Origin of the sequence: Pseudoalteromonas sp. S1650 (assembly GCF_005887195.1) — a bacterium.
In the GTDB taxonomy this organism is placed as follows: domain Bacteria; phylum Pseudomonadota; class Gammaproteobacteria; order Enterobacterales; family Alteromonadaceae; genus Pseudoalteromonas; species Pseudoalteromonas simplex.
In genome coordinates this window covers 1-57,671 of the sequence record NZ_PNDF01000022.1, presented here as the reverse complement: position 1 = coordinate 57,671, position 57,671 = coordinate 1, and the positions used below count along the sequence as shown (strand labels likewise).

The window sequence follows — 57,671 nt, the reverse complement described above, 5'->3', positions numbered from 1 at the left end:
CCATGTTAATTGCAAATTGTTCTGCCAATAACATGATATCTTCTTGGCGTTCACGCAGCGGGGGCAGGGTAATCACATCAAAAGCGAGGCGGTCGAGTAAGTCGCTTCTAAATTCGCCTTGCTCAGCTAGGGTTGGTAAATCTTCATTGGTCGCACAGACTAAACGGGTATCGACTTTAACGGTTTGCTTACCACCAACGCGTTCAAATTCGCCGTATTCAATAACGCGTAGTAGTTTTTCTTGTACCATCGCCGAGGTATTGGCTAATTCATCAAGGAATAGCGTACCGCCATTAGCACGTTCAAAGCGGCCTTCGTGGCGTTTGCTGGCACCGGTGAATGCACCACTTTCATGACCAAATAATTCACTTTCGAGCAGGTTTTCGTTAAGCGCTGCACAGTTGAGCTTTATATAGTTTTGGTCCCAACGCTTAGATAAGAAGTGCAAACGGGCTGCAATAAGTTCTTTACCCGTACCGCGCTCACCAATAATAAGGACTGGCTTTTCTAAACTGGCTAGTTGCGAAACTTGATCAAGCACACTTAAAAAACTGTCAGATTGGCCGAGTAAATTATCCTGTTGGCGAAATTGGCTCATATTCCCTAACTCTTAGTCATTTTTACTAAGATCTAGTGTATTTCATTATCTATGAGAACTAAAGAAATTTATAAATTTAGTTTAACTGTTTGAATATATTAAGTTATTCTAAGTTTATAAAAGTTGGCAAGCATATTGATACTAGATATACCAACTGATTAAGTTAAAACACCAAAGAGGTAAATGTTATGGGAATTTTTTCACGTTTTGCAGACATCGTTAATTCTAATATCAATGCCATCTTAGATAAAGCAGAAGACCCAGAAAAAATGGTTCGCCTGATCATCCAAGAGATGGAAGATACATTAGTAGAAGTTCGCTCTACATCAGCAAAAACACTTGCTGAGAAAAAAGAGCTAGTACGTCGCGTTGAAACTTTAAAAGTTCAAGTTGCAGACTGGCAAGAAAAAGCTGAATTAGCACTAAGTAAAGACCGTGATGATTTAGCACGTGCAGCACTGATTGAAAAGCAAAAGTCAGCAGATGCAGTCGCAGCGGTTGAAACTGAGCTTGAGCATGTAGAGTCTCACATCGAGAAACTACAGCAAGAAGTCAGCACGTTACAAGAGAAGCTAGCTGATGCAAAAGCGCGTCAAAAAGCAATCATCTTACGTCAACGCTCTGCTGAGTCACGTCTTGAAGTTAAAAAAGCACTCGACAGCTCTAAAGTTGAAGACGCTTTAAACCGCTTCGAACGTTACGAAACTAAGATCGATGGTCTAGAATCACAAATAGAGTCTTATGATCTTGGTAAAAAATCATTAGCTGACGAAATCGCTGGTCTTCAGCAAGACGAAAAGATTGATGATGAGCTAGCTGAGCTTAAGAAAAAACTAGCAGATAAAAAATAATAAATGGGGGCATGTCCCCCAATGCTTAAACACATAACGGATTGACAGGAGAGTACCATGTTCGACGCAGAAGTTTTGATGGCACCGATTATTGTTTTTATGGTGGTTGTTGCCCCACTTTGGCTAATTTTACATTACCGTAGTAAAAAACAAGTGAGCCAAGGTTTAAGTGAACACGAGCACCGCCAATTATTAGAGCTTGCACAAAAAGCAGATAAAATGGCAGAGCGTGTTGAAACATTAGAAGCCTTACTTGACCAAGAGGCTCCGCAGTGGAGACGTAAAGTATGAGTACCAAACGCGAATTATTTAGAGACGCAGAGCGTGGCAAAATAGCAGGTGTGTGCGCAGGTATCAGCGATTACTTTAACATGGAGCTTTGGCTAGTACGTATTTTAGTCGTGACAGCAGTGCTATTATCAGGTGGTCCATTTATTGTTGTTGCTTACATTGCTGCTTGGTTTATTTTAGATAAAAAACCAGCAGAAAAAACAGATAAAAGCACAGACAGCATTCACCAAGACCCGCTTGAAGTAAAATTTAAAGTATGGCAAAAAGGGGAACCACCTCGCCGTGCATTGCAAGACTTAAAAGATCGTCTTGCTCGAGTTGATGGTCGTTTACAAGAGATGGAACGCTATGTCACATCAACAGAATTTACGGTTAGCCGTGAAATCAACAAACTTTAAAGGATATATACGCACCTTGTTTGCATCGTGATACTCAGCGCAAATAAGGTGCTAGACACTTTATGAGCCAATCATTCGCAAAGAACACCTTTAATTCGTTAAAAAATAAAGCGGAAAAAGCCCTTCATCGTAGTTTAGATCAACACGTGAAGTTAGCCGTCACAGGCTTAAGTGGCAGCGGCAAAACCGCTTTTATTACCGCCTTGGTTAAACACTTAACCAGCCAAGCTGACGATAAAAACTTACCTTTTTTTGATGTGATGCGCGAAAAGCGTCATATCGCTACAAAAATAGTGCCGCAGCAAGCACTGACAATTCCGACATTTGAATACACAAATGCATTAGCAGCGTTGTTACCTGTTGATGGTGAGCCAGCATGGCCTGCATCCACTGAGCGTATTAATACCTTACGTTTGGCAATTAAATACCAAAGTAATTCGGGGCTGCGTGGTCATTTTGCACCGCAATCAACACTCTATTTAGACATTATTGATTACCCTGGTGAATGGTTACTTGATTTGCCAATGCTAGAGCAATCATTTGCTGATTGGTGTGAGTCACAATACTCACTCTTGCAGCAAACAGCACGCAACGAAAAAGCGAAGCCATTTTTAACAGCCCTTGCTGAACTTGATTTATCAGCCAGTGTTGATGAGAGCAAACTTTCAGATGTCGCTGCGCTTTATCAGCAGTTATTAGTGGGCCTTAAAAAAGACACCAAACTTGCCATGCTGCAACCTGGTCGCATGCTGATGCCAGGTGAGCTTAAAGGAGCGCCGCTACTGCAGTTTTTCCCGGTTGCTAATGTGCCAGATGAAATAATCGAAGGGTCGAATCTAGCGCATCTTAAAAAGCGCTATAAAGCCTATGTAAAAGAGGTTGTAAAACCTTTTTACGAGCAGCATTTTCGTCATTTTGACCGACAAATTGTGCTAGTGGATGTGCTCAGTGCTTTGAATGAAGGCAGCGAAACCCTGCATGAGCAAAGCCGTGTTATTAACCAATTGTTGGCCCATTTTAATTATGGTGAAGCAAGCTTCTTTAAACGTTTGTTTAAACCAAACATCGACAAGCTACTGTTTGCGGCCAATAAGTCAGATCATATTAGTGCGCAATATCATAAAGACTTAGCGCTATTGCTTGATTCAATCGTGCATGACCAATCGAATCATTTAAAGTTCGAAGGCGTGCAAATCGAAACCATGGCAATGTCATCTATCTGCGCTACAGAGCCGCGCCAAGTGGCTGAAAAAGGCCAACAGTTAGCTTGTATTTATGGCAAGCCTTTAGGCGAGCAAGAATGGCTAACGTATTTACCACCGCAACCACCGTCACGCCTGCTCAACAAACAAGAGTGGCCAAAACAGGGCTTTGAGTTCTTATCGTTTTCGCCATTGCCATGCCCTGATAAACGGTTAAAGCATATTCGTTTAGATCATGTCATGCAGTACCTGATAGGAGATAAACTAACATGAGTGAGCAACCAAAGGAGATGAACTTTCAGGCAGGTCGCCGTATTTCAAGCTCTGCAAGTAATGAAGCGCCAGCGAAGCAGTTAACTGTTGCTAAAGTGATAGAAAACGCCGAATTTATCGACACTGAAGAAGATCAGCAAGATAGCATTGAGCTTGAGCCCGTGTATAAAAAGTCTAAATGGCAAACCCTAAAAGGGGTGTTTGTTGTTAGCTTTTTAATTTTAGTGCTACTTGAGTTTGCGATGTCATTGTTTGTGACGTTCCAGCAATCAATTATTTTAGGTTCGGCGTATTTAACGGCTGTTCTCAGTGGTGTGCTACTGATTGCCCGTGTTATTTGGCGCGAGTACCGCATGCTAAGAAGTTTAAAGCGCAATCAATTACATCGTACCGAGGCCGACCGTTTACTCAATAGCGAGCAAGTAGGAGAAGCACTGCCGTGGCTAGAAAAGCTTAATAAGCATCAAACGCTTACTGGGTTTGAAGAGTTTAAGCAGCAAATAGCGAGTCATCATACCGATAAAGAAATCATGACCTTATACGCCGATAGCTTATTGGTAAGCCAAGATCAGCAAGCGAAAAAACTGATTAACCGTTTTGCCACTGAGTCTGGCTTATTGGTTGCGCTAAGCCCGTTGGCTTTAGTCGATATGATGGCGGTGCTATGGCGTGGCACTAAGCTCATTGAGCAAATTGGCCGTATTTACGGTATTGGTTTTGGTTATGCAAGCCGTATTAAATTGTACCGCTTATTAGTGAAGCAAGTGTTGTTTGTTGGTAGTGCAGAGTTAGTCTCAGATTTAGCGGCAACGGCACTAAGCGCTGAATTACTGGGGAAATTGTCGGGCCGTGCAGCGCAAGGGCTAAGTGCAGGTATTTTTACCGCGCGTATAGGGTATAAAGCGATGGAGCTTAGTCGCCCGTTACCTCGCTTAGAGCATAAGCGCAGCTTGCTAAAAGAAACCGCCAATAGTATTGCCCGTAAAATTGCCTCACGTACCAGCGACAAAGAGACCGAAAATACAAAATGACAACTTTTGTGTACAGTTAATAAAAACAGCTGAGTGATATTTAGCCATCTGAGCATCCGGCATGCTTGTGCATTGTGGGTATCTACGTTTTATTTATGAGTATGAAGTACTGATAATAAAAACGAGAACACACAATGACTAAGCATCACTTACATACACAATGTATTCATGGTCCAGAAAAACCGAATGACCCACATGGCGCACTGAGTGCGCCACTTTATCAAACCTCTACCTTCTCTTTTGCTAATGCAGCCCAAGGTGCAGCCCGATTTGCCGGTGAAGAGCAGGGCTTTATTTATACCCGTTTGGGTAATCCGACAACCCAAGAGCTAGAACAAAAAGTGGCTCAGTTAGAAAACTGTGAAGCAGCGGCTGCTACAGCAACGGGTATGGGTGCGGTGTCTGCGTCTGTGCTTAGCTTTTTACAACAAGGTGACCACCTAGTCGCATCAAGCGCGTTATACGGCTGTACTTTTGCATTTTTTGCTCACATGTTGCCGCGCTTTGGTATCGAAGTTACTTTTGTTGATATGACCAACGAGGCTGAACTTCGCGGCGCGGTTAAAGCCAATTCAAAAATGATTTTTGCTGAAACGCCAATTAATCCGACCATGGCGGTGCTTGATCTAAGTTTAATTGCTGATGTTGCCAAGCAGCATCAACTGATAAGCGTTATCGACAATACTTTCTTAACGCCTCTGCTCCAGCAACCTACCTCGTTTGGCATTGATATTGTGGTACATAGCGCAACTAAATACCTAAATGGCCATGGTGATGTGGTGGCAGGACTTGTGTGCGGCACAGAGGAGCATATCAACCTGATAAAAATGACGGTGCTAAAAGATATTGGTGCAACGATTAGCCCCCATGATGCATGGTTAATTAATCGCGGTTTAAAAACCCTTGCTGTACGCATGGAGCGCCACTGTGCAAGTGCCCAAGTAGTTGCTGAATATTTAGAGCAGCATCCTTTAGTTAGCAAAGTTTATTACCCAGGGCTTAAATCACATCCGGGTCATCAATTTATTGGTTCACAAATGAAAGCCGCTGGTGGTGTTATTGCCTTTGAAATAAAAGGCAGCCTTGAAGATGGCGAAACATTTATAAATAACACCCAACTTTGTACCCTTGCTGTGAGTTTAGGGGATGCTGAAACCCTCATTCAGCATCCTGCATCGATGACACATTCGCCTTATACACCTGAAGAAAGAGCAGCAGCAGGGATCAGTGATGGCTTAATTCGATTATCAGTTGGTCTTGAGGATGTTAACGACATTATTAACGATCTTAAAACTGCATTTACATTCATTGGTTAGGTTGTAATTTTAAGTTTACGTTTGTGGTTTCTTTTACCCCTTTAAAAATGTGGTGTGTAAACTTTTAGATCTTTCAGTGTAATTTTAACTTTACGTTGGGGCTGTTTCTGCAAACCTTAGAAACAGCCTTAACTATTAAAATTTCGCTTACTTTTACATAGTATCGGCTTAACAAGTTAATGAGATTCTGATCAATGCTGATCAAGATTTAACGAAGAAGGTTATTATGGCTAAAGCAAGTAATTACACCTCCAAGCAACCTGATGAAAATGGGGTTATCCATTGGAGCGAAGAAGAAAATAAAATATGGTCTGAGCTAGTTGCTCGCCAACTCGCTTGCATAGAAGGTAAAGCCTGTGATGAATATTTAGCAGGTCTTAAGAAAATTAATTTACCAACAGATCGTATTCCACAACTCAGTGAACTTAACGAAGTGCTACTCGAAACAACGGGCTGGCAAGTTGCGCCTGTTCCGGCACTGATCGATTTTGATGAGTTCTTTCGATTATTAGCAAATAAGCAGTTTCCAGTAGCGACTTTTATTCGCAGCCGTGAAGAGTTTGACTACTTACAAGAGCCTGATATCTTCCACGAGATTTTTGGTCATTGTGCGATGCTTACCAACCCAGCATTTGCTGAGTTTACACACAAATATGGTCAGTTAGGTTATGCCGCTGAAAAGAAAGATCGTGTTTATTTAGCACGCCTTTACTGGTTTACCGTTGAGTTTGGTTTAATGCAAACCGAACAAGGTTTGCGTATTTATGGTGGTGGTATTTTATCAAGCCCAGGCGAAACACAGTATGTGTATTCAGATAAGCCAGAAATCAATGCGATGAATGTGCTTGATGTATTACGTACACCTTATCGTATTGATATTATGCAGCCTGTGTACTACACCATTAACTCAATCAATGACTTATTTGATATTTCACAAATGGATATCATGTCGCTGGTGAGTAAAGCAAAAGAATTAGGGCTACATGAGCCAAAGTTTCCTCCTAAAGAAAAATTAGCAAGTTAAGGATTTATAATGTCTTCATTAAGCACACAAAAGTGTGAAGCGTGTCGTGCGGATGCGCCTAAAGTATCTGATGCTGAATTAGCAGAATTGATCAAAATGATCCCAGATTGGGTTCCTGAAGTGCGCGACGGCATTATGCAATTAGAGCGTGTTTACAAGTTTAAAAACTTCAAACAAGCACTTGAGTTCACTAATAAAGTGGGCGATATGGCTGAAGAAGAAGGTCACCACCCTGGCTTGTTAACCGAGTGGGGCAAAGTAACCGTTACTTGGTGGAGCCACTCTATCAAAGGGTTACACAAAAATGATTTTATCTGTGCTGCTAAAACAGACGATGTATTCGCTGCACTGTAAATTTTAAGTTCTGCCCAGAACGATAAAAGGCGTAACCTCAGGTTGCGCCTTTTTGCTTTTTTAGAGTCCAAGAATTAACATTGAACTCTTATCTTTGCGAGAACACTAGAAAAGTAAATAATGAAAAACAAAGCGCTTATTCTGCCATTCCTACTCATTTTACTGCCCTTAATTGATAGCTTGTTTATCCCGCAAACATTTGGTATTCAATGGCATAGCCCTAAGCTGATGTATCAAGTAGGCGTAGTACTAATGATTGTAAAGCTCACTATGGTTGCCATTGGGCTTTGGTTATTACTCAAAGCAAAGCGCCTTTATATGGAAGCTAGTAAATCGACCCGTATTGTTAAATTTTCAGTCTTTTTACTCGGCGGCTTACAGGTGGTGATAATGACAGCAATATGCTTTTGGTATTTAGTAGCGGGCACGCAAGCGAAACACTTTATGCTGCAAGACAACATTGCTGTATTTACCGCTGATTATGGCGTATTTGCCCCGGTACATCATGAGTTCTCATTTATATGCTTTGATGCCAACGGTTTTTACCACATGCAACCCATAGCCCAGCTACCTTGGCTCGGAACCTTTACCTTTACTAGCCAAGATTCGCGTTTGATCATTCAACATAAAAACCAAAGTGGCGCGAATACTCAAGAAATTTCATTAAAAGGGTATGGCTGTTTGCAGTGAGAGGTGTTGGCTTTGTGAAAGGTGGTGCAATTATAAGAGGTTTTCTGAATACATGCTCTGCAGAAGCCATTATCAGCCATTTTTAAATCATGATTGTGACATGACACATGGAGACAAATTGAACAGTTTAAGGATAGTAAAATACACTTTAGCCATGCTGGTTTTGAATACCGTATTAAGTACCTTTATCACTCTAATAATTGGTAGTGATAACTTAGCTTCACTCTCATTCGGCAAATACTTCACATACCAGTTATTACCATCTTATTTATTGAGCGCAGGTATCTACACCGTTATGGCTAAGCGCAATGTTGTAAAAGCTTGGAATTATGCCCTAAGTGTATACTTACTGAGCTTTATAGTGGGAACAATAATTGTATCGATACTATTACAAACGTTATTTATCCCACCTTTATGGTTTGTCGAAGTGCCTCTGAGTATAGCCTTTGCGATTGTTAGTACTGTCATCGGAATTAAGGTAGGTACTCTGGATAGCAAGGAAGCCAAAGGGCCCTGAACTTGTTTTTTCCTTTCATAAGGCAAAAAACAAGACTTGACCTTCATAACAGTAATTCAATAAAAAAAGAACTAGGAAAAGCACCATATTGATGGTTCAACGATATTTACTAGAAAAGATGGAGAATTCAAAATAGAGTTGAACGGGAAAACTTTAACATACGGAAAAAATTAGAGTTATGAATTTAAGCGATTCAGAACAACAAGTTCAAAATTTGTTGAACTTAAGTTCTAAGCAATTTGAAAAGGCAAAGAAAGATATTAAAGCTATCGGGGTTGAGTGTTTTGCATTAGAAGAAGATCAATTTTCAATATATGACGAAGTCCTATTCTATTCTGAAGTTATCGAAGGTGTAGCCTATAAATACTCTAAACAGACTATTTCCGGACGCTCTGAAAAGTTACTTAAACTACAAAAGTTAACATTATTTGAAAATACTGATTTTAAATCTTGGTTCTCAAAATATCATCTAAAGTACCATGAGTACGCCATGTATTTGCTGGTTTTAGAGAGCTTAAGAAAGCTAATAGTATCTGACCTTGAACTCGAAAGTGACTATAAATAATCTTGGTTCGTTTGCCGCTCAAAAGGGTCACCCATCAGAAAACTCCGGCCAAGCAGGCAGCTGTGTTTTTTTGATCTTTAGTTCAAAATCAGATGAACCTGTATGCCTATGTTGGAAATGATCCGATTAATATGGTTGATCCTACAGGTGAATTTTTACAAACAATAGTCTGTGGTTTTGTAGGCGGTAATGTAGGCCTTACTTTTGATTATATCTCCAAAGGTGGAAATATGTCCGGTCAAGAAATGTTGGTGTCATTTTTTGGTGGTGGAATGAAGGGGTCAGGTCTTGCTCCCTTGGTAAGTCTTACTTTATCACTATAAAGCACGGGTTTACCACCCTGAATTAGGGCGTTTTATGTAGACTGTTCCCATTGGATATAAAGATGGGATGAATATGTATGCGTATGTAGGTAATTGGTGAGGTAGTAGTTTTAGATAGACATGAGCAAAGTGGCAATAATGAGACTTATCACGGTCATATACAAAGTACTATCACAGATCAGAAAACAAGAAATGCGGCTTCAAAACTACCAAATGTTGTGGTGAACAAAAAAGGGAAATGGAAAGTTAAAAAGAGAAACTAAAATGAATGAAAAGTTTGTGAATACATTATCAATACTGCATAAAACGGCATCTGTTGTTGAGGCAACTAACTTCTTAAATGAAGAAGTTAGTGCAGACATTAAAGCGCAAGGGGGTATTACACCGCTGCACTTTAATGAAAATTATAAAGTCTTGAAACTTCTTATTGGTAGAGGAGCTGATGTCAATGCTTCAAGGGATGATGGACAGACTCCACTTCATATACAAAATGATTCTAAAATTGTTCAACTGTTGATCGACAATGGTGCAAACGTTAATGCGTTAAATATGTATGGTGATACTCCTTTGCATTTATCGGAAACTTTGGAAAAAGTGAAGCTTTTAGTATCAAATGGGGCGGATATTAACATTTTGAATGAAGATAATGAGCTACCTGACGATTGTTATGGTGAAGACATGGAAAGTCAAAATATGATTAACTTTCTAGTAAGTATGCGAGATTAATGTGTTCGTTGAATCCAAAGCCTCGCTAGTCGGGGCTTTTTTATTTTTATATTTATAATATTTTCTGTACAAAAAACGTTTGGTAAAAATGATAGAACTAACAATTAAAATAACGAGATAAGGATTTCCTATGGTCGATACATTCAGTAAAGCTAAATTTTGGAAATGTGCTTTGCAAGTTAACCCTGCTAGTTATACAAGCTATAGAGGTAACGAGCAAAGTCTGACGGAAGATGAATATAATAAAAAGTTGCTAGAAGTATGCCTTGAAGAAGGTATAAAGGTTATTGGTCTTGCTGATCATGGCAATGTTGATAGTGTTGATAAAATCAGGGAAACTCTAACCTCGCAAGGAATAGTAGTTTTTCCGGGATTTGAAATAGCATCAAGTGAAAAAGTTCATTTGGTGTGTCTCTTTGATGAACAAGAAACAGTAAAAAATCTCGAACATTTTTTATATGAACTGAATATCGATACTTCCAATGGCACTTTGCCATCTCCCCATAGCGCAGATTTTATTCTAAACAAGATCCGTGAGAAAGGCGGATTTGTTTACGCAGCACATTGCACGGACGATAACGGGGTACTAAATCAAAAGTTAAACAACATTTGGAAAAATGAGTTATTAGTTGCAGCTCAAATTCCGACAACTGTTCAGTCACTAAAAGAACAAGGCGATCAAGCTAACTATCAAATATTGACCAATAAAGATTTAGCGTACAAGCGCACTTTCCCAATGGTGTTAATTAATGCAAAAGATGTTGAAGATCCTGAAACGTTGAGAAAGGAAAACGCATCATGTTTGATAAAAATGACAGAGCCAAGCTTTTCAGCATTTTGCCAAGCATTCCAAGATCCTGAATCTAGAGTTCGACTCAACTCTGATATCAGAGAGCAGTACTATTCTAGATTAGAGTCTGTCAGTTTTATCGGAGGCTATCTTGATGGCGTAGAAATTAATTATTCAGAGCATTTAAATACGATCATTGGTGGCAGGGGAACAGGAAAGTCTACTCTTATTGAATGTATTCGATATGCCTTGAACCTTACTCCTATTGGGAAACAAGCACGAGAACAACATAATAAGATTGTTAAGTTTAATTTAGGTACTGGGCAAATAAGGTTAGAAATTAAATCAGCGACTAAACATGGGCAATGCTATCAAATTACTAGGCGCTATGGTCAATCCCCAGTTGTTTCCGATATGTCTGGTGAAATTTCGAGCTTCACGCCTAATGATTCATTGCCTGAAGTAGAGATCTTTGGTCAAAATGAAATTCATGAAATTGCAAATGATCCAAGTGAGCAGTTAAAGGTTGTTGATAGGTTTTTAAATCGAGAGCAAATCGAGCAATCTTCCGGGATTGCTGATATTGAAGATAAATTGGTTAATACTGGTAAAGAGATAACGGCCTTAAAAGAGCAAGTGTCAGAGTTCGAATCTGAAGTGAAAAAACTCGAATTATTAGAAGAAGATGCAAAGAGATTTAAACAGTTAGGAATTGACGAGCAGTTAAAGGCACTCCCTGTTTTAGCAACAGAAAAAACACTATTTAGCGCTGTAAAAACTGAAGTTATTGAATTTTCTGACTCACTAACCGAACTTGCCAAAGAACTCCCCTCTGCTGAAAGTATAACTGATGAAGTCATTGCAGACTTTCCTGATAAGGAATTGTTTGTAGAACTGAAAAAGCTGGTTACAAACTTATCAAAGGACGCAGAAACTCTTTTAGCTCAAATCAGTAATAAATTTTCTACTGGTAATGTGGATATTGTTTCTTTGGAAAAGAGACTTGAAGCAAGCGTGCAAGAACATGAATTAGCCATTGAGAAAGAATTTAAAAAAATAAATCCCGTTGAAGGAAAGTCAGGTAAACAAATAGGACAGGAATATAGCCAACTTGTCAAAGATGTTGCTCAATTAAAACCCAGTAGGAGTAAGTTAAGTGAGGCTCAAGAAAAGCTTTCTAAACATGAAGCAGAGCGAAAAAAACACTTAACTTCCCTTTCGGAAAAAATGTCTATTAGAAGCAGTAAGTTTGAAAAGGGTGTTAAGAAGTTAAATAAAAAGCTAAATGGAAATATTAGAGTAAATTATACAGCAGAAGGTAATAGAAAATCTTTGATTGATAAAATAGTGGCCTTCAAAATACCCGGTGTTGCAAGTGGCAAACTGCAATGGATTCAAACCGCACAACATTTCTCCCCAATGTTGCTTGCTGAGAAAATTTTGGAAGGTAGAGATGCCATTGTTGGTCAAAACTGGGGATGTACAGACTCTGTAGCCGATAAGCTAGAAAAAATTAGTAATGCGCAAGTTATGGAGATTGAAGAGTTTATAGTAGATGACCTTGTAAACATTGAATTGAATATTTCTGATAATGTTACTCCAGTATTTAAAGAACTTGATTCGCTATCAACGGGACAGCAATGTACCGCGTTACTGCACCTTTTACTTTTAGACAATCGAGATCCTCTTTTACTCGACCAGCCTGAAGATAATCTAGACAACGCTTTTATAGCCGACAGAATTGTTATGCAAGTGAGAAAAGCAAAGCTAACCCGACAATTCATCTTCGCGACACACAATGCCAATATTCCAATTTTTGGTGACGCAGAATGGATTGGTGTGTTAGAAGCCAATGCTGATGGCGCATCATTGCCAAATAGCAACCAAGGATCAATTGATCAAAAATCAATTCAAAGTTTGGCTGCAAAAATATTGGAGGGTGGTAAGGATGCGTTCAATCGAAGAAAAGAAAAATATGGTTTTTGATAGGTAATAGCCATGACAATGTTAATAGGAATTCATGCGGGGGACTCCGTATGGTTGGCGGCAGATAAGCGTGCTGTTTACAAAGAGGGAGATGAAGTTATTTCTGTTGTAAGTGACGAAATTGTTAAGCTTGTCGAATGGTCAGGAGGATATATCACTGGTCATGGATATGTAGATTTAATCGATAAACTTAAAGAAAAAATTAGCTCGACAAACGTTAATTCAACAACACAAATACTTGAAATGACGAATTATCTAAGTGATGAATTAAAAGGTTTGCCATCAAGTTATATAAATCAAACTAGGTGGGTAATTACTTTTTGTTCAGGAACTGAAGAGGTTATTACCCCAAAAATTGGATATATCGAACCTTCATCAGCCAATGTGAACATGTTGTCTGAGGGCAGTTGCCTTGTTTGGTTAAATATTCCAACAGACGCCATGCAAATGCTTCAATCTGAAACTAAAAAGCACATCAGAAGAGTCGATTCTTTTGACGATTTTAGTGAAGTGGTAACGCATTATCGAAGTCTTTTTCAACAATTGTTTGCACTTGGTTCCTCTCTTGACGAGACCGTGTGTAGCAATTTCGAATTTTCCGTAGTATTAAGTGATGGTACTAGGGCAGATAGTTACCAATAAATAATGCTTCCAAGACCAGCGGAAGCTGGTTTTGTTTTTTTGGTTCAATGAAAATAGTCGTTTGGTGCCAAATTCAATTGGGTGATTTGCTCAGGCGAAAATCCGTGCCGAAGGAGTTGGAAATCTCTCATCTACACTTCTGCTTTTTTACCTTCGCCAATCACTTGATAAAGGCTACCGCTAGGAATTGAGGGGGCCTTGTCTTGCTTATTGCTTCCTAGAAAGTCAAAAAACAAGCGCAACTCTTAATAATCATTACTACCCTTTATTAGAACTGCCAGCTCTTAAAATATTAAATAGCTGGCAGTCATCTTAAGGCTAACAGTTATTGCTTTACCTGAACTTCTACTTCTTGCCCAGTTTGTAGTTGCTCGGCGCCGCGTACTGCCACTTTATCGCCCGCATTTAAAGCGATGTTTGAAGCCGGGGTGACTTCAACCAGTTTATCTTTGCCATTACCGACTTTTACGGGAATTTGCAGGGCTTTGTTGTCGTTGTCGATTTTGACGATATGGGTGCCTTTTTTGCGTAAAATCAGCGCATCGCGATTCACCAGTAGTACATCCCCTTTGCTTTTTAGTGGCACAGCTACATCAACCAGTTGGCCAATTGCCCATGTTTGCTCAGCATCATTTGGCAGTAGGGCACGTACTTCTACAGTTTGTGAACGCGGATCGGTTGATGGGATCACCGCTGTTACGGTGACTGTTGTCATATCTGGGGCTGATAAGTCGCCGGCTTGAATCGGTAACTCTATGCCTTTGTGTAAAAACTTTAAGTATTTAACAGGCACGTACAAACGCACTTCTAAGTTATTAATATCGAGCAGGGTGACCAGTTCATCAGCACGATTTATTTCGCGACCAGCGCGTTTAAAACGCTCGCTGATCACGCCGTCAAATGGGGCGCGAACGGTTGCACGCGAAAGCTGATCGTCTATTACTTTTAATTCAACCTTAGCCAGTGCGATATCAGATAACGCAAGGTCATGCTTATTTTGCATATCATCGACTTGGCTTGCTGCAGCACTGCTGGCTTTGGCGAGTTTTTGTAAACGAGCGAGCTCTTGTTGATATAAGCGTAGGTTTATTTTGGCGCGATTGAGCATTTCTTGCTGGCGTGCTTTTTCAAGTTCAAGCGGTAAGGTGTCCATACGAACTAGGGTGTCGCCACTTTTAACCAGAGTACCTGGCTCAACAACATATAATAAACGGCCGCTAACGCCCGCTGTTAGGGTTACATCATCTTTGCCATACAAAGTGCCGCTGACTTCAATTTCGCTTGTTAGCGGGGCTTGTGTGACAGTTTCTACTGTAACCGGTACGACTGCAAAGGCGTTAAATGCGATAAGACTTAATAGCGCACAAAAGCGAGCGGTTAATTTACGAAAAGGTGTGTTCATTGTTTTAATACTCATTGATTCGATACCAAGCTTAAAGGCGTTTTTTCTGGTTGCTGTTTGTTATTAACGGGCGGCAGTTGTCTGCCAAGTTGCAATAAACTTGGCATTAATATCAGGGTGAATAGGGCGCTAATAGCCATGCCGCCGACAATCACAGTGGCAAGACCACGGTAAATTTCTGATCCTACCCCCGGCATTAGCATCAGTGGCAGCATGCCAAATAAGCTGGTTAAAGTACTTAAGTAAACGGGTCTTGCGCGCAGTAGTACAGCTTGACGAACTGCGTCTTCTCGACTGAGTCCTGCGGCCATCGCAACGCGGGTTTGGTCAACCAATAAAATGGCATTATTTACCACCAGACCCAGCAAGATAATAAAGCCAATCATGGTCAGTAAGTCGAGCGATTGAAAGGTAAATAAGTTAAGTACGAATAGGGCCAGTACACCGCCTGCAATTGCCAGTGGCATGACCAGTAAAACTAACGCGCTGTCTTTGGCTGACTTAAACAATGCGGTCATTAGCAAGAATAAAATAAACAGAGCCAAGATAAAGTTGATTGTCATTTCTTGCATGGCCGAATTCATCTTTTGTGCGTTCCCTGCCAAAATCGCACCAGAGCTGTCAGGCAAGCTTGCACGAACTTTTGGCATAACTTGCTCAGAGAGAATAGTTTGCGCTTGTTGCAAGCTCATGTCTGCTGGTGGCGTGACAACAATACTCACGGTACGGCGGCCATTAACACGTCTAAGCTGTGTTGGCCCCACGGTGCGCTCAATATTGGCAAGTTCGCCTAAGGTTTGAATACCTGATTGCGGGGTTACAATAGGCAGTGCTTTAAGCTCCTCTGGAGTTTGCCACGGTATGCCGCGCAAAATCACGTTCATGCGTTCGTTGCCATCAAAGTATTCATTAACAAATAACCCACCTGTATAGGCTTGCACTGCTTGAGATACATCACGACGAGTTAGCCCTGCTTGGGTTATACGACGGTCATTGGGTGTGAGCCTAAGCTCTGGCTCTGCCATATCGAGTCGTGGTTGTGGCCTTGCAGTGGCATTCGGCATTGCGTCGGTGACAGCTTGCAGCGCCACATTAGCACCGGCTATTAGCTCGTCCATATTCGGGCCAGTTAAATCGATATTAATATTGCGACCATCACCGCCATTAGCAACTTGGATCATCGACCCTCGAAAGAAGAATACTTGGGTGTCGGGTAAATCAATGAAGATTTCTTCTCGGGCTACCTTCATTAATTCTTCAACACGTTGCGGATCAGCAGAATAAATAAAGCCACCAGCATTCGAACCAAAAGCATAAAAGTTAAAATCTTTTATCCCCGGCTCTTTTTCACCTGTGTAATAAGGCATTAAGCGCTTTTTGATGCGCATCAGCAGCTCTTCTTCCATAAACTGCACATTGCCGCCAGGCGGGGTATTCAAGTTAAAGAAAAAGCCATCGGTTGGTGCGCGTGGCATAAAATCAGTTTTCGGGAGCATGGTCATGGTCGCGACGAGTGAGCCACCCAATAATGACACTATCCACACTATTTGTTTAACGCGGGTATTGGTTAGCGCCATGATGAAGTTAGTTAGCTTATGCCAATATTCACGGTAAGGATCCGCTTTGAGCTCTTTGTCTGGCCAAAAATGGTTAGCCAACGGAATAAGTGTAATTGCGCAAATCATAGAGGCAATAACTGCAATAGATAAGGTGAGCGCCAAGTCAGAGAATAGCTGCCCCTCAATACCTGCCATAAATAAAATTGGCAAGAAGATAGCAACGCTGGTTGTGGTTGAGGCAAATAACGCGCCTGTTACTTGAGCTGCACCTTTTAGCGCGGCTTTTTTACTATCAAAGCCTTCGCTTCTGAGCCTTGCGATGTTTTCTTGCACTATGATGGCGGCATCAAGTACTAAGCCAACAGCAAAGGCAAGGCCGGCCAGTGAAATAACATTTAAGCTGCGGTCAAAAATATTCAATGTTAAAAACGCGACTAACAAAGAGACAGGAATCGTCGCTGCAATCACAAATGTGGCCTTTAAGCCTCTAAAGAACAGCCACAAGATTAAACACGACAGCAAAACACCTAGGCCTAAGTTACTTTTAACTAACGACAAGGCATTACGAATATGCACTGAGGCATCAAAACTTAATTCAATCGATAAGCCATTTTCAGCCAGTGGCCCTTCGTTTAGTTCTTTAATAGCAAGGTTAATGTCGTCGAGTAGGGCAACGGTGTTGGCTTCGTTAGCGCGCGAAATACGAATGTAATACGCGGGTTTACCATTTCGACCACTCATCCCTAAACGGTCAGAGAAAGTGCGCTCTACACTTGCGATATCGCCAAGGTAAATGGGTCTATCGCCTGAATAACCAACGCGCATTTGTGCCATGCTCGATAAATCATATTGCCCAGTAAAGCGCACGGTATATTGACGACGGCCAACATTGGCAAGGCCACCAGAGGTATCACGTGAGCTGGCTAATACGTTACTAATTTGGTCAAGGCTGACGCCAAGTGCAGCGGCTTTGTGAGGGTCAAAGGTAATACGTAATTCTTTTGGTCGTTCACTGGCTAAGTCAACGCGGGCAACACCAGGAATACGTGCCAAACGGGGCTCAACAAATTCATCGATTTGTTTTTGGAACTGCGCCATGTCTATATCAAGGCTGTCGCTATTAAAATCTTTCGGGGTGACCAGTAACGTTGCAGCGGCTTCACCATTATTACCGCCAGCAAACACTACAGGATCAAATGCATCTAACGGCAGGGGCGGCGCTTGGTTAAGGCTTGTTAACACATCAAGCATGGCCTGTTGCATGTTTTGTCCAACAGCAAAAGTCAACGTGATAGAGCCATTGCCACGGTTAATGTAAGTATTAACCTCTAGCGCACCCGGGGTGTTTTTTACTGCGTTCTCGAGCGGCTCAATGATCACCGATTCAATCTCTTCAGGTGCAGCTTGGCGCCAGCCAGAGAAAATAGTGATCTGCGGTTGCTCAATATCTGGTGTGAGCTGAATTGGCAGCTTAAAAATACTCAACATGCCAAACAACATAATCAACACCAAGATGACAATAACACTCGCAGGGTTTTTCAGCGAACTACGTGTCAGATTCATTGTGTGTGTTCCAAAATCAGTTTGTGTGCATTGTAGTGCGATGTAAAAAAAGTGCCAGTGAGGTAAATGAAATGTGTTTCAGAAGTAACGCTGAATAGCCGTAATTAAGCGATAAAGTGTGTATTTGAAATAAGATGTAACAATTTAGCTGAGGCGCTTTAAGTTAAAAGCCTTAAGCTATAAGTGCAAAAAAGCGCTAAATGAGAAGCAGATCAGCTTAATGAATATCTTTTCGGCGAATGGCAGCAACATTTTGCTCAAACACACGCTTTACTTCTGCACTGTAGTGATTGTGGTCGTTGATGATGATAAACGGGTTCGTAAAACTAACATCGCACAAAGCTGTATAACACTGAATTGTAACTTCAACTCGATCTGGGGTTGCAAGGCCATCTAAGGTTGTTTGCAATGCTTCAAAAACATATTCTTTACGAACGTGCGATGTTAAAGCAACTTCAAGTTTTTTGACCTCAGCACGATGTGAATTGGTATCGGTTACAAGCAATTCGTATAGATAGCTACGTGATACAAACAGCAAGATTGCCACAAGGTAGAATAACCCTGTGTAATAAAATAACTCCGTGTGGGTAAAACTCCGAAAAGACTTAAACATTTTCACTATTATTTTTTGTTTGTTTTTTATACTAAAACATATTTGCGGGTATACCTCAACAAACTAGCTAAAAATCACTGCATTACAGAAAACAAAAAAGCGCGAAACTAGTTAGCATCGCGCTTCTTGAACTTTTAAACTTATAGCTTATAGCTTATAGCTTATAGCTGACAGCTTAAAGCTCCGCTTTATTATTCATCAATCGAGCGAAGTAGGGCATTAATACCTACTTTTTCGCGAGTTTGTTGATCAACTTTTTTCACGATGATGGCAGCATATAGGCTGTGCGAACCATCTTTTGACGGAAGTGAACCAGGAACAACAACCGCACCGGCTGGTACTCGGCCGTAATGGATTTCGCCAGTTTCACGGTCATAGATACGTGTGCTTTGGCTGATATAAACGCCCATCGAGATAACGGCGCCTTCTTCAACTACCACGCCTTCAACAATTTCAGAACGTGCGCCAATGAAGCAGTTGTCTTCAATAATAGTTGGGTTAGCTTGTAGTGGCTCAAGTACACCACCAATGCCTACACCGCCAGATAAGTGAACGTTTTTGCCAATTTGTGCACATGAGCCAACCGTTGCCCATGTATCAACCATTGTACCTTCATCAACGTAGGCGCCAATGTTGACATAAGATGGCATAAGCACCACGTTTTTACCTACGAAGCTGCCTTTACGTGCCACAGCATTAGGCACAACACGCATGCCGCCTTGTTGGAATTGCTCTGGTGTATAGTCGCTAAATTTAAGGGGTACTTTGTCGTAAAACTGATTAACACCATCGCTCATTGGTTGGTTATCACGAATACGGAAAGACAATAGCACCGCTTTTTTTAACCATTGATGCACAACCCACTCACCACTGATTTTTTCAGCAACACGGGCAGCGCCGCTATCAAGTAATTCAAGCGCGTCGATAATAGCTTGTTTAACTTCACTTGATACCGTGCTTGGGCTGATGCTATCGCGGTTGTCCCAGGCGTTTTCGATCATGGTTTTTAAATCTGACATAAGATCCTCTTATTCGGTTTCTGCGTTGAGTTTTTTACGCAATGCTTGATGAATTTTAGCCTGTTCTTCGTCTGTTAATGCTTGGTATTCGTTATTTGATACCACGAAGAAATCTTCTGCACGCTCACCAACTGTGGTGATCCGTGCGGCATGAATATGTAATAAGTGCGCTTGAAATACTTCCGCAATTTTTGTTAATAGACCCGGAATATCCACCGCTTGAATTTCAATTAAGCTGCGGTCTTTACGGGCATGCGGTCTAAGCACAATTTTTGGTTTGATATTAAAGTCTTTGAAGCGCTGAGAGCGATTCTTTTTAAGGCGAATTTTCTTTTTCGGGTCGCTAATTGCAAGATCTAAAGCACGTTTAATGCCTTGCGAACGGTTACTCGCAATCGGGTCACCATTGACCTCTAAAATAACAAAGCTAAATAGCACGTAGCCATCTTTTGTGGTCAGTACTTGCGCATGTTGAATTTGCGCTTTTTTCGAACCAATCACACTAACTAAACGTGAGAATAAACTGCCCGAGTAAGGGCTATAAGCAAATACTTGTGTACCACCATGCATTGCGGTGTTAGACACGGCAACGCTAGGCTGGCTTAAATCGTCACAGCTTAGTAGGTGCTCTGTGTGCCACGAAATCTGTTGCTCACTAAAAGCGGTAAAGTAATTGGCTTTAAAGCGACTCCAAATTAAGTCGATTTGATCTTCGTTACAACCGTGGTTCAGTAAGCGCTGTTTGGCTTGCTGTTTTTTATCACGTATTTGATCACGTTGGTCCATTGGGTTTTCAAGCCCTAAACGAAGCGCGCGCTGGGTGTGTAAATACAGTTCACGTAGTAGGGTATTTTTCCAATCGTTCCATAGGTTATCGTTAGTTGCGCGAATATCGGCTAACGTTAAGCAGTACAAGTAATCAAGCTGACGCTCATTTTTCACTTTACTTGCAAAGTCTTTAATCACATCTGGGTCATTAATATCTTTGCGCTGCGCTGTAACCGACATAAGTAAGTGATTAGCCACTAACCACGAAATAAGCTTGCCATCTGAGGCTGGGAAGCGGTGTAGTTTAGCAAACGCGATTGCATCAACTGAGCCAAGCTCAGAGTGATCGCCACCACGGCCTTTAGCAATATCATGGAAAATACCGGCTAAATAAAGTAACTCAGGCTTGTCCATACGAGTGACAATTTCACTACATAACGGAAATTCGCTGACTTTTGATTTATCAAAATACTTATAAATATTGTTGATGAGTTTATGGGTATGTTCATCCACGGTGTAGGCATGGAATAAATCGAACTGCATTTGCCCAAAGATATTACGCCACTGTGGTAAGTAGGCAGCGATAATACCGTGCTTGTGCATCAGTGTAAATGCGCGCCCCATACCGTTAGGGTGTTTGATTAAACGCAAAAATGCTTCGCGACAGGCGGCGTAATCTTGTAAATCACCCAATAAACGACGGCGAACTTGGCGCATTGTACGTATGGTACTTGGGTAAATATGGGTGATTTCTGGGTTATCAGCAATATGCTCGAACAATACAAATAGCTGATCACGGCGGAAGAACACAGACGGATTCTTAACACGAATTTGATGACCAATACGCTCAAAGTTACGGTCAAGCTCAATCACAGGTAACTCACCAGCACCCGGTAAAATGCTTTGCTCAAAGTATGAAAGCAGCATTTGGTTAAGCTCACGTACGCGGCTCATGATCCTAAATAAGCGTTTCATCATGCGCTCGACCGAGGCTTTACCGTCACTACCAAAGCCGAGGATTTCAGCGGCGTTAGGCTGATGATCGAACAATAAGCGGTTTTCAGAGCGACCCGCAGCGATGTGTAGCGCAAAACGAATGTTCCATAGGTTTTCTAAACACTCAGACAGCTCTTGGTATTCTTCGTGAGTAAGATAGCCGTGATTTATAAGTTCTTGTAATGTCTCGGCTCTAAAGTGCTTTTTAGCAACCCAAATAATGGTCTGTAAGTCGCGCAGGCCACCCGGGTTCTCTTTGATATTCGGCTCAAGGTTATAAGCTGTACCATGGCATTTTTTATGGCGTAAACTTTGTTCTTGTACTTTTGCCAAAAAGAATTCGTCTGAGCGCCAAATCGGCGTATCAATTAAATGATTTTTTAATTTTTCGAATTCGATATGGTTACCGAAAATTAATCGGCTTTCGAGTAAGCTGGTGGCAAATGTCACATCTTCACGTTTTTGTTCTAATGCTTGTTCTATAGTGCGAACGCTGTGACCAATTTCTAAATTTAGATCCCAAAGCATGGTAACGAACTGGCCAATTTTCTCGCACACGGCTTCACTTGGCTGCTCGCTAACCAGCAACATAAAGTCGATATCGGAATAGGGGTGCAGTTCGCCACGACCATAACCACCCACAGCAATCAGGGCTAAGTCACTTTCATGAGCAAGGTCGTAATCGTGAAACAGTTTAATTAATAAGCGGTCGATAAACTCAGCGCGGGCATTAATTAAGTTGCTAACGGGTTGTTTTGAGAATTCGTTCTGTAGCCATTTATAAAAATAACTAGAACAGTCGCGATAATCGCTAAGTTGCTCAGCTTGGCTGAGCAACTTTTTTACTTTATTGGGTAATGCCACTGGGGCTGGCTCCTAGTGTTCGATGATCCTGTCAATAGTATCATCTGATCGGAGCGTTAAAATTTCAACACCATTTTCAGTTACTAACAGTGTATGTTCCCACTGTGCAGACAATGAACGGTCTTTTGTTACAACTGTCCAGTTGTCTTTAAGTAGCTTACATTGGCGTTTACCAGCATTAACCATAGGTTCGATTGTTAAGCACATACCTGCTTTTAATACTTCACCAGTACCTGCTTTACCATAGTGCATTACTTGAGGTTCTTCGTGGAACTCAGCACCAATACCGTGGCCACAGTATTCACGTACGATTGAATAGCTAAAGCCCTCTGCGTATTTTTGAATTGCAGCACCAATATCACCTAAGTGTACGCCTGGTTTTACCATTTTAATTGCAAGGTAAAGGCTTTCTTGGGTGATATCTGCAAGACGCTTGCCTTGAATGTTAGGCGTACCAACGTGGAACATCTTCGATGTATCACCGTGATAGCCATCTTTGATCACAGTCACGTCGATATTGACGCTATCGCCTTCTTTAAGTGGTTTGTCATTTGGAATACCGTGACAAATTACATGGTTCACTGAGGTGCAAATTGATTTTGGGAAACCGTGATAATTAAGCGGTGCTGGAATAGCATCTTGAACATTAACAATATAATCATGACAAATTGTATTTAGTTCATCTGTGGTTACACCTGGCACCACATGCGGTTCTATCATTTCTAGTACCTCGGCGGCTAAGCGCCCGGCAACACGCATTTTTTCGATTTCTTCAGGGGTCTTGATCACAGCACTCATTGAGGCTCCAAAGTTGTTTTTCAGGTCAGTTTTTAGTGCACAAATTTTGCACTAGACGTTGAGTTTTCAATTTTAATATGGTATAAAGCGCGCCGTCTTTTTACAAATAAATTCTTAACTGATTTTTTGTATTTAAGGCAAACACAATTTTATTTTAACACACACACGTATCGTCACATACACTTGGGTGCACTTAAGTTACAAATTAACTACGGTGTTGGTGCTATGGGATATGTGGAGGCCTAACCCTAAATTATAGAGGATTATACAAATGGCAAACGTTTCAATGCGCGATATGCTTCAAGCTGGTGTTCACTTTGGTCACCAGGCACGTTACTGGAACCCTAAGATGAAGCCTTTCATCTTCGGCGCTCGTAACCGTGTTCATATCATCAACCTAGAGCAAACTGTACCAATGTTCAACGAAGCACTTAAGTTCTTATCGAACGCAGCTTCTAACAAAGGTAAAGTACTTTTCGTTGGTACTAAGCGCGCAGCAAGCGAAGCAGTTAAAGAAGCCGCTCTTCAAAGCGAGCAGTTCTACGTAAACCACCGTTGGTTAGGTGGTATGTTGACTAACTGGAAAACAGTTCGTCAATCAATCAAGCGTCTTAAAGACCTTGAAGCGCAAAGCCAAGACGGTACTTTCGAGAAATTAACTAAGAAAGAAGCGTTAATGCTTACTCGTGAAATGGAAAAGCTTGAAAAGAGCCTTGGTGGTATCAAAGACATGGGCGGTCTTCCAGACGCGCTTTTCGTTATCGATGCAGACCACGAGCACATCGCTATCCGTGAAGCTAACAACCTAGGTATCCCAGTTGTTGCTATCGTTGATACTAACTCTAACCCAGACGGTGTTGATTACATCGTACCTGGTAACGACGATGCGATCCGTGCTATCCAACTTTACACTGGCGCTGTATCAGCTGCGATCACTGAAGGTCGTGAGAACAACATCGTTGCTCAAGCTGAGAAAGACGACTTCGTAGAAGCTGAGTAATTAGCTGTCATCAAGTCTTCATCTAATTAAGATGAAGACTTGTTATTCTTGTTAAGCGGCCTATACCGCTTCCCTATAACAGAATTCAATTGAGGATATTCTAATGGCTGTAACTGCTGCCCTAGTTAAAGAATTACGCGAGCGTACTGGCGCTGGCATGATGGATTGTAAAAAAGCGTTAACTGAAACTAACGGTGACATCGAGTTAGCGATCGAAAACATGCGTAAGAGCGGTGCTGCAAAGGCTGCTAAAAAAGCAGGTAACATCGCTGCTGAAGGTACAATCTTAATCAAAGAAGGTAACGGTTTCGCTGCACTTCTTGAAGTTAACTGTCAAACTGACTTCGTTGCTAAAGACGCTAACTTCCTTGGTTTCGCTAACCAAGTTCTTGACGCTGCTGCAGAATCTAAAGCAGACATCGAAGCACTTAAAGCACAATTCGAAGAAACTCGTGTTGCTCTAGTTGCTAAAATCGGTGAAAACATCAACGTTCGTCGCGTTGAGTACATCGACGGTGACAAGCTTTCTTCTTATCGCCACGGCGACCGTATCGGTGTTGTTGTAGTTGGTGAAGCTGACGAAGAAACACTTAAGCAAGTTGCTATGCACGTAGCTGCGTCTAAGCCTGAGTTCGTAAACCCAGAAGACGTACCAGCTGACGTTGTTGAAAAAGAAAAAGCAGTTCAAATCGATATCGCGATGAACGAAGGCAAGCCTGCTGAAATCGCTGAGAAAATGGTTATCGGTCGTATGAAGAAATTCACTGGTGAGATCTCTCTTACTGGTCAAGCTTTCATCATGGAACCTAAAAAATCAGTTGGCGAAATTCTTAAAGAGAAAGGCGCAACTGTTACTAACTTCATCCGTTTAGAAGTTGGTGAAGGTATCGAGCGTAAAGAAGAAGACTTCGCTGCTGAAGTAGCTGCACAAATCGCTGCTGCAAAAGGCGAGTAATTTTCTAACTTAGTGACGTAGGGCAATAAGATGAAATTAATCTGCTATTAGCTTTTGCGTCACTGATGAAAATTCTTTAAAATAACCGCGTTTTATGTGTAACCATAGCGCGGTTATTTTTTATCTCATTACTAAGGCTGGCCCAAATATTATGACTATCAATCGTAAACCTATTTTTAGACGTGTTCTTCTTAAACTTAGCGGTGAAGCATTAATGGGAGACGAAGGCTTCGGCATCGACCCAAAAGTACTTGACCGTATGGCTCAAGAAATTAAAGAACTTGTAGAGCTCGACGTAGAAGTAGGTTTAGTTATCGGTGGCGGTAACTTCTTGCGTGGTGGTTCATTAGCAGAAGCGGGTATGAACCGCGTAGTTGGCGACCACATGGGTATGCTTGCCACTGTAATGAATGGTTTGGCAATGCGCGATGCACTGCACCGTGCATTTGTAAATTGTCGTTTAATGTCTGCTATCCCACTGAACGGTGTGTGTGATGCTTACAACTGGGCAGAAGCTATCAGCCTATTAAAATCTGGCCGCGTTGTAATTTTCTCAGCGGGTACAGGTAACCCATTCTTCACGACTGACTCAGCAGCGTGTTTACGTGGTATTGAAATTGAAGCAGATACTGTAATCAAAGCGACTAAAGTGGATGGTGTTTACTCTGATGATCCAGTGAAAAACCCAGACGCTACACTATATCGCCACTTAAGCTACAATGAAATCATTGAAAAAGAGCTTAAGGTTATGGATTTAGCTGCATTTACGCTGGCGCGTGACCACAACATGCCATTAAGCGTATTTAACATGAATAAATCAGGCGCGCTTAAGCGTGTTATTATGGGCGAAGATGAAGGAACGCTTATCTCTTCACAAGCCTCAGACGAAACTAGCAAATAGATTAGGATTGAACCGTGATTAACGATATCAAAAAAGATGCGTCAGAACGTATGCAAAAAAGTGTTGCGGCACTAGGCAGTCAATTATCTAAAATTCGCACAGGCCGTGCGCACCCAGCATTACTTGACGGTATTCAAGTGTCTTACTACGGTGCTGACACGCCATTAAACCAAGTTGCTAACGTAACAATTGAAGACTCTCGTACACTTGCAATTAGCGTGTTCGATAAGTCACTAGCGCAAGCAGTAGAAAAAGCGATCATGGCTTCAGATTTAGGTTTAAACCCAATGTCTGCAGGTACTGTTATTCGTGTTCCACTTCCTCCACTTACAGAAGAGCGTCGTAAAGACCTTATCAAAATCGTACGTGGCGAAGTTGAAAGCGGTCGTGTTGCTGTACGTAACATCCGTCGTGATGCAAATGGCGACATTAAGAGCTTATTGAAAGAAAAAGATATTTCTGAAGATGAAGCACGTCAAGCAGAAGACGAGATCCAAAAGCTTACTGATAAGTTCATCAAAGAGATGGACGCACAACTAGCTGCAAAAGAAGCTGAGTTAATGGAAATCTAATCGCTGCTGTTTATCTTTCAGACACTGATTCTGTAAGTAAACAGGCGTAACTAAATTTATTAGTTTTGAAACGCCGTCTAGGGTATACTAGACGGCGTTTTTTTATGGAATACTCGATATTTATGGTTCTTAACGCTGATAAAATTTCCCAGCAAAGTTTGCCTAAGCATGTCGCTATAATCATGGATGGCAACGGACGTTGGGCACAAGCGAAAAATCGCCCACGTGTTTATGGGCACAAAAAGGGCGTTGATGCGGTTCGTCAATCAGTGCAATTTTGTACTCGCTTAGGTATACAGTCGTTAACACTATTCGCATTTAGTAGCGAAAATTGGCGACGTCCAGAAGACGAAGTAAATACGCTCATGGAGCTATTTTTATTTGTACTGGGCAAAGAAGTTAAAAAACTTCATAAAAATAATGTAAAGCTAAACATAATTGGTGATTTATCACGCTTTTCAGAAGGTTTGCGCAATAAAGTTGATGCAGCCCATGAATTAACTCGTAATAATACGGGTCTACAGTTAAACGTGGCAGCTAATTATGGTGGACGTTGGGATATTACTAACGCCGCAACAACGCTTGCGAAAAAAGTCGCAGCCGGTGAAATGGCCGCAGAAGATATTACTGAAGAGCTAATGGCTGAACAAATGAGTATGGCCGACCAAGGTGAGCTTGATTTAATGATCCGCACCGGTGGAGATTTACGCATCAGTAATTTCCTTTTATGGCAAGCGGCTTATGCTGAGCTTTACTTTACCGATACGCTTTGGCCAGACTTCAATGAAGCTGCATTTGCTGACGCTATCGCATGTTACGTTGCCAGAGAGCGACGATTTGGTTGTACAGGCGAACAAATAAAACAATTACTCGCCGAGACCTAATTACTAGTTGAAGGTACACACATTGCTAAAACAACGAATTTTAACCTCGCTCGTGTTGGCACCACTTGCACTTATTTTGGTTTTTTATACCCCATTAACACTATTTAGTTATATCGCCGCTGGTATTGTTTTGCTCGGTGCGTGGGAATGGTCTGCATTTATGGGCCTATGCGATAAAGTTAAACGTTTTGGATTTGTTGCAGCAACGGCTGCATTTTTGGCATTACTTAACTGGCATTGGCCCATTGAATCACTTTGGCAAAATGGTCAATTAGTGGGTGATGCAAACTACCTATTTACCTTGTCATTTGCATGGTGGATTGTGGCAACTTATTTAGTTTGGCGCTACCCAGCTATGGCAAAGGCTTGGAATGAAGGCATTGTAATGCGTGCCATTGCAGGCTTTTTAACGCTAGTGCCACTTTGGCTTGCACTAAATACACTACGTAGCGCAGGGTATGGTGAATCTACTCACTTTGGTTCAATGTTAATTTTAGTTGTACTTGGTATTGTATGGAGCGCTGATATTGGTGCTTACTTTACTGGTAAAAACTTAGGTAAACGTAAACTAATGCCAAAGGTAAGTCCTAATAAAACGATTGAAGGTTTATTAGGTGGTGTAGTAGCTTCGGTTGTTTTTGTTTTAGCATTTTGTTACTTCACTAATGTTGATATGAGTGTTTGGCCAATCTATGCCGTGATGACTGCATTTATTGCGTTATTTTCAGCGGTGGGCGATTTACTCGAAAGTATGTTTAAACGTGAGGTTGGCTTGAAAGACAGCGGTTCATGTTTACCAGGTCATGGCGGTATTTTAGACCGTATTGATAGCTTAACCGCAGCTGCGCCAATTTTTGTACTTTGCTACGCATGGACACTGAGTTTATGAGCAAAGTAGAGCAACTTGTCGTACTGGGCGCAACTGGTTCAATCGGTTTAAGCACCTTAGATGTTGTTTCTAGAAACCCGGAACGTTTCGAGGTTTTTGCTTTAGCGGCGGGTAAAAATGCCGAGCAAATGGCTGAGTTGTGTATCGCACATCAGCCTAAGTTTGCTGTAATGGCTGATCAACAAGCCGCTAGTGCGTTATCAAATTTACTTGCAAATAGCTCGTGTAACACACAGGTGCTAGCAGGTGTTGAGGCGATGTGTGAGCTTGCTGCACATACAGATGTTGATGCAGTGATGTCGGCGATAGTAGGTGCAGCAGGTCTGTTACCGACTTTAAGTGCAGTTGAAGCTGGCAAAAAAGTGTTGCTAGCAAATAAAGAATCCTTGGTTATGTCGGGTCAGTTGTTTATTGATAAAGTAAAACAACATGGCGCCACTTTACTGCCTATCGACAGCGAACATAATGCGATTTTCCAATGTATGCCTGCATCATTACAGAATGCATCAGGCCTACTTGCTGATAATGGTGTAGGCAAAATCTTGCTTACAGGTTCTGGCGGTCCTTTCTTAACGCGTGATTTAGCGACATTACCATTAGTGACTGTTGCTGAGGCAGTGGCACATCCAAACTGGTCAATGGGACAAAAGATTTCTGTTGATTCAGCGACTATGATGAATAAAGGCCTAGAGTTTATAGAAGCCAAGTGGCTGTTTAACTGCTGTGCCAGTGATATTGAAGTGGTGATCCACCCACAAAGTATTATTCACTCTATGGTGCAATATCAAGATGGCTCAGTGCTTGCGCAAATGGGCAATCCAGATATGCGCACACCAATTGCTCATGCTTTAGCTTTTCCTGAGCGTGTCGATGCGGGTGTAAAACCGCTCGATTTTTCACAAATGGCTGACTTTACCTTCACTAAACCAGATTATGCTCGTTACCCTAATTTAAAACTTGCCATTGATGCGTGTGAAATGGGGCAAGGTGCAACCACCACAGTAAATGCGGCGAATGAAATTGCCGTTGCAGCATTTCTAAATGGACAAATCGGCTTTACAGATATTTATCGAATTAACGCTGAAACGCTCAATGCAACACAAAATATCAACGTGCAGACCCTCGATGAGATTTTAGCTTGCGACCAAGCTGCACGTGTAAAAGCGACTGAGTTTGTAAAAAGAGGCATCAACTAGCATGTTTGATTTTTTCTGGAATCTTGGCTCATTTATTCTCGCCTTAGGTATTTTAGTGACTGTGCATGAATATGGTCATTTCTGGGTTGCGCGAAAAGCGGGCGTGAAAGTGCTACGTTTTTCAATTGGCTTTGGTAAGCCGTTGATCAAGTGGTACGACAAACAGCAAACCGAATATGTGATTGCTGCAATCCCACTAGGTGGTTATGTCAAAATGCTTGATGAGCGTGTTGACGAAGTGCCGCCAGAGCAGCGTCATTTATCATTTAATGCTAAATCAGTAAAAGCACGTATTGCGATTGTGGCTGCTGGCCCGATGGCAAACTTTTTATTCGCTATTTTTGCACTTGCTGTGATGTATATGGTGGGGGTGCAGTCATTAAAACCTGTGGTGGGTGAGGTGACTCAAGGCAGCCGTGCCGCTGCTGCTAAGATTGAGCCAAACCAGCAAATTATTAAAATTGGTGAAGACGACATTAACACTTGGCAAGATGCTACATTCTCGCTTATGAGTCGCTTAGGTGAGCAAAGTGTTGTGGTAACGCTTCGTGATCAAAATTATCAAAAACATGTGCGTACTCTTAATTTAGATGGTTGGAAATTAGATCAACAAGACGTTCCGCCATTAACCTCGATAGGTATTGTACCGTTTCGCCCTAAGGCACTTTTAGAAGTGGCCATGATCAGTAAAGGCTCGGCGGCAGAAGCTGCAGGTTTACAGGTTAACGACAAAATACTTGCTGTAAATGGTGAAAATATCAGCAGTTGGAGCAAGTTAGTTTCATTAATTCAGCAATCACCTAACAAATCCTTACAATTTAGTGTACAAAGGCAAGATAGTATAAAAGAACTGACGGTAACGCCACAAAGCAGAACCAATGATGCAGGCGTTGCTCAAGGATTTTTAGGCGTGTCTCCGGTGGTCGAGCCATGGCCAGAAAACTATATTGAAACTAGACATTATGGCCCCGTCGATAGTATTGTGCTGGGCATACAAGAAACATGGCGTTTAATTACCCTTAGTTTTGACATGATTGGTAATTTAATTACTGGTCAGGTGTCGGTTAAAAATTTAAGTGGTCCGGTGGGCATTGCAGTTGGCGCGGGAACTAGCGTAAGCTATGGCTTGGTTGCCTTTTTAAGCTTTTTAGCATTAATTAGTGTAAACCTTGGTGTATTTAACTTATTGCCGCTGCCAGTGCTAGATGGTGGGCACTTAATGTATTACATAATTGAACTTTTTCGCAAAAAGCCGGTCTCTGAGAAGACGCAAGAATTTGGTTTTAAAGTGGGGGCCTTGCTGCTTCTATTTTTAACATGTTTCGCTTTGTTCAATGATGTATCGCGTTTATAACAAGTAAGCGAAAAATTCCAATTTGAACACGATTGTAAAACACCAAAAAGTTTATTTAAAAAGGTGTTGAGCGGTAATACAGTTGTAAAGGATAAAGATAACAAAATGGCTATAAAAAAACATTTGGCAGTTTCAAGTTTATTAGGCGCTAGCTTTGCAGCCCTAGGCCAAAACTCCTTTATTGTAGAAGATTTAAAAGTTGAAGGTTTACAGCGTGTTGCACTGGGTGCTGCGTTAACGCATATTCCGATCAATGTGGGCGATAATATTGATGAGTACACAATTTCAAGAACCATAAAGGCTCTCTATCGTTCTGGTCACTTTGACAATATTAAAGCATTACGTGATGGCAACAGTGTTATCTTCCGAGTGACTGAGCGCCCAACGATCAGTATGATCGAATTTGATGGCAATAAAGATATCAAAGATGAGCAGCTAAATGAGTCGCTAGACCAGCAGGATATCCGTACTGGTGAGCCGCTTGATAAAACAGTTCTTGATAACATTGAAAAAGGTCTAGTTGAATTCTTCCACAGTATTGGTAAGTACAATGCAAAGGTAGAAGTTAGTATCACTAAGTTACCTCGAAATCGTGTAAAACTATTATTTGAATTTGATGAAGGTGATGCTGCATCAATTCGTCAAATCAATCTCGTTGGTAACGAACTTTTCTCTGATGAAGAGCTGCTTAAATTAGCTGAGTCACAGCAAGATTTGCCGTGGTGGAAGTTCATGTCGAGCGACCGTTATCAAAAGCAAACCATTGAAGGCGATTTAGAGAAAATTCGCAGTTACTACCTAGACCGTGGTTACCTGCGCTTTAATATCGATTCAACACAAGTATCTGTAAGCCCTGAGCGTGACTCTGTTTATGTAACAGCAAATATCACCGAAGGCGTTAAATACAAAGTGAAAGGCTTTGACTTTATTGGTGACTTGTTAGGTCGTGAAGAACTCATCAGAAGTGTTATCCCGCTGAAAACAGGTGAGCTTTATAATGGCTCTGTTGTGACCTCTTCAGAAGAGTTTATCAAAAGCTACTTAGCGCGTTTTGGTTATGCTAATGCTGAAGTGCGTACCATCCCAGAAATTGATGATGAAAATAAAGAAGTTCAATTAACGCTATCGGTTAATCCGGGTAAGCGTGTTTATGTTCGTCGTATCATTGTGGGTGGTAACCAAAATACCTCTGATGAAGTAGTGCGCCGTGAAATGACACAGCTTGAAGGTGCGTGGTTGTCCAATCAAAGCCTTGAGCGCTCTAAACTGCAAATTCAGCGTTTACCCTACATGGAAAGCGTTGATTTTAATGTGGTGCCAGTACCAGGTGTAGATGACCAAGTTGATGTAGATTTTACTGTGAAAGAACAATCTGCAGGTAGCTTTAACGCAGGCCTTGCCTATGGTTCTTACTTAGGTCTGCAATTTAACATTGGTGTCAGTGAATCAAACTTCTTAGGGACCGGTAACCAAATTGGTTTCAACATCAATACCTCACGTGGTTCTGAGCGTATTAGTGTGTCTTATACTGATCCTTACTTTACGCCTGATGGTGTATCGCAAGGTAGTAGCATTTTCTACAGTAACTACGATGCGAGTAAGTTTAGCCTAATCGACTATAAATCGAAGAGCTATGGTATTGGTACTAACATTGGTTTCCCAATCGATGCAGTAAACCGTATTAACTTTGGTGTTCGTTGGGTACAAGAAGAACTGTCAGATATTGCTGAGTACGAGCAAACACGTGTTATTCGTGAAACCTTCTTAGATCCAAATAACCCAGATGCAGGTTTTGACTTTACTAAGTACGAGCTAAGTGCAGGTTGGTCACGCGTTACTGTGAACCGTGGTTTATTCCCAACAGCAGGTTCGCGCCAATCTCTTAACTTAACTGCAACAACGCCAAACTCTGATTTACAGTACTTTAAGCTAAATTACGATTCACGTTTTTATTGGCCAATCAGTAATGACCATAGCTGGGTATTCTCAACGCGTGCGGCGCTTGCATATGGTAATGGTTATGGTACAACCAATGGTTATGACCAAACACTACCGTTCCAAGAGTTCTTCAGAATAACTGAAATGGAACTACGTGGTTTTGATCGAAATACGATTTTACCACGTGCTGTATCACGTGTTCCGCAAACTATCCCTGGCACGCCATCACATGATGGTGCACCGACAGGTAGCATTGGTGGTGCATCAGAGTTTGACCAGCTTTACACAGCAGGCCGAATTGGTGGTAACGCCAAAGCGGTCGCAGGGATGGAGCTTATTGTTCCAACACCTTTCTTAGATGAAGAAAACACTAGCTCTGTACGTACCAGCTTCTTCGTAGATGCAGCAAACGTATGGGATACAGAGTTTAATATTGACCGTTATCAAAACCTGTCAACAGATGAGCGTGCTAAATTGGATGATTACTCAGATCCGATGCGCTTTAGGGTTTCAACCGGTCTTTCTCTACAATGGATCTCTCCGATGGGTCCAATGCTGATCAGTTTTGCGTATCCATTGCAAAAAGAAGAAGATGACGATACGAAGACCATCAGCTTTAACATTAGTAATACATTCTAAAGGAGTTTTTTCGTGAATAAATCAATTAAATCAACAGCTTTTGCACTACTTGCTACTTTATCTATGGGCCTATCTACTAACGCATTTGCCCACAAAGTAGGTATTGTTGATATGCAAGAAATCTACAAACAAATCCCACAAATGGCGAAAGTAGAGCAAACTTTAGAAGCTGAATTCTCTGAGCGTCGTCAAGAGCTAGAAAAACTTCAAGGTGATATTCGTTTTGAAGCTGAAAAGTTCAAGCGTGAAGCGACAACGATGAGCGACAAGCAAAAAGAAGAATTACGTACTAAGATTCAAGGTATGCAGCAGCAACTTGCTGAAAAAGGTCGTCCTTTAGAGCAAGAAATCAAAATGCGTCAAAACCAAGAGCTGGCTAAAGTTCAAAAGCTAATCTTAGATGCAATCGAAGAAGTAGCGAAAGCTGGCAAATTCGATGAAGTTAAAGTTAAAGAAACAACGATTTATGTTAACCCTAAAACTGTCGATGACTTATCAAGCAAAGTTGTTGAAAAAGTAAGTAAGCAATAGAAATCATATATGCAAAACTACACGCTTTCGCAGATAGCGGATCTTCTGGGCGCTGACCTTCAAGGTGACGGCGCTACAGAGATTAAAAAAATATCTACACTTGCAAATGCCCAACATGGGCATATTGCATTTTTAGCGAACAAGAAATATCGCTCGCAATTAGATGATACTCAAGCAAGTGCGGTGATTTTATCATCAGCAGACGCTGAGTACTTTTCGGGTAATAAGCTCATTGTTGCTAACCCTTATGTTTGTTACGCCAAGCTTGCTCAGCTAATGGACACCACACCGCGCTCAGCAGTGACGGGTATTCACCCTAGTGCAGTCATTCATGATTCAGCTTCGATTGGTAATAATGTCGCGATCGCCGCCAATGTGGTGATTGAAGCGGGTGCTGTTATTGCTGACAATGTGCAGATTGGTCCAAACTGTTTCATTGGTGAGCATGCAAAAATTGGTCAAAGCACTAAGCTTTGGGCAAATGTAAGCATTTACCATGAAGTTGAGATTGGCAGCGACTGTTTATTCCAAGCGAATACAGTCGTGGGCAGCGATGGTTTTGGTTACGCTAATGAGCGTGGGGAATGGGTGAAAATACCGCAACTTGGCCGAGTAATCATCGGTGATAAGGTTGAGGTAGGCGCGTCTACTACGATTGACCGTGGTGCATTAGACGATACGATCATCCATAGTAATGTAATTATCGATAATCAATGTCAAATAGCGCATAATGTCGAGATCGGCTCAGGCACAGCGGTTGCCGGTTGCACGGTTTTTGCCGGAAGCGTCGAGATCGGTAGGAATTGTCAGATTGGTGGTATGGTTGCAATTAATGGTCACCTTAGCGTATGCGATGGTGCTATAATCACCGGCATGAGTATGGTGACGAAAGCAATCACAGAGCCTGGAATCTATTCATCAGGATTACCTCATCAAACTAACAAAGAATGGCGCCGAAGTATTGCCCACATCCGCAATCTTGGCGATATGAAAGACCGCATTAAAGCTCTTGAGTCACTGACTAAGTCACTCAATATTGAAGACAAATAAGGATGCTATTTTGGCAAATGAATTAAATAGTCTTGATATCCAAGATATTTTAAGTTTACTTCCGCATCGTTACCCGATGCTACTTGTTGACCGTGTTCTAGATTACACGCCAGGCGAGTCGTTACATGCGATTAAAAATGTAACAGTGAACGAACCTATTTTTACGGGTCATTTTCCTAATCAACCTATCTTTCCAGGTGTGTTGATTTTAGAAGCAATGGCCCAAGCAACTGGCTTACTTGGCTTTAAGACAGTTGAAAATCGTAGCGATAACGAACTATATTTATTCGCTGCGATTGATAATGCGCGATTTAAACAGCCAGTATTACCTGGCGATACTATGCATTTACATGTAGAGTTTTTAAAAGAGCGCCGCAATATATGGAAGTTTGCAGCAGAAGCAAAAGTTGACGGCAAAGTAGTGTGTACTGCCGAAATCATGTGTGCGAGAAGAGAGTTTTAATAGTGATCCATCCTACGGCGATAATCGAACCAGGTGCAAAACTTGGAAATAACGTATCAGTTGGCCCTTATAGCTACATCGGTAACGATGTTACTATTGGTGATAACTGTATCATCGAATCTCATGTGGTTGTAAAAGGCCCATCGACGATTGGTTCTGGTAACCATATTTTCCAATTTGCTTCGGTCGGTGAAGCGTGCCAAGACAAAAAGTACGCGAATGAGCCTACAACCTTGATCATTGGTGACAACAATGTGATCCGTGAGTGTGCGACCATTCACCGTGGTACGATTCAAGACCAAGGTGTAACAAAAATTGGTAGCAACAACTTATTTATGGCTTACACACACGTTGCGCATGATGCAGTAGTGGGTGATAACGTTATTTTTGCTAATAATGCCTCTGTTGCTGGCCACGTACACGTAGGTGACTGGGTGATCCTTGCTGGTAATTCAGGTGTTCACCAGTTCTGTAAAATTGGTTCACATGCCTTTGTTGGTATGTACTCAGGTGTTAATAAAGATGTGCCACCATTTGTAACGACCATTGGCACGCCGGCAGGCCCTGTAGCAATCAATACTGAAGGCATGAAACGCCGTGGTTTTGAAAGCGATGAAATCATGGCAACACGCCGTGCATATAAAACGCTTTACCGTAAGAGTTTAGGTGTTGAAGAAGCAATCGCTGAGCTAAGTGAAGATGCTGCGAAGTATCCAGCTGTTCAGTTGATGATAGACTTCGTGAAAAGCTCTGAGCGCGGAATTATTCGCTAATCAAAAGCTAATTACTAAAAGCCACCGTAAGGTGGCTTTTTTGTTTTTATAGTTCAGGTTTTGCTAAGTCAGTGCTTGTTATCTTCACGACAAAAAAGGATCTAGTAATATGAATAAACTCATCATCTTTGCATTGTTAAGCTTAATAATAAGTGGTTGTAGTAGTGCGCCTTCGGTATCTAAAGGAGCAATAGAAAAAGGCAAAGCCAGTTATTACGCTGATAAATATCATGGCCGAATGACAGCAAGTGGTGAGGTGTTTAATCAACAGGCATGGAGCGCGGCTCATCAAACGCTTGGCTTTGGCAGCAGAGTGAGGGTCACCAATATTAGTAACAATAAAAGTGTGATTGTTACCATTAATGACCGCGGCCCATTTATCCGCGGTCGTATTATCGATTTATCAAAAAAGGCGTTTTCACAAATTGCCTCAGTCAAGCAAGGTGTGATTGACGTTACTGTTGAGCAGCTCGATTAAAAACGGGTAATAAGCTCTACGTAGTCGGCTTCATTAGCCATCAATTCAGCATGACTTGCAAAGGCTCTTACTTGTCCTTGTTCTAACCAAATAACCTTATCAACACGACTTAGCATTGCTGGGTCGTGGGTAATGGTCAACATGGTTTTATCTGCCCATATTTTCTCAAGTGTAGTCAGCAAGTTTTGCTTAGTGTGGTTATCTAGACTCTCTGTTGGCTCATCAAGAATGATTAAATTACCTTGCCTTAATAGGGCTTGAGCTATGGCAATACGACGTGACTGACCATGAGAAAGCTTTCTGCCTGCGGTTCCTAAGCGGGTATTAAGGCCGGCTTTTAAGTTCTTAAGCCAAGAGCCAAGTTCAGCGTTTTCACAGGCTTCAATTAGCATCTCATCTGTCGCATCAAAAGCTGCATAACGAAGATTTTCACGTAGCGTGCCATCAAAAATATGATGCTGCTGGGCAACTATCGTTAGCTGCTTAAAGCGTGTTGCAGTGCTCAAGCTTTCAAGTTCAAAATTATCTTGCTTGGTGGTGAGCTTTAATGAGCCTGATTGCAGCGGCCAAAGGCCCGTGAGTAAGTTAACTAGAGTGGTTTTGCCACTGCCACTGGCACCGACTAGGGCAACTTTACTGCCGGGTGTAATCGCAAAATTGATATTGCTAAGGGCTTTACTTTTTGCCCCCAAGTATTGGTAATTGACCTCGCTTAGCTCAAGACCAAGCCCTGATTTGTCAGCTAATTGGTTTGCTAGCTGATCATCTAAGTTGTTTGGCTTTTCGGCTAAGCTGTTGTGTTTATCTTCAAGATCAAACAGTCGCTTTGCGGCACTTAAAGTAAGCGGCAATTCAATAAATGCCGTAGGCAGGGTGAGCACGGTTTCAAAGCTTGCTAATACAAATAACGCGAGCATCGCCAGTTCAACGTTTTTCATACTCCCCATTGCAACCAGTGGAATTATCATAAAGACACTGGCCAGCATGGTGAGTTGGATCACCAAAGTGCTTAAACCATTACTGTTTGCCACGGCTTTGTGGTGATTATAGAGCTGGTTGTTGTATTGTTTACTGAGTGAGTCACAATGCGCTAATTGCGCCGCGTGTGCTTGATAGACAGCAAGCTCTCTGGCACCTGATAGTGTATCGGCAAGTTCAGATCTTAACTCGGCTGAGAGCTGGGTTTCTGTATCCGCTTGTTGATGAAGCTTATGGCTTAACAATGCGGGAAGCAGCACGCCAATAATCATCAGTGAAGTAAAGCACACTAATGCAACCTCAGCGTTATACATGGCCATGAAGGCCATTACTATAGGAATGCTGATCAAGGCGACAATAATCGGCAGCAGTACATTGAGGTAGAATTTATCCAGCGCATCTACATCATTCTGTAGCCGGTTAAATAAATCGCTACTACGACTCATTGCTAAGTCAACATTGTTCAGTTGGCTCAGAGTCTTGAACATGTTTACGCGAATTTCGCTCAGTAATAAAAAGGTAGCATTATGAGTTATCATCCGCTCACCGTAACGAGACGCTGTGCGCACGATAGCTAAAAAGCGGATCACTCCAGCTGGGGTAAAGTAATTCATCTGCACACCCGCAATGCCCGCCGCTGCCATGGCTGCTAAAAACCACCCAGATATTGCGAGCAAGCCCACATTAGCGAGTACCGTTAAGCTTGCTAAAAAAGCCCCTAAAAGCAACATGCCAGTATGAGGTTTGCACAGTTTTAATAGACGTATAAATTTATGCATGGGCGTCACCTTGACTCACCAGTTTAGCAAATAGGCCAGCTTGCTCAGTCAGTTGCTGGTACTGACCAGATTCAACAATGTGACCTTGTTGCAGAACGTAAATATTATCGGCGTGTTTAACCGTATTCAGTCGGTGAGCAATAACCAGCACTAAGTGATCTTTTGCATAATCGCGGATTGCTTGGTTGATTAAATGCTCGGTTTGGCTGTCTAAGTGAGCGGTAGGCTCATCTAACATCAGCACTGGGGCATTCTTCAAAAATGCACGGGCAAGGGCTATGCGCTGCTTTTGCCCACCAGAGAGGCCTTCGCCTTGTTCACCTAGCAAGCTATCAAAGCCATCAGGTAAGGCAGTAATAAACTCAAGTGCGCCAGCTTTACTTGCTGCTTCATCGAGTTCTGTTTGGCTTGCATTGGGTTTAGCTAAACGCAGGTTCTCTGCAACGGTCCGATAAAATAACGTGGCTTGCTGTGGGATCCACGCCAGCTGTGCTTGCCAATCAGCTAATGCAGTATCACTAAGTGGTTGCCCGTTAATGCTAATGGCACTATTGGCCTGATGATGAAAACCCAATAGGCAATCAAACAAGGTACTTTTACCCGAGCCACTTTCACCCACAAAGGCAATTAAGCCTGTGCTTGGCAGGGCTAAGTTGATATCAGTTACCCCTTCGTTTGTTTCTGGGTAATGAAAGGTAAGCGCATTCAGCTGTATATCTTTTATCGGTAACTCAAGTTTAGATGTACCCAAATTTTCATCAGCGTCGTTTTGATTGATTATGTCGACCATATCAGCAGCGGCACTGATCCCTTCAAGTTTTGCATGATAATGAGTGCCCATTTGTCGAAGTGGTAAGTAAAACTCAGGGGCTAGTAGTAACACCACAAATCCAGTGGCAAAATCGAGCGTTCCAAAAAATAATCTAAAGCCAATGATAACGGCAACAAGTGCCACACTAATGGTGGCTAAAAACTCAAGGGCGAAAGACGATATAAAGGCGACTTTCAATACACCCATGGTTGCTCCACGGTAATCATCAGAAATCTGACTGATGCTATTTAGCTCACGCTTGGTTGCATTAAAGAGCTTGAGTTGAGTTAGGCCTTGTAATCGGTCAAAAAAGTAATTGCCAAGTACCGCGAGTTGTTGCCAGCGGTCTTGGTTTAACTGCTCCGCTTTATGGCCCACTAAAATCATAAAAAAGGGGATCAGCGGGGCAGTTAAAAGGAATATGAGGCCTGCTTTGTAATCGGTTGGAAAAATCACCACTAATATCGCTAATGGAATAAGCGCACTGTAAGCCACACTTGGAATATAGTTGGCGTAATATTGATGCAGTGCTTCAACCCCATTATGTAAGGTGTTAAGTGTTGCGCCATGACCTTTTTGTTCACTGTAGGCTGGCCCAAGTTTGCTGAGCTTTTCTAGCAGTGTATTTCGCATCACGTTCTTTATTTTTAACGCGGCGAGGTTACTCACTCGTTCACTTAGGGCAACCAACAAAGCACGAACTAAAATTAGCCCAGCCAGCGGCCATAATAATGGGCTTACGGCTTGCAAGTTTGCTTGTTCAAACATGACTTGATGAGCCGCGTTTGCAAGAAGATAACAAGAGGCAATCATTAATAGGGCGTTGAGTGTGCCCAAACTAATGCTTAATTTAAGAAGCCCTGAAGCGGACTGACTATATTGCTTTAAAAAAGCGCGCAGCGTTTGTTGCTGCGCGCGATTTGGTCGGGGTTTAGTTGTCATCGGTGTTTTTGAGTCTCGCGTAAAGCTCTAGCTCATCATCAGCAATCGAATCTTTATGTTGGTGAAATTCGTACCACATTACGTTGATCACCCCAAGGGTACAGGCTAATAGAACACCTAAAATCCAGGCAAAATACCACATAATTAAATCTCCTTAGTAGCTACCGTGCGTGTTGTTTTCGATTTCACTGATGGTTACTTTGCGCCACATCTTCACATAGCACCATGTTGTGTAAATAAGAATAAGTGGTACAAAAATAACTGCTGCAATAAACATCACGTTGAGAGTCATATGGCTCGAAACCGCATCCCACATAGTTAAACTAATATTTGGGTTGTTACTCGAAGGCATAACGAACGGGAACATTGACATACCCGCAGTTAAAATTACGCCTGCAAGCATTAAGCTTGATGCAATCAGGGCCATTGCTGGTTTTTGTAATTTAGATAACACAATCGCCAGTGCCGCCATCACGAATGCAAGGGCAGGGAACAGCATGGTTAATGGCATTTTTGTATAGTTATCAAGCCATGCACCCGGTGCCTGCGTGACTGTTTTACCAAGCGGGTTTGCAAAACCTTGAGTATCACCCATGCTAACGATTTTATAACCGTCAATTTGCGATACCCACACACCTGCCAAGGCAAACAACACAATAAACGCCATCAGCGCATATTGACCGTATTGTGCTGAGCGTTTTGCAACCTCTGCATCCGTACGAAGTTGTAGCCACATGCCTGCATGACCAACCAACATCAGTACGCTTACTAAGCCTACAACAATGGCAAATGGGTTTAATAACGCAAAGAATGAACCTTGATAACTAACACGCAGTAGGTCGTCGATATGATAAGGCACGCCCAGTAATAAGTTACCAAATGCCACACCAAATACTAAAGCAGGGATAAAGCTGCCTGCAAATAAGCCCCAATCCCAGTTGTTTCGCCAACGTGGTGAGTCTATTTTTGAGCGGTAATCAAAACCAAGCGGTCTGAAAAATAACGCAAATAACACCAGCATCATAGCAAAGTAAAAGCCAGAGAACGCGGCCGCGTATACCATAGGCCAAGCAGCAAACAGTGCACCCCCAGCGGTGATGAACCAAACTTGGTTACCATCCCAGTGAGCACCTATGGTGTTAATTACAGTACGGCGCTCCACATCGGTTTTACCAACTAGGCGAAGCAAAATTGCCACACCCATGTCCATGCCATCGGTCACTGCAAAGCCAATCAGTAATACACCAATTAACAGCCACCAGATTAGTTTTAATGTTTCGTAATCAAAAATCATGACTGAGCTCCTTGGCTTGCAAGTGAATCTGCTTTAGCAAGTTCATGGTGATATTTACCAATATGAAGCGAGCTTGGACCTTGTTTAATAAAGCGCAGCATTAACCAGCCTTCTACAGCAGCAAGCCCTGTGTAAAAGATAATGAAGCCAGTAATGCTGATAAGTAAATCGTTTACCGTCAGAGATGAGGTTGCCAAGAAGGTTGGTAGAATCTCTGAAATAGCCCATGGTTGGCGGCCATATTCAGCAACAATCCAACCAAATTCAATGGCAATCCACGGCAGTGGAATACTCCATACCGCAGCCCATAATAACCAGCGTTTTTGCTCAATAATGCGGTGCGCGTTGTAATAAAATGCAAGCACGAATACGCCTAGCATGATCACACCGCAACCGACCATAATTCTGAAGGACCAAAACATAGGGCCAACTTTAGGGAACGAATCTTTCACTGCTTTTTGAATGTGCTCTTCTGTGGCATCTACCACGTTAGGCGTATAGCGTTTTAGTAGTAAACCATAGCCAAGGTCGTCTTTTAAGCTATCGAATTTTGCAATGTTTTCTGGAGTGTCTTCACCACCTCGAAGCTTCTCTAAGTATTCGTATGCAACCATGCCATTACGAATTCGTACTTCGTGTTGCTTTTCTAGATCTTTAATACCCGTTACCTGTTCATCAATAGAGCGAGTTGCAATGATGCCCAGTGCATAAGGTATTTTAACAGCAGCGTGGGTGACTTGCTCTTCTGAATCAGGAATACCGACCAGAGTGAATGCAGCAGGGGCTTCTTCGGTGTGCCACTCAGCTTCAATGGTTGCGAGTTTAACTTTTTGTACCTCGCCAACTTCGTAGCCAGATTCATCACCAAGTAAAATAACACAAAGGATAGACGCTAAACCAAACCCAGAAGCAACCGAAAACGAGCGTTTAGCAAAAGCAAGATCGCGACCTTTTAGGATGTACCAGCTACTAATGCCCAGTACAAACATAGATGCTGCAACATACCCTGCCGAAACGGTATGAATAAACTTAACTTGTGCGACGGGATTGAATACCAGTTCAGCAAAGCTGGTCATTTCCATGCGCATGGTTTGATAATTAAACTCAGCCCCTACAGGGTTTTGCATCCAACCATTGGCAATCAAAATCCATAAAGCTGAAAGGTTAGTACCTAGAGCCATAAGGAAAGTTGCAGCTAAATGCTGACGTTTTGTTAGTCGCTCCCAACCTAAAAAGAACATACCGACAAAGGTTGACTCTAAAAAGAATGCCATTAAGCCTTCAATCGCCAGTGGAGCGCCAAAAATATCGCCCACGTAGTGAGAGTAGTAAGACCAGTTGGTACCAAACTCGAACTCCATGGTTAGACCTGTCGCCACACCAATCGCAAAGTTAATACCAAATAACTTACCCCAGAATTTAGTCATATCACGATAAATTTCGCGACCAGTCATCACGTAAACGGATTCCATGATCACCAAAATCCACGTCATACCTAAAGTAAGGGGAACAAATAGGAAGTGAAAGAGGGCAGTGATTGCAAACTGCAATCGCGATAGATCCACAAATGTTTCATCTATCATTGTTTAGCTCCTTGTTAGCGAGTGCGGTAGACACGACAAATTATTGGTTATGAAGTTTCAGTAATTATTGAAACTTTGTGAATATTAACCTTGTATCCATTTTAGTCAATAGAAAAATAAGAAAATAAGATTAAATAATTGTTCATCATTTCTACAGACTAGAGATTAAAGCCTAACTTTTCAATCGATTAATTACCTTATCGAAAACTTTTAGCCAGTTTTTATAGAACAAAAAGATTACTCACTTATAGGTATTCTCTCGGCTAAAAAATTAATTGTTTACTTTCTTAGCTGGTTACCTAGGTTAATGAATAAGCACTTATTTAAATTCTAGTATTAATTACTCGTGTGACATTTATCCGACTGCTAAAACACGGTAAACTCATTTTTATTAGTGCCAAAAGTTGCGAATTATCAACGAATGAAAGAACAAACAAAGCCGTTACGTATTGCCTTGGTGGCAGGTGAGTTATCAGGTGATATTTTAGGTGAAGGGCTAGTAAAAGCACTTAAACGCCGTTTTCCAGATGCCATATTTGAGGGGATTGCAGGCCCGCGTATGCAAGCGGCTGGCTGTAAAACATTATTCGATATGGACGAATTATCTGTAATGGGCTTAGTTGAAGTACTTGGCCGATTACCGCGCCTACTAAAAATACGTAAACAATTGGTGCAGCATTTTATCGATAACCCACCAGATGTATTTATTGGTATCGATGCCCCTGACTTTAACTTGCGAGTTGAAAAGCCGCTAAAAGAGGCGGGTATTAAAACAGTACAATATGTTAGCCCGTCAGTGTGGGCGTGGCGCGAAAAACGCATTCATAAAATCAGTGCCGCCACTAACTTAGTGTTGGCATTATTGCCGTTCGAAAAAGCCTTTTATGATAAGCACGATGTACCTTGTACGTTTGTGGGTCATACTCTGGCTGATGATATTGCTCTTGAGCACGACCAAACCGAGGCTCGTAATCAACTTGGATTGGCACAAACAGATAAAGTACTTGCATTACTACCTGGTAGTCGAGGTTCTGAAGTAGGGCTTTTAAGCGAAACTTACATTGAAACAGCGGCGAAATTACAAGCGCAAAATCCTGACCTTAAAATTGTGGTGCCGTTAGTCAATGAAAAACGAAAAGCACAGTTTTGTGAGATTTTAGAAAAAACAGCCCCTGATCTAAAACTGCAATTATTGGATGGTCAGTCAAATCTTGCAATGCAAGCCGCTGATGCCATTTTGCTAGCCTCAGGAACCGCAACACTTGAAGGTATGCTGTATAAAAAGCCGATGGTTGTGGGCTACAAAATTAAGCCATTGAGTTACTGGATTTTCAAAACCTTATTCACGTTTAACATTAAGTATTTCTCGTTGCCTAATTTATTAGCCGATGAAGAACTCGTCCCAGAGTACCTACAAACTGAGTGTAATGTTGAAAACCTATCGGCTGCGCTAACACCTATGCTTAATACCGATAACAGCGAACTAAAAGCGCGCTTTTTAGCCATACATAAAAACATTAGATTAAATGCCAATGAACAAGCTGCAGCAGCAGTCGCGGAGTTACTAAATGCAAATTGAACGACCGAATGTTAATTATATTGCTGGTGTAGATGAAGTTGGCCGTGGTCCATTGGTCGGTGATGTTGTAACTGCTGCGGTAATACTGGACCCAAATCAGCCAATTGCAGGGTTAGCCGATTCTAAAAAGTTATCAGACAAAAAACGTCAATTATTAGCGGCAGAAATAAAAGAAAAAGCCCTGTGCTATGCTATTGGCCGTTGTAGCCCAACTGAGATTGATGAGCTAAATATTTTACATGCCACCATGCTCGCGATGAGCCGCGCAGTTGAAGGCTTAAGTGTAAAGCCAGAGTTTGTTTTTATTGATGGTAACCGTGTGCCTAGTCAATTAACTGTGCCAGCACAGGCGGTAGTAAAAGGCGATAGCCTAGTTGAAGAGATTTCGGCGGCATCTATTCTAGCGAAAGTTGCCCGTGACGAAGAAATGATTGAGCTTGATAAGCGTTATCCTGACTATGGCTTTGCAGGTCATAAGGGCTATCCAACTAAAGCGCACTTTGCGGCACTCGAACAATACGGGGCAATTGCAGAGCATCGTAAGAGCTTTAAACCTGTTCAGCGCATTTTGGCGTTAAAAGGAGAGCAACTGTAATGCCTGCGCCGCAATTTGTTCACTTACGTGTTCACTCAGATTTCTCAATGGTGGATGGCCTCGCTAAAACTAAGCCAATTGTCGCTAAAGCAGAAGAGCTGCAAATGCCTGCGTTGGCTATCACAGATCAGATGAACTTATGTGGTTTGGTGCGTTTTTATGGTGCTGCCCATGGCGCTGGGATTAAGCCTATTGTCGGCGCAGATTTTTGGCTCAGAAGCCCTGAATTTGAAGATGAACCTAGCCGAATTACCATCTTAGCGAAAGATAACGAAGGCTATAAAAACCTCACCTTGTTGATCTCTAAAGCGTACCAACGCGGACATTTATTTCATCGGCCTGTGGTTGACCGTGAATGGCTGGTGGAGCACAAAAGTGGCCTAATTTTATTATCTGGCGCTAAAGATGGCGACTTAGGTAAAGCATTATTAAAAGGTAACCCTGGGCTTATAGAATCGGTCGTTAGCTTTTATAAGCAACATTTTAGCGATCATTATTACATTGAGCTTATTCGTACGGAACGTGCTTTAGAAGAAGACTATTTACACCTAGCTGTTGAGCTTGCCGCAAAAGAGCAGTTACCTGTAGTGGCAACTAACGAAGTAGTATTTTTAAAGCCAGAAAACTTTGAAGCCCATGAAATCCGCGTTGCAATCCATGACGGTTACACCTTAGAAGATAAACGTAGACCAAAACGTTTTTCTGAGCAGCAATACCTTAAAACGGCTGAGCAAATGGCTGAGCTATTTAGCGATATTCCTGAAGCGCTAGAAAACACTGTTGAAATTGCTAAGCGCTGTAATGTGACCGTGCAGCTCGGGACTTACTTCTTACCAGATTACCCAACCGGTTCGCTAAAAATTGAAGACTTCTTGGTTAAGGTCTCTGAAGATGGTCTTGAAGAGCGTTTACAGTTTTTATTCCCAGATGAGCAAGAGCGAAAAGAAAAACGTGGCGAGTATGATGAGCGTCTGAAAATAGAGCTCGACGTAATCAACCAAATGGGTTTCCCAGGTTACTTCTTGATCGTAATGGAGTTCATTCAGTGGAGTAAAGATAACAATATTCCGGTAGGTCCAGGGCGTGGTTCTGGTGCAGGTTCATTGGTTGCTTATGCACTGAAGATCACCGACCTCGATCCACTCGAATTTGACTTACTATTCGAACGTTTCTTGAACCCAGAACGTATCTCAATGCCCGATTTCGACGTCGATTTTTGTATGGATAGGCGTGATGAGGTAATTGATCACGTAGCGGCGCTTTATGGTCGTGACGCGGTATCTCAGATCATTACCTTTGGTACCATGGCTGCAAAAGCGGTTATCCGTGACGTAGGCCGTGTACTTGGTCACCCTTACGGCTTTGTTGATCGTATTTCTAAACTAGTACCGGGCGATCCGGGCATGACCTTGGCTAAAGCGTTTGATGTTGAGCCGCGTTTACAAGAAGCCTACGACGGTGATGAAGAGGTCAAAGAGCTTATTGATATGTGTCGCATCCTTGAAGGCTGTACACGTAACGCCGGTAAGCACGCTGGTGGTGTTGTAATATCACCCACCACAATCACTGACTTTGCCGCTCTTTATTGTGATGATGAGGGTAAATTCCCGGTAACACAATTTGATAAAAACGACGTCGAGACGGCGGGTTTAGTAAAGTTTGACTTCTTAGGTCTTAGAACACTTACCATCTTGCAGTGGGCACTTGATATGACTAACGAGCGCTTAGCTCGTGAGGGTAAAAAGCCCGTTGATATCAACGCTATTCCACTTGATGATAAGCCAAGTATTGAGTTACTGCTACGCGCCGAAACCACCGCGGTATTCCAGCTCGAATCTCGTGGTATGAAAGACCTTATTCGTCGTCTAAAGCCCGACTGCTTCGAGGATATGATCGCACTGGTAGCACTATTTCGCCCAGGTCCATTGCAATCAGGCATGGTAGATAACTTTATCGACCGTAAGCATGGCCGCGAAGAGTTATCTTACCCAGATGCGCAGTGGCAACACGATAGCTTGCAACCAATCCTTGAGCCAACCTACGGTATCATTCTTTATCAAGAACAAGTAATGCAAATTGCCCAGGTACTGGCTGGTTATACGCTAGGTGGCGCTGATATGCTGCGTCGTGCGATGGGTAAGAAAAAGCCAGAGGAGATGGCAAAGCAACGTTCAACCTTCGAAGAAGGCGCTGTTAAAAACGGAGTTGACGGCGAACTTGCAATGAAAATCTTCGACTTGGTAGAGAAGTTCGCAGGTTATGGCTTCAATAAATCTCACTCAGCTGCTTATGCCTTAGTATCGTACCAAACGCTGTGGATGAAAACCCACTACCCAGCAGAGTTTATGGCTGCGGTAATGTCGGCAGATATGGATAACACCGATAAAATTGTTACCTTGGTAGATGAATGTGAAAACATGAAACTGACCTTGTTACCGCCAGATGTCAATGCCGGTGAGTACAAGTTTACGGTTAATCTACAAGGTGAAATTGTTTACGGTATCGGTGCCATTAAAGGAGTTGGTGAGGCGCCTGTTGAAGCTATTTTAGAAGCTCGTAGCGAAGGTGGCCCGTTTAAGGACTTATTTGATTTTTGTGCCCGTGTTGACTTAAAGCGTTTAAACAAGCGTGTTGTTGAAAAGCTTATTTATGCCGGAGCGCTCGACCAACTTGGCCCAGATAAAACCCAGCCTGGCCGTGCAACCTTACTCGCAAGCTTAAAAGATGCCATGCGGGCGGCCGATCAGCACCATAAGGCTGAGTCACTTGGGCAGGCAGATTTATTTGGATTACTTGCTACAGAGCCAGATGAAGTTGAACAAGCATTTATTAAAGCCACAGATTTAACCGACAATGAGTGGCTAGACGGTGAGAAAGAAACTTTAGGGCTGTACTTAACTGGCCACCCAATTAATCAGTATCGTAAAGAGTTAAAGCATTATACATCAGGAAGGCTGGTCGATTTACAACCCACTAACCGCGATGTGCAGTCAACGGCTGCAGGCTTAGTGATCTCTGCTCGTACTTTGATAAACAAAAAGGGAAATCGATGGGGTCTTGTAACTTTAGATGACAAGAGTGCCCGTATTGATGTACGCTTATTCCCAGAACAGTTTGAAATGTACCAAGATTTGCTGCAAGTAAACAATATCTTGGTAATATCTGGACAGGTCAGCTTTGATAACTTCTCTGGTGGCATTACAATGACCGCTAGAGACATATGCACCATCGCACAGGCGCGAGAAAAACGTATAAAAGCGATTAAAATGACCTTGAATATGGTGCAGATCGAGGCGAACTTCTTCGATAATTTACAAAAAGTGCTGGAACCTTATAAGTTTGGTACTTGTCCTATTAAAGTATTCTATCAACGTCCGGATGCGTTGGCTGAGATTACTTTAGGAACCGAATGGTGTGTTACGCCGAGTGATGACTTAATTCACAAGTTATCGCTGATGGCGGCGCAAGATGTAGAACTAGAATTTAACTAATTAGGTAGTTTAGAGCATGAGCCTCAATTATCTTGATTTTGAGCTTCCAATCGCTGAATTAGAAGCAAAAATTGAAGAATTACAAAATGTAAGCCGCGCTGGCGAATTAGACCTTGGATTAGAAGAGGAAGTCAGTCGATTAAAAGAGAAAAGTGCTGAAATGAAAGAGAAAATTTTCTCTGAATTAGGTGCTTGGCAGGTTTCTCAGTTAGCCCGTCATCCGTTGCGTCCTTATACTCGTGATTACATCGAGCGCATTTTCACGGAATTTGACGAACTAGCAGGCGACCGTACTTTTGCTAACGACCCAGCTATTTTAGGTGGTGTTGCACGTTTTGAAGGTCAACCAGTGATGGTTATTGGCCAACAAAAAGGGCGTGACACGGCTGAAAAAATTAAACGCAACTTTGGTATGCCAAAGCCAGAAGGTTACCGTAAAGCATTACGCTTAATGGAAATGGCTGAGCGTTTCAAAATGCCAATCATGACTTTTATCGACACCCCTGGTGCATACCCAGGTGTTGGCGCTGAAGAGCGTGGTCAAAGTGAAGCAATTGCGCGTAATCTTAAAGTAATGGCTGCGTTAAAAGTACCCACTATCTGTACTGTTATCGGTGAAGGTGGTTCTGGTGGTGCATTAGCTATTGGTGTGGGCGACCGCGTTAACATGTTGCAATACAGCACTTACTCTGTAATTTCGCCAGAAGGTTGTGCATCAATCTTATGGAAAAGCGCAGACAAGGCACCATTAGCTGCAGAAGCCATGGGTGTAACAGCTGCACGTGTTAAAGAGCTTGATTTAATCAACAACGTAATTGATGAGCCACTTGGTGGCGCACATCGGAATTACGATGCGATGGCGCGTAATCTCAAAAACCAACTTAAACGTGACCTAGCTGATTTACAAGGCCTTTCACTAGATGAAATGCTTGATCAGCGTTACAAACGTTTAATGTCGTTTGGCTATTGCTAAACACAGCTTAAAATTGAAAAAAGCCGCTTTTGCGGCTTTTTTTGTTTTATAATGCCGATAACAAAGACGCTTGTATACTCGTTGGTTTTTAATGCAAACATCAGATTTATACCACCATTTTTTAGCACAATTGCTGCCTTTGCTGAACGCTCAGCAAAGTTGCTTTAGCGTTGCCTTATCTGGCGGTGTAGATTCGGTTGTATTGTTACATTTAATGAAGCAAGCTCAACAGCAGCACTCTGAACTTAAAATTGAAGCTGTGTATGTTAATCATGGTTTGAGCAAGTATGCTGATGAGTGGCAAGGGTTTTGCCAATCGCTATGTGAAGAGCTCGATGTCTCATTTAAAGCTGTGCAGGTTGAAATTCATCAGCGCTCGCGTACATCACTTGAGGCACAGGCACGAGAGGCACGATACCAAGCACTCGACGAAAACTGTATGTTAGGTAGTGTAATACTGCTTGGCCAGCACTTAAATGATCAACTTGAGACCTTCTTACTTCGTCTAAAGCGCGGCTCAGGCTTGCAGGGCTTAGCATCAATGCCACAAACACGATTATTAGCGTCTGGGCGTGTGTGTTTTAGACCATTGATTAATATCTCGCGTGAGCAAATTGAACAATTTGCCGATGAATTTGCTATTACTCATATCACCGATGATTCAAATGTTGATGAGCGCTTTGAACGCAATTTTTTACGTCATCAGGTTCTGCCTATTTTAACGAAGCGTTTTCAAGGGTTTGAAAAAAGCGCAGCGCGCAGTATTCGGCTTTTACAGCAACAGCAATCACTGCTCGATGAATATACGCAAAGTGACCTTGCGCATTGCCAAAATTCGCAGGGTGGCTTAAGTTGTCAGGCAATTTCGCCCTTTAGCCAGCCCAGACAAGCAAACCTTGTCCGTGCGTGGCTTAACCAGTTTACCCATCAACTACCTTCTGAGAATCAGCTACAGCAAATTATTGAGCAAGGTTTAACGGCAAAAGCCGATGCCCAGTTAAAAATTTGTTTGCAAAGCGGTGATGTTCGTCGGCATCAGCAGCATTGGTACTTTGTGAAGGAGCAGGCAAGACCTGAGGCGATGGATATAACTTTGCAGGGCATTGAACTGACAGATGGCCGAAAACTAATAGTGAAAGCGGGCAAGGGCATTAGAAAACCAAAGCAGGATGAGCAAGTAAGGGTTGAGTTTAATAAGCCACAAGCACGTATCAAACCTTTATATAAACCCGGCTCAAACACCTTAAAACATTGGTTTAAAGATGCCAAAGTAGCTCCTTGGTTACGTGCGCAGACACCACTAATTTTTTATAACGATCAACTTGTGCAAGTTGTTGGCTACTTTGTTAGTGAACAGCACAGTGTTGAAGATGGAATTCTTTGGGAGACACTCTATGAGTGAACAACCTCATGTAGGTTTATCACTAGTTAATAAAGCACCACTAGGTTTTGCGTTGTCGGTGCTAGTGGCTGTAGTTGCTGGTTTTGCTTATACAGAGCTGACAATAAATACACTTTTTTATGCACTAGCTGGCGGCCTAGTATGCTCATTATTGCTGCTAGGTTACTGGTCAGGCAAAGGCGGTATTTTCTTTATATTGGGCGTGCTTACGCCGCTGGCATTAGTGATGGTATCGCCCCTTACCACCATGGCTGCCTTGCTTTACTTATTAAGCGGCTTCTTCGCTGGTTTTTGGTTAGTATTATTTGGTTATAAACTTATAAACAAAAAAGCCTAGCGGGGGATGCTAGGCTTTTACTCAATTAGTAAGCTCTTGCGCAGTTTCTTCCTGCTGCTTTTGCCTTATAAAGGCCCTTGTCAGCACGGGCAAACACTTCGTTTTCGCAGTCTTGGTTGTTGGCTAGCGTATAACCAATGCTTGATGTTACATCATATTGAGCCATCAACCCTGAGTTAGCAACTAAGCTCATAATGCGATCAGCTATCACCTTATTGGTGGTAAACTCAGGGTCATCGATTAATAATGCAAACTCATCTCCACCAAAGCGGAAAATCGAGTCAGTGCCGCGCACACTACTGCGCAGTACGTTAGCAAATTCTTGTAACACATCATCGCCAATTTTATGACCAAAGTTATCGTTTACTTGTTTAAAGTTATCTAAATCAAGCAACATTAAGCTAAATGGGCGATGTTGACGGCGGCAACGTTCTAGCTTTTGTGCCAAGCTGTCATTAAATTGACTACGGTTATTTAAGCCTGTTAGCGCATCTTTAGTCGCTAAACGTAATACGCGGGTGTACATAAGCGCATTACGTAATGGGTAAACGAGGGCTGTATGGAGCTGCTTTAATTTTGCTTCAATCGCTTTACCCATAGGGAACTGACTAAAGTAAATTAGCTGCCCTAAGCGTTCACTTTCGATATCTAAATCAAAAGAGTACGGTGTTTGGCTGGTATCGCTGCCTGCGCTTTGTGACACTCCGAGTGCAGATTGGAACTGTAAGCCAGATAAATTGATTAGTTGCTTTGCGTGCTCGGCAAAAATAGTCAAAATTTCTTCGATTGATAACGTGGTTTGTAACTTTGCGACCAAATCGTGTGGACTATTTGTTTCATTTATTCGGTAATGCTCTGCCGAAAACGGCAGAAACTCGCCTCGCGCAGACACCCGCTGCGTCAAAATATGGACATTTTCCATGATAATTCTCCCCCCGGAGTGTTTAGATACCCCCATGTAGCGAGATTTGTGCCATATTTTTAAACTGGCCGAAAAACAGATGGTTGCTATATTTAAAAGAGAAACCAGTTTTGTCACCAAGTCTAGGGAGTTGATTGCTTGCAAAATGTGCTGATCCAAGTGTTTGGCTTGCTCGTCGCTGCCGTATTATTTGTTTGGTTTTTCAAGCGAATTGGTTTACCACCCATTCTTGCTTATCTTGCGACAGGTGTAATGGCAGGGAGTCATGGTATTGGCTGGATGGCGCAAAGCCATGAAATGCACTTTGTTGCTGAGCTCGGCATTGTGTTTTTACTGTTTAGCTTAGGGCTTGAGTTTTCATTGCCGCGTTTAATGGCAATGCGCAATATTGTATTTGGCCTTGGCTCCTTACAGGTCGTGGTGACCAGCATAGTGTTTATGCTAATTTTACTGCTGCTTGAGCACAGCCTTTTAAACAGTTTTACTATTGCTAGTTTAATGGCGCTGTCTTCAACAGCGGTGGTGGTTAAGCTACTTAAAGAATCTGGAGATTTAAACCAGCGCCGCGGCCAGTTGGCAATAGGGGTGTTGCTGTTTCAAGATATTGCTGTTGTCCCTCTGCTCATTGTTTACCCCTTGCTAGCCCAAAGTGGCTCTGAAGAAATTGCCGGTGCATTGGCTTTTGCACTTACTAAAGGTGCTTTAGTGTGTATTTTATTGTTCGGCATAGGTAAATGGATTTTGCCTAAAGTGTTTAGCGAAATAGCGCTGGTAAGAACCGATGAACTATTTATGCTAACGACTTTATTGGTTGCCTTGTTTGCTGCAGGCTTGACTTACCTATTTGGTTTATCGATGGCGTTAGGCGCCTTTTTAGCCGGCATGATGTTAGGAGAAAGCCATTATCGTCACCAACTTGAAGCCGATATTAGACCATTTCGCGATATATTAATGGGGCTATTCTTTGTGACTGTTGGTATGCAGCTAGATGTGCTTTATGTACTTAATAGTTGGTACTGGATCATCGCGGTATTAATTGGTTTATTGCTATTTAAAATAGCGGTGCTTGCGATTGCTGCGCAAGTGATGGGGGAGCGAAAGCAAGATGCGGTATCAGCGGGTATTATGCTTTGGCAAATGGGAGAATTTGGCTTTGTATTAATTGCACTTGCTTCGCAGCATTTGCTGATAAGCTCAGAGCAAGCTTCGTTTTTAATTGCAGTTGGCGTGCTTTCGATGGCGCTAACGCCTTACTTAATTGAAAAAACACCGCTTATTCTCAAAAAACTTGGCCTTTTAAGCCATGCAGGACAGTACTGGCAACAGCCCGCGACAAGTAGCCCTTTGTATCAAAATCATGTCGTTATTTGTGGTTTCTCCCGTGTTGGGCAAACTGTTGCGCGCTTTTTAAAGCCAGAAGCAATTGAATACGTCGCGGTCGAAAGTAACCCTATCTTATTGCAAGAAGCGAAAGCGGCTGGTGAACCGGTTATATTTGGCCATGTGAATCAAAAAGATATTTTAAAATCAGCGGGCGTTGAGCGTGCAAGGTTGGTGATTATTACCTTTACCGATTTTGAGCAAACGCAAATAGTTGTTGATGCCATCAAACAAATAGCACCTGATGTAAAGATATTGGTACGAATGCGCGATGATACCGAAATGGAAACGCTTAAAGAACTCGGTGTTACTGAGGTGGTACCAGAAACCCTTGAAGCAAGTTTAATGTTAGTTTCGCATGTACTTTATATGTCTGGTGTGCCGATGACACGGATCATACGCCGTGTTAGTAAAGAGCGGCGCAACCGTTATAAGTTCTTAAATGGCTTTTTCACTGGCGATAAACTCGATGGTGAAGAGGCCAGTTCAGATAGGCTTGAGTATTTACATGTTATAGCTCTGCCAGAACACGCTTATGCGGTTAATCAGAAAATTAGTGAGCTTAAACTTGAGCAGCGCCGTGTGTCGGTTAGAGCGCTGCGCCGACAAGACCGTGAAATTGACGCGCCTTCATCACAAACTATTTTATTAGCAGGCGATATTTTAGTGCTGCAAGGAAAGCCTCGCCGAGTAGAGCGGGTCGAACGGTTTTTACTCGACGGTATGGAGTAGCGATTAGCTACTCCAACTCTAAAAATTTACGAATTTCAGGTAGCTTTTTAAGGCCATCTTGGTAGCCAATTTCTATGAGCTTTTGGGTATAACGTTTTTCAAACAGTAAGTAGCTCGTTAAACTCGATTGCGAACGTTTCTTAACACCAATCATACGTAGTAACACCTTAATTGCCATGGGCATGTCATCATAAAACTGAGCTGCGATTGCATTAAAGTTTTGCGATGGATTGATCACGCAAGTTTCGATTTGTTTAAGCTCTTGGTGTTTGTCGCGTGCAGGTAATAGGCTCAGCGTGCGATTGATACGTTGTAAACGTTCTAAATCAGACTGAAGTGTGTCGGTAAAGACGCTATCGAGTAAGTGACCAGCAATATTGGAAAGGCCAGGGTAATGAGGCTGATATCCCGGCGGATGCAGTTCTTTTGGTTCATCAACACCAATAATAAAGATTTTTTCAGCACCTAAATGAACCGACGGACTCAGTGGCGAAAGTTGGTGAATAGAGCCGTCGCCGAAATAGTGGTTATACACATTCACACTTGGGAACACCATAGGTATGGCACTCGACGCCATTAAGTGCTCAACATTTATGCGGGTTGCTTGTCCTTCACGTTTTGCTCTGCGCCACGGCTTTTGTGTAAGTGACTGAAAAAATGCCACAGAGTCACCTGTGGTATAGCTCGAAGCAGTAATCGACACTGCATCTAGGTAGTTTTTATGCAGGTTTCGTTCGATACGTGATAAATCGAGTATTTCGTGTAGCAGTTTTCGCAGCGGCTTATTGTTCAGTAAACTCGCTGGTGGGTGATTTATATGTTCAGATTGAAAACTTGTAAGCATGTTGCGGGTAATATGCAAAAACACACTTAAAAAGTCGCTTTTATAAACCTGAGAGGTCGAAAAATTCTTCCACACCCATTCAAGTTTTTTGCATGCTAAATGCGCACACGATGCATAACATGCTAATGCAGCGGAATTAATTGCGCCAGCTGATGTCCCATTAATAATAGTAAAGGGCAGCGGTGCTGTACGAGGCATGCTTTGCGTTATCGCTTTAAGCACACCAACTTGATAAGCCGCTCGCGCGCCACCACCTGTTAGTAATAAAGCGATTTTAGAGTGCTGTGTTTTTTTTAACTTACTGCTCATGGTTGCATTTAAATAGTTGTGCGTCTTTACTTTATTTATCAACTGTAAGTCTTTAAGCTAGAAGAAGCAAAGATTAGCTCAAGGCTAAATGGTTTTTTCGTATTTTTATCTGTTTTATTTTTAAGGGAGTGTCTATGTCAGAGCATTCGTCAGAGCCTGAAGTACAAAAGGGTTCATCAAATAACAACCTGATTTTTGCGGTGGTTGTGCTTATCCTTGTTGCTGGTGTGGCAGCGTTTATTTTATTGAAGCCTGAAGATAAACCAGTGCAAGTTGTTGAAGACATTGTCAGCGAACAAGCGCCAGTTGTTGAGTATCAAGAGCCAGAGCCTGACCCAGAACCTGAAGTGACAGAGCCTGAGCCAGAGCCCGTTGTTGTAGATACTGCACCAGAGCGCACTCCAGAGCCAGTTCCAGAAGTTGAGCCACTACCAACGTTAAATGAAAGCGATGAAGTGGTTGTTGCTCGTATGGATGAGTTACTAAGCGACCAAGTGATGAGCTTAATGGTGACTGATGATCTTATTCGCCGTGGTGTTGTGTACGTTGATAACATCGCAAAAGGTAAAGTGGCAGTTAGCCATGCACCTGTAGAACGCCCTAAAGAGTCGTTTAAAGTTATTGAGGGCGATATCTTAACAATCGACCCAAATAGCTATGAGCGCTATACACCTTACGTAAAACTATTTACTAGCTTAAGCGCTGCTCAAGTTATTCGTATGTATGATGAATATAAACCCCTTATCAGTGAAGCTTATGCAGAAATTGGTTACGAAGGTGATGCATTCACAGGCACGTTAGAAGAGGCGATTGATGTACTGCTTGATACGCCAGAGCCAAAAGGTGATATGCCACTCGTTCGTAACTCAGTTACTTATCAATATGCTTACTCTGAGTGGGAAAACTTACCCGATGCGCAAAAACAATTGCTGCGTATGGGCCCAGAAAATATGAAGAAAGTGAAAGCTGCGCTGCGCAACATTAAAGCTGAACTTGAAAAGTAAGCGATAACCCCCTTAATGACAGTGCGATTGTATACCAAGTATGCAATCGCACTTTCTTTTTCGAATACCCCTTGAATAACTGGCTAAAAGTAGAGATAATCCCTCCCGCGCCAAACAAGGCCCTCAATGGTAGTCTTATTGGTCCTCTCGCAACACTAGCAGGTGAACCTGGTCAGGCCCGGAAGGGAGCAGCCACAGCGTGTGACGTGTGTGCCGAGATGCGGCTGGTAAGACTGCCACCCAAAATCTTATTTGGGTGACTTATTTCATTTAAATTCCTTTTAAATCTTTTTAGAACCAATCTTTTATTCTTGTATTAATCTAACTTTCTTTGAGCTTTTTATTTCTTAAGTTATCAAGACATCCACTTTAAGGTTATCTAGGCACCCAAAAAAGGTTAACTAGCCACCCAAGTTAAACAATATAAATTCAGGCTCAATGTTGATGATTTGATTGAAGATGACACAGCTGGTTAGGTACAGGTAATAAAGTTATTCGGACACCCACTTTTGTAGGTATTTTAATAACTAATTTTAAAGCCGACTTGCTTAGTCGTTCTAAATTAATTTACAGATAAATGTTATGTTTAGGTGATTCTGTAGACATTGTCTGATTAGCGCCTGATTTGGGCAAGCTTAGCTCAAAGGCAGACCACTTTAAACATTTTCGAGTTTCGGTTTAGGCAAATAGTGCACGACTAGTGCTAATAGAGCTTCTCCGTTTTCGTTTCATGTGATTTGTGTAAGCTGTGATTGCTTGTTCTTTACCAGCAGTATTTTTAAACGAGCGAGTAAAGGAAGTGGTGAGTGTAAGCCAGTTGTCAGTACAAATATCTAGTCTTTCAAGTATTGGTAATGCATCTTCTGGGATTTTCCCTGGTTTATCTTCTCGTATTGAGCGACCAGTCCAATCAACGAGTTGCAGGTATGTTTTG

50 protein-coding genes, 1 other RNA gene and 1 pseudogene (1 of these 52 running past the window's edge) are annotated in these 57,671 nt (G+C 42.2%); 37 read left to right on the top strand and 15 right to left on the bottom strand.

All coding sequences use genetic code 11. The features are described 5' to 3' along the window. A protein-coding gene (gene pspF, locus CWB80_RS07680) for a phage shock protein operon transcriptional activator (RefSeq protein WP_054562065.1) crosses the window boundary here: on the bottom strand, positions 1–598 show its 5' portion. The gene continues 476 nt to the left of window position 1, outside the view; 598 of the gene's 1,074 nt are visible here — the first part of the coding sequence; the start codon lies at positions 596–598; its stop codon lies off the left edge, out of view. Positions 599–786: 188 nt separating this feature from the next. Between pspF and pspA the strand changes: the two genes are divergently transcribed. From pspA to CWB80_RS07605, 14 genes are all read left to right on the top strand, one after another. After that, positions 787–1,449: a phage shock protein PspA gene (gene pspA, locus CWB80_RS07675; protein ID WP_054553137.1), complete on the top strand. Its 663-nt coding sequence runs from the start codon at positions 787–789 to the stop codon at positions 1,447–1,449. Positions 1,450–1,506: 57 nt separating this feature from the next. Continuing rightward, entirely contained in the window at positions 1,507–1,740 is a 234-nt protein-coding gene (gene pspB, locus CWB80_RS07670; RefSeq protein ID WP_036969793.1) for an envelope stress response membrane protein PspB, read from the top strand. Then, complete coding sequence (gene pspC, locus CWB80_RS07665) at positions 1,737–2,138, top strand: envelope stress response membrane protein PspC (RefSeq protein ID WP_138599304.1); 402 nt, start codon at positions 1,737–1,739, stop codon at positions 2,136–2,138. Before pspB ends, pspC begins: the two co-directional genes overlap by 4 nt. Positions 2,139–2,200: 62 nt before the next feature. Continuing rightward, entirely contained in the window at positions 2,201–3,613 is a 1,413-nt protein-coding gene (locus tag CWB80_RS07660; RefSeq protein ID WP_138599305.1) for a YcjX family GTP-binding protein, read from the top strand. Continuing rightward, positions 3,610–4,644 (top strand): TIGR01620 family protein, encoded by a 1,035-nt coding sequence (locus tag CWB80_RS07655; protein ID WP_138599306.1) that lies wholly within the window; start codon positions 3,610–3,612, stop codon positions 4,642–4,644. Before CWB80_RS07660 ends, CWB80_RS07655 begins: the two co-directional genes overlap by 4 nt. 134 nt (positions 4,645–4,778) lie before the next feature. Further along, entirely contained in the window at positions 4,779–5,960 is a 1,182-nt protein-coding gene (megL, locus tag CWB80_RS07650) for a methionine gamma-lyase (protein WP_138599307.1), read from the top strand. 226 nt (positions 5,961–6,186) lie between these two features. Then, on the top strand, positions 6,187–6,984 hold the full coding sequence (gene phhA, locus CWB80_RS07645) for a phenylalanine 4-monooxygenase (protein WP_054553132.1): 798 nt from the start codon (positions 6,187–6,189) through the stop codon (positions 6,982–6,984). A 9-nt stretch (positions 6,985–6,993) separates the two neighbouring features. Beyond that, on the top strand, positions 6,994–7,338 hold the full coding sequence (locus CWB80_RS07640; protein WP_036969771.1) for a 4a-hydroxytetrahydrobiopterin dehydratase: 345 nt from the start codon (positions 6,994–6,996) through the stop codon (positions 7,336–7,338). A gap of 120 nt (positions 7,339–7,458) precedes the next feature. Then, complete coding sequence (locus tag CWB80_RS07635; protein ID WP_054553131.1) at positions 7,459–8,028, top strand: hypothetical protein; 570 nt, start codon at positions 7,459–7,461, stop codon at positions 8,026–8,028. Between the two features lie 695 nt (positions 8,029–8,723). Beyond that, positions 8,724–9,110: a hypothetical protein gene (locus CWB80_RS07625; protein ID WP_138599308.1), complete on the top strand. Its 387-nt coding sequence runs from the start codon at positions 8,724–8,726 to the stop codon at positions 9,108–9,110. Between the two features lie 131 nt (positions 9,111–9,241). Further along, positions 9,242–9,433 carry a hypothetical protein gene (locus tag CWB80_RS07620; RefSeq protein ID WP_138599309.1) on the top strand — a complete coding sequence of 64 codons (192 nt, stop codon included), beginning with the start codon at positions 9,242–9,244 and terminating at the stop codon, positions 9,431–9,433. Positions 9,434–9,697: 264 nt separating this feature from the next. Beyond that, positions 9,698–10,159 carry an ankyrin repeat domain-containing protein gene (locus CWB80_RS07615; RefSeq protein WP_138599310.1) on the top strand — a complete coding sequence of 154 codons (462 nt, stop codon included), beginning with the start codon at positions 9,698–9,700 and terminating at the stop codon, positions 10,157–10,159. A gap of 130 nt (positions 10,160–10,289) precedes the next feature. Continuing rightward, positions 10,290–12,935, top strand: a complete 2,646-nt coding sequence (locus CWB80_RS07610) for a TrlF family AAA-like ATPase (RefSeq protein ID WP_138599311.1) — start codon at positions 10,290–10,292, stop codon at positions 12,933–12,935. Positions 12,936–12,947: 12 nt separating this feature from the next. After that, positions 12,948–13,577, top strand: coding sequence for a hypothetical protein (locus CWB80_RS07605; RefSeq protein WP_138599312.1), 630 nt, complete (start codon positions 12,948–12,950; stop codon positions 13,575–13,577). Between the two features lie 325 nt (positions 13,578–13,902). Here CWB80_RS07605 and CWB80_RS07600 read toward each other — a convergent pair whose 3' ends face one another. From CWB80_RS07600 to map, 6 genes are all read right to left on the bottom strand, one after another. Further along, positions 13,903–14,994, bottom strand: coding sequence for an efflux RND transporter periplasmic adaptor subunit (locus CWB80_RS07600; protein WP_502705003.1), 1,092 nt, complete (start codon positions 14,992–14,994; stop codon positions 13,903–13,905). Next, complete coding sequence (locus CWB80_RS07595) at positions 14,991–18,101, bottom strand: efflux RND transporter permease subunit (protein ID WP_138599313.1); 3,111 nt, start codon at positions 18,099–18,101, stop codon at positions 14,991–14,993. The genes CWB80_RS07600 and CWB80_RS07595 overlap by 4 nt, the downstream gene beginning before the upstream one ends. A gap of 217 nt (positions 18,102–18,318) precedes the next feature. Beyond that, a complete protein-coding gene (locus CWB80_RS07590) occupies positions 18,319–18,714 on the bottom strand; it encodes a hypothetical protein (RefSeq protein ID WP_138599314.1) in 396 nt (131 codons plus the stop codon). 191 nt (positions 18,715–18,905) lie between these two features. Beyond that, entirely contained in the window at positions 18,906–19,733 is an 828-nt protein-coding gene (gene dapD / locus CWB80_RS07585; RefSeq protein WP_054553126.1) for a 2,3,4,5-tetrahydropyridine-2,6-dicarboxylate N-succinyltransferase, read from the bottom strand. Positions 19,734–19,742: 9 nt separating this feature from the next. Beyond that, positions 19,743–22,361: a [protein-PII] uridylyltransferase gene (gene glnD, locus CWB80_RS07580; RefSeq protein ID WP_054553125.1), complete on the bottom strand. Its 2,619-nt coding sequence runs from the start codon at positions 22,359–22,361 to the stop codon at positions 19,743–19,745. A gap of 12 nt (positions 22,362–22,373) precedes the next feature. Beyond that, positions 22,374–23,183 (bottom strand): type I methionyl aminopeptidase, encoded by an 810-nt coding sequence (gene map, locus CWB80_RS07575; RefSeq protein ID WP_283235026.1) that lies wholly within the window; start codon positions 23,181–23,183, stop codon positions 22,374–22,376. Positions 23,184–23,430: 247 nt separating this feature from the next. Here map and rpsB point away from each other — a divergent pair, with 247 nt between their 5' ends. The 14 genes from rpsB to CWB80_RS07505 all read left to right on the top strand — a co-directional run bounded on the left by rpsB (position 23,431) and on the right by CWB80_RS07505 (position 36,782). Next, complete coding sequence (gene rpsB, locus CWB80_RS07570; protein ID WP_054553123.1) at positions 23,431–24,159, top strand: 30S ribosomal protein S2; 729 nt, start codon at positions 23,431–23,433, stop codon at positions 24,157–24,159. A gap of 103 nt (positions 24,160–24,262) precedes the next feature. Continuing rightward, positions 24,263–25,114, top strand: coding sequence for a translation elongation factor Ts (tsf, locus tag CWB80_RS07565; protein WP_138599316.1), 852 nt, complete (start codon positions 24,263–24,265; stop codon positions 25,112–25,114). Between the two features lie 151 nt (positions 25,115–25,265). Beyond that, complete coding sequence (pyrH, locus tag CWB80_RS07560; protein WP_138599317.1) at positions 25,266–26,015, top strand: UMP kinase; 750 nt, start codon at positions 25,266–25,268, stop codon at positions 26,013–26,015. 14 nt (positions 26,016–26,029) lie between these two features. After that, positions 26,030–26,587 (top strand): ribosome recycling factor, encoded by a 558-nt coding sequence (gene frr / locus CWB80_RS07555; RefSeq protein ID WP_054553121.1) that lies wholly within the window; start codon positions 26,030–26,032, stop codon positions 26,585–26,587. Positions 26,588–26,691: 104 nt separating this feature from the next. Continuing rightward, on the top strand, positions 26,692–27,471 hold the full coding sequence (gene uppS / locus CWB80_RS07550) for an undecaprenyl pyrophosphate synthase (protein WP_054553120.1): 780 nt from the start codon (positions 26,692–26,694) through the stop codon (positions 27,469–27,471). A 22-nt stretch (positions 27,472–27,493) separates the two neighbouring features. Further along, entirely contained in the window at positions 27,494–28,360 is an 867-nt protein-coding gene (locus CWB80_RS07545; RefSeq protein WP_138599318.1) for a phosphatidate cytidylyltransferase, read from the top strand. Beyond that, positions 28,357–29,556, top strand: a complete 1,200-nt coding sequence (gene ispC, locus CWB80_RS07540) for a 1-deoxy-D-xylulose-5-phosphate reductoisomerase (RefSeq protein WP_138599319.1) — start codon at positions 28,357–28,359, stop codon at positions 29,554–29,556. The genes CWB80_RS07545 and ispC overlap by 4 nt, the downstream gene beginning before the upstream one ends. Before the next feature lies 1 nt (position 29,557). Next, positions 29,558–30,910: a sigma E protease regulator RseP gene (rseP, locus tag CWB80_RS07535; protein ID WP_138599320.1), complete on the top strand. Its 1,353-nt coding sequence runs from the start codon at positions 29,558–29,560 to the stop codon at positions 30,908–30,910. 105 nt (positions 30,911–31,015) lie between these two features. Beyond that, positions 31,016–33,487, top strand: a complete 2,472-nt coding sequence (gene bamA, locus CWB80_RS07530) for an outer membrane protein assembly factor BamA (protein WP_054553116.1) — start codon at positions 31,016–31,018, stop codon at positions 33,485–33,487. 12 nt (positions 33,488–33,499) lie between these two features. Further along, positions 33,500–34,018 (top strand): OmpH/Skp family outer membrane protein, encoded by a 519-nt coding sequence (locus CWB80_RS07525; RefSeq protein ID WP_054553115.1) that lies wholly within the window; start codon positions 33,500–33,502, stop codon positions 34,016–34,018. Positions 34,019–34,027: 9 nt separating this feature from the next. Then, entirely contained in the window at positions 34,028–35,068 is a 1,041-nt protein-coding gene (gene lpxD / locus CWB80_RS07520; RefSeq protein WP_054553114.1) for a UDP-3-O-(3-hydroxymyristoyl)glucosamine N-acyltransferase, read from the top strand. Between the two features lie 10 nt (positions 35,069–35,078). Beyond that, on the top strand, positions 35,079–35,531 hold the full coding sequence (fabZ, locus tag CWB80_RS07515) for a 3-hydroxyacyl-ACP dehydratase FabZ (RefSeq protein WP_054553113.1): 453 nt from the start codon (positions 35,079–35,081) through the stop codon (positions 35,529–35,531). Positions 35,532–35,533: 2 nt separating this feature from the next. Then, complete coding sequence (lpxA, locus tag CWB80_RS07510; protein WP_054553112.1) at positions 35,534–36,304, top strand: acyl-ACP--UDP-N-acetylglucosamine O-acyltransferase; 771 nt, start codon at positions 35,534–35,536, stop codon at positions 36,302–36,304. A 109-nt stretch (positions 36,305–36,413) separates the two neighbouring features. After that, positions 36,414–36,782 (top strand): septal ring lytic transglycosylase RlpA family protein, encoded by a 369-nt coding sequence (locus CWB80_RS07505; protein WP_054553111.1) that lies wholly within the window; start codon positions 36,414–36,416, stop codon positions 36,780–36,782. Here the strand turns inward: CWB80_RS07505 and cydC are convergent. Genes cydC through CWB80_RS07480 form a run of 5 tightly spaced genes read right to left on the bottom strand, consistent with a single transcriptional unit; the run spans position 36,779 to position 43,169 of the window. Further along, on the bottom strand, positions 36,779–38,539 hold the full coding sequence (cydC, locus tag CWB80_RS07500; RefSeq protein WP_138599321.1) for a thiol reductant ABC exporter subunit CydC: 1,761 nt from the start codon (positions 38,537–38,539) through the stop codon (positions 36,779–36,781). The two genes, CWB80_RS07505 and cydC, sit on opposite strands and share 4 nt — an antisense overlap. Beyond that, positions 38,532–40,292 carry a thiol reductant ABC exporter subunit CydD gene (gene cydD / locus CWB80_RS07495; RefSeq protein ID WP_138599322.1) on the bottom strand — a complete coding sequence of 587 codons (1,761 nt, stop codon included), beginning with the start codon at positions 40,290–40,292 and terminating at the stop codon, positions 38,532–38,534. The genes cydC and cydD overlap by 8 nt, the downstream gene beginning before the upstream one ends. Further along, positions 40,282–40,434, bottom strand: coding sequence for a cytochrome bd-I oxidase subunit CydX (gene cydX / locus CWB80_RS07490; RefSeq protein ID WP_054553108.1), 153 nt, complete (start codon positions 40,432–40,434; stop codon positions 40,282–40,284). Before cydX ends, cydD begins: the two co-directional genes overlap by 11 nt. A 12-nt stretch (positions 40,435–40,446) precedes the next feature. Continuing rightward, positions 40,447–41,586: a cytochrome d ubiquinol oxidase subunit II gene (gene cydB, locus CWB80_RS07485; RefSeq protein WP_138599323.1), complete on the bottom strand. Its 1,140-nt coding sequence runs from the start codon at positions 41,584–41,586 to the stop codon at positions 40,447–40,449. Next, positions 41,583–43,169 carry a cytochrome ubiquinol oxidase subunit I gene (locus CWB80_RS07480; RefSeq protein WP_138599324.1) on the bottom strand — a complete coding sequence of 529 codons (1,587 nt, stop codon included), beginning with the start codon at positions 43,167–43,169 and terminating at the stop codon, positions 41,583–41,585. Before CWB80_RS07480 ends, cydB begins: the two co-directional genes overlap by 4 nt. Positions 43,170–43,590: 421 nt before the next feature. On the opposite strand from CWB80_RS07480, the gene lpxB reads away from it, so the two are divergent. The 6 genes from lpxB to CWB80_RS07450 all read left to right on the top strand — a co-directional run bounded on the left by lpxB (position 43,591) and on the right by CWB80_RS07450 (position 51,546). Continuing rightward, positions 43,591–44,748, top strand: a complete 1,158-nt coding sequence (gene lpxB / locus CWB80_RS07475) for a lipid-A-disaccharide synthase (RefSeq protein WP_054553105.1) — start codon at positions 43,591–43,593, stop codon at positions 44,746–44,748. Then, positions 44,738–45,343: a ribonuclease HII gene (gene rnhB, locus CWB80_RS07470; protein WP_138599325.1), complete on the top strand. Its 606-nt coding sequence runs from the start codon at positions 44,738–44,740 to the stop codon at positions 45,341–45,343. The genes lpxB and rnhB overlap by 11 nt, the downstream gene beginning before the upstream one ends. Further along, positions 45,343–48,834 carry a DNA polymerase III subunit alpha gene (dnaE, locus tag CWB80_RS07465; protein ID WP_054553103.1) on the top strand — a complete coding sequence of 1,164 codons (3,492 nt, stop codon included), beginning with the start codon at positions 45,343–45,345 and terminating at the stop codon, positions 48,832–48,834. Before rnhB ends, dnaE begins: the two co-directional genes overlap by 1 nt. Before the next feature lie 16 nt (positions 48,835–48,850). Beyond that, on the top strand, positions 48,851–49,807 hold the full coding sequence (gene accA, locus CWB80_RS07460) for an acetyl-CoA carboxylase carboxyl transferase subunit alpha (RefSeq protein ID WP_054553102.1): 957 nt from the start codon (positions 48,851–48,853) through the stop codon (positions 49,805–49,807). A gap of 91 nt (positions 49,808–49,898) precedes the next feature. After that, positions 49,899–51,209: a tRNA lysidine(34) synthetase TilS gene (gene tilS / locus CWB80_RS07455; protein ID WP_138599326.1), complete on the top strand. Its 1,311-nt coding sequence runs from the start codon at positions 49,899–49,901 to the stop codon at positions 51,207–51,209. Beyond that, positions 51,202–51,546 carry a hypothetical protein gene (locus CWB80_RS07450; RefSeq protein WP_138599327.1) on the top strand — a complete coding sequence of 115 codons (345 nt, stop codon included), beginning with the start codon at positions 51,202–51,204 and terminating at the stop codon, positions 51,544–51,546. Before tilS ends, CWB80_RS07450 begins: the two co-directional genes overlap by 8 nt. Positions 51,547–51,571: 25 nt before the next feature. Here CWB80_RS07450 and CWB80_RS07445 read toward each other — a convergent pair whose 3' ends face one another. Next, the gene (locus tag CWB80_RS07445) at positions 51,572–52,468 is read right to left on the bottom strand and encodes a GGDEF domain-containing protein (RefSeq protein ID WP_054553099.1); all 897 of its coding nucleotides are present in this window, start codon (positions 52,466–52,468) and stop codon (positions 51,572–51,574) included. Between the two features lie 138 nt (positions 52,469–52,606). Here CWB80_RS07445 and CWB80_RS07440 point away from each other — a divergent pair, with 138 nt between their 5' ends. After that, a complete protein-coding gene (locus tag CWB80_RS07440; protein ID WP_138599328.1) occupies positions 52,607–54,580 on the top strand; it encodes a monovalent cation:proton antiporter family protein in 1,974 nt (657 codons plus the stop codon). 7 nt (positions 54,581–54,587) lie between these two features. Here CWB80_RS07440 and CWB80_RS07435 read toward each other — a convergent pair whose 3' ends face one another. Further along, positions 54,588–55,733: a patatin-like phospholipase family protein gene (locus CWB80_RS07435; protein ID WP_138599329.1), complete on the bottom strand. Its 1,146-nt coding sequence runs from the start codon at positions 55,731–55,733 to the stop codon at positions 54,588–54,590. A 134-nt stretch (positions 55,734–55,867) separates the two neighbouring features. Between CWB80_RS07435 and CWB80_RS07430 the strand changes: the two genes are divergently transcribed. Next, the gene (locus tag CWB80_RS07430) at positions 55,868–56,737 is read left to right on the top strand and encodes a DUF3014 domain-containing protein (RefSeq protein ID WP_138599330.1); all 870 of its coding nucleotides are present in this window, start codon (positions 55,868–55,870) and stop codon (positions 56,735–56,737) included. A gap of 136 nt (positions 56,738–56,873) precedes the next feature. Further along, positions 56,874–56,970: signal recognition particle sRNA small type (gene ffs, locus CWB80_RS07425), an RNA gene on the top strand. A 445-nt stretch (positions 56,971–57,415) separates the two neighbouring features. On the opposite strand, the pseudogene CWB80_RS22470 reads toward ffs, so the two are convergent. Further along, positions 57,416–57,671: pseudogene (locus CWB80_RS22470) on the bottom strand (transposase); the annotation flags it as partial.

Excerpts from the sequence above, each read along its gene's own strand:
- CWB80_RS07655 (WP_138599306.1), top strand. The coding sequence starts at position 3,610 with ATGAGTGAGCAACCAAAGGAGATGAACTTTCAGGCAGGTCGCCGTATT.
- CWB80_RS07620 (WP_138599309.1), top strand. The coding sequence starts at position 9,242 with ATGGTTGATCCTACAGGTGAATTTTTACAAACAATAGTCTGTGGTTTT.
- bamA (WP_054553116.1), top strand. The coding sequence starts at position 31,016 with ATGGCTATAAAAAAACATTTGGCAGTTTCAAGTTTATTAGGCGCTAGC.
- tilS (WP_138599326.1), top strand. The coding sequence starts at position 49,899 with ATGCAAACATCAGATTTATACCACCATTTTTTAGCACAATTGCTGCCT.
- CWB80_RS07450 (WP_138599327.1), top strand. The coding sequence starts at position 51,202 with ATGAGTGAACAACCTCATGTAGGTTTATCACTAGTTAATAAAGCACCA.
- CWB80_RS07430 (WP_138599330.1), top strand. The coding sequence starts at position 55,868 with ATGTCAGAGCATTCGTCAGAGCCTGAAGTACAAAAGGGTTCATCAAAT.
- uppS (WP_054553120.1), top strand. The coding sequence starts at position 26,692 with ATGGAATACTCGATATTTATGGTTCTTAACGCTGATAAAATTTCCCAG.
- phhA (WP_054553132.1), top strand. The coding sequence starts at position 6,187 with ATGGCTAAAGCAAGTAATTACACCTCCAAGCAACCTGATGAAAATGGG.
- megL (WP_138599307.1), top strand. The coding sequence starts at position 4,779 with ATGACTAAGCATCACTTACATACACAATGTATTCATGGTCCAGAAAAA.
- lpxD (WP_054553114.1), top strand. The coding sequence starts at position 34,028 with ATGCAAAACTACACGCTTTCGCAGATAGCGGATCTTCTGGGCGCTGAC.
- pspA (WP_054553137.1), top strand. The coding sequence starts at position 787 with ATGGGAATTTTTTCACGTTTTGCAGACATCGTTAATTCTAATATCAAT.
- CWB80_RS07605 (WP_138599312.1), top strand. The coding sequence starts at position 12,948 with ATGACAATGTTAATAGGAATTCATGCGGGGGACTCCGTATGGTTGGCG.
- dnaE (WP_054553103.1), top strand. The coding sequence starts at position 45,343 with ATGCCTGCGCCGCAATTTGTTCACTTACGTGTTCACTCAGATTTCTCA.
- ispC (WP_138599319.1), top strand. The coding sequence starts at position 28,357 with ATGAGCAAAGTAGAGCAACTTGTCGTACTGGGCGCAACTGGTTCAATC.
- rnhB (WP_138599325.1), top strand. The coding sequence starts at position 44,738 with ATGCAAATTGAACGACCGAATGTTAATTATATTGCTGGTGTAGATGAA.
- CWB80_RS07445 (WP_054553099.1), bottom strand. The coding sequence starts at position 52,468 with ATGGAAAATGTCCATATTTTGACGCAGCGGGTGTCTGCGCGAGGCGAG.
- CWB80_RS07590 (WP_138599314.1), bottom strand. The coding sequence starts at position 18,714 with ATGTTTAAGTCTTTTCGGAGTTTTACCCACACGGAGTTATTTTATTAC.
- cydD (WP_138599322.1), bottom strand. The coding sequence starts at position 40,292 with ATGACAACTAAACCCCGACCAAATCGCGCGCAGCAACAAACGCTGCGC.
- rpsB (WP_054553123.1), top strand. The coding sequence starts at position 23,431 with ATGGCAAACGTTTCAATGCGCGATATGCTTCAAGCTGGTGTTCACTTT.
- CWB80_RS07660 (WP_138599305.1), top strand. The coding sequence starts at position 2,201 with ATGAGCCAATCATTCGCAAAGAACACCTTTAATTCGTTAAAAAATAAA.
- pspB (WP_036969793.1), top strand. The coding sequence starts at position 1,507 with ATGTTCGACGCAGAAGTTTTGATGGCACCGATTATTGTTTTTATGGTG.
- accA (WP_054553102.1), top strand. The coding sequence starts at position 48,851 with ATGAGCCTCAATTATCTTGATTTTGAGCTTCCAATCGCTGAATTAGAA.
- rseP (WP_138599320.1), top strand. The coding sequence starts at position 29,558 with ATGTTTGATTTTTTCTGGAATCTTGGCTCATTTATTCTCGCCTTAGGT.
- lpxB (WP_054553105.1), top strand. The coding sequence starts at position 43,591 with ATGAAAGAACAAACAAAGCCGTTACGTATTGCCTTGGTGGCAGGTGAG.
- CWB80_RS07505 (WP_054553111.1), top strand. The coding sequence starts at position 36,414 with ATGAATAAACTCATCATCTTTGCATTGTTAAGCTTAATAATAAGTGGT.
- CWB80_RS07600 (WP_502705003.1), bottom strand. The coding sequence starts at position 14,994 with ATGAGTATTAAAACAATGAACACACCTTTTCGTAAATTAACCGCTCGC.
- CWB80_RS07640 (WP_036969771.1), top strand. The coding sequence starts at position 6,994 with ATGTCTTCATTAAGCACACAAAAGTGTGAAGCGTGTCGTGCGGATGCG.
- cydC (WP_138599321.1), bottom strand. The coding sequence starts at position 38,539 with ATGCATAAATTTATACGTCTATTAAAACTGTGCAAACCTCATACTGGC.
- pspC (WP_138599304.1), top strand. The coding sequence starts at position 1,737 with ATGAGTACCAAACGCGAATTATTTAGAGACGCAGAGCGTGGCAAAATA.
- CWB80_RS07595 (WP_138599313.1), bottom strand. The coding sequence starts at position 18,101 with ATGAATCTGACACGTAGTTCGCTGAAAAACCCTGCGAGTGTTATTGTC.
- CWB80_RS07615 (WP_138599310.1), top strand. The coding sequence starts at position 9,698 with ATGAATGAAAAGTTTGTGAATACATTATCAATACTGCATAAAACGGCA.
- cydX (WP_054553108.1), bottom strand. The coding sequence starts at position 40,434 with ATGTGGTATTTTGCCTGGATTTTAGGTGTTCTATTAGCCTGTACCCTT.
- pyrH (WP_138599317.1), top strand. The coding sequence starts at position 25,266 with ATGACTATCAATCGTAAACCTATTTTTAGACGTGTTCTTCTTAAACTT.
- CWB80_RS07480 (WP_138599324.1), bottom strand. The coding sequence starts at position 43,169 with ATGATAGATGAAACATTTGTGGATCTATCGCGATTGCAGTTTGCAATC.
- tsf (WP_138599316.1), top strand. The coding sequence starts at position 24,263 with ATGGCTGTAACTGCTGCCCTAGTTAAAGAATTACGCGAGCGTACTGGC.
- dapD (WP_054553126.1), bottom strand. The coding sequence starts at position 19,733 with ATGTCAGATTTAAAAACCATGATCGAAAACGCCTGGGACAACCGCGAT.
- CWB80_RS07635 (WP_054553131.1), top strand. The coding sequence starts at position 7,459 with ATGAAAAACAAAGCGCTTATTCTGCCATTCCTACTCATTTTACTGCCC.
- CWB80_RS07435 (WP_138599329.1), bottom strand. The coding sequence starts at position 55,733 with ATGAGCAGTAAGTTAAAAAAAACACAGCACTCTAAAATCGCTTTATTA.
- cydB (WP_138599323.1), bottom strand. The coding sequence starts at position 41,586 with ATGATTTTTGATTACGAAACATTAAAACTAATCTGGTGGCTGTTAATT.
- CWB80_RS07625 (WP_138599308.1), top strand. The coding sequence starts at position 8,724 with ATGAATTTAAGCGATTCAGAACAACAAGTTCAAAATTTGTTGAACTTA.
- CWB80_RS07610 (WP_138599311.1), top strand. The coding sequence starts at position 10,290 with ATGGTCGATACATTCAGTAAAGCTAAATTTTGGAAATGTGCTTTGCAA.